This window comes from Caldimonas mangrovi (assembly GCF_023721835.1).
GTDB classification, from domain to species: domain Bacteria; phylum Pseudomonadota; class Gammaproteobacteria; order Burkholderiales; family Burkholderiaceae_C; genus Caldimonas; species Caldimonas mangrovi.
This window is the reverse complement of sequence record NZ_JAMKFE010000006.1, coordinates 112262-168897: the sequence shown is the minus strand read 5'-3', so window position 1 is coordinate 168897 and position 56636 is coordinate 112262. Positions and strand designations below refer to the sequence as shown.

General features: G+C 68.7%; 52 protein-coding genes and 2 pseudogenes (2 of these 54 running past the window's edge). 28 read left to right on the top strand and 26 right to left on the bottom strand.

The features are described from left to right. A protein-coding gene (gene cysE / locus M8A51_RS12105; RefSeq protein ID WP_251778721.1) for a serine O-acetyltransferase crosses the window boundary here: on the bottom strand, nt 1-27 show its beginning. Its footprint begins 729 nt before the window's first position; 27 of the gene's 756 nt are visible here — the first part of the coding sequence; it begins with the start codon at nt 25-27; its stop codon lies beyond the left edge, outside the window. 60 nt (nt 28-87) lie between these two features. Continuing rightward, a complete protein-coding gene (locus M8A51_RS12100) occupies nt 88-810 on the bottom strand; it encodes an RNA methyltransferase (protein ID WP_251778720.1) in 723 nt (240 codons plus the stop codon). A 181-nt stretch (nt 811-991) separates the two neighbouring features. On the opposite strand from M8A51_RS12100, the gene M8A51_RS12095 reads away from it, so the two are divergent. The 10 genes from M8A51_RS12095 to M8A51_RS12050 all read left to right on the top strand — a co-directional run bounded on the left by M8A51_RS12095 (nt 992) and on the right by M8A51_RS12050 (nt 11344). After that, complete coding sequence (locus tag M8A51_RS12095) at nt 992-1939, top strand: inositol monophosphatase family protein (protein ID WP_251778719.1); 948 nt, start codon at nt 992-994, stop codon at nt 1937-1939. An 18-nt stretch (nt 1940-1957) separates the two neighbouring features. Beyond that, a complete protein-coding gene (mutS, locus tag M8A51_RS12090; protein ID WP_407062231.1) occupies nt 1958-4558 on the top strand; it encodes a DNA mismatch repair protein MutS in 2601 nt (866 codons plus the stop codon). Beyond that, nucleotides 4555-5382, top strand: coding sequence for a proteasome-type protease (locus M8A51_RS12085; RefSeq protein WP_251778717.1), 828 nt, complete (start codon nt 4555-4557; stop codon nt 5380-5382). Before mutS ends, M8A51_RS12085 begins: the two co-directional genes overlap by 4 nt. A 10-nt stretch (nt 5383-5392) precedes the next feature. Further along, complete coding sequence (locus M8A51_RS12080; RefSeq protein WP_251778716.1) at nt 5393-6271, top strand: alpha/beta fold hydrolase; 879 nt, start codon at nt 5393-5395, stop codon at nt 6269-6271. Between the two features lie 51 nt (nt 6272-6322). After that, entirely contained in the window at nt 6323-7987 is a 1665-nt protein-coding gene (locus M8A51_RS12075) for a CTP synthase (protein ID WP_251778715.1), read from the top strand. Between the two features lie 44 nt (nt 7988-8031). Further along, nucleotides 8032-8886, top strand: a complete 855-nt coding sequence (kdsA, locus tag M8A51_RS12070) for a 3-deoxy-8-phosphooctulonate synthase (protein ID WP_251778714.1) — start codon at nt 8032-8034, stop codon at nt 8884-8886. Nucleotides 8887-8900: 14 nt separating this feature from the next. Then, on the top strand, nt 8901-9206 hold the full coding sequence (locus M8A51_RS12065) for a DUF1330 domain-containing protein (protein WP_251778713.1): 306 nt from the start codon (nt 8901-8903) through the stop codon (nt 9204-9206). 23 nt (nt 9207-9229) lie between these two features. After that, nucleotides 9230-10513: a phosphopyruvate hydratase gene (eno, locus tag M8A51_RS12060; RefSeq protein WP_251778712.1), complete on the top strand. Its 1284-nt coding sequence runs from the start codon at nt 9230-9232 to the stop codon at nt 10511-10513. Between the two features lie 14 nt (nt 10514-10527). Beyond that, nucleotides 10528-10812 carry a cell division protein FtsB gene (gene ftsB / locus M8A51_RS12055; RefSeq protein WP_251778711.1) on the top strand — a complete coding sequence of 95 codons (285 nt, stop codon included), beginning with the start codon at nt 10528-10530 and terminating at the stop codon, nt 10810-10812. Between the two features lie 64 nt (nt 10813-10876). Then, nucleotides 10877-11344, top strand: coding sequence for a hypothetical protein (locus M8A51_RS12050; protein ID WP_251778710.1), 468 nt, complete (start codon nt 10877-10879; stop codon nt 11342-11344). A 22-nt stretch (nt 11345-11366) separates the two neighbouring features. Here M8A51_RS12050 and hslO read toward each other — a convergent pair whose 3' ends face one another. Beyond that, complete coding sequence (hslO, locus tag M8A51_RS12045; protein WP_259371962.1) at nt 11367-12353, bottom strand: Hsp33 family molecular chaperone HslO; 987 nt, start codon at nt 12351-12353, stop codon at nt 11367-11369. 19 nt (nt 12354-12372) lie between these two features. Then, nucleotides 12373-12897, bottom strand: coding sequence for a gamma carbonic anhydrase family protein (locus tag M8A51_RS12040; protein WP_251778709.1), 525 nt, complete (start codon nt 12895-12897; stop codon nt 12373-12375). 38 nt (nt 12898-12935) lie between these two features. On the opposite strand from M8A51_RS12040, the gene M8A51_RS12035 reads away from it, so the two are divergent. Next, complete coding sequence (locus M8A51_RS12035; protein ID WP_251778708.1) at nt 12936-13736, top strand: ferritin-like domain-containing protein; 801 nt, start codon at nt 12936-12938, stop codon at nt 13734-13736. Between the two features lie 3 nt (nt 13737-13739). Here M8A51_RS12035 and M8A51_RS12030 read toward each other — a convergent pair whose 3' ends face one another. The 3 genes from M8A51_RS12030 to M8A51_RS12020 are packed head-to-tail and all read right to left on the bottom strand — an operon-like array spanning nt 13740 to nt 16302. Next, a complete protein-coding gene (locus tag M8A51_RS12030; RefSeq protein ID WP_251778707.1) occupies nt 13740-14339 on the bottom strand; it encodes a MarC family protein in 600 nt (199 codons plus the stop codon). A 44-nt stretch (nt 14340-14383) separates the two neighbouring features. Continuing rightward, nucleotides 14384-15277: a site-specific tyrosine recombinase XerD gene (gene xerD / locus M8A51_RS12025; protein ID WP_251778706.1), complete on the bottom strand. Its 894-nt coding sequence runs from the start codon at nt 15275-15277 to the stop codon at nt 14384-14386. Nucleotides 15278-15330: 53 nt separating this feature from the next. Continuing rightward, nucleotides 15331-16302: a tripartite tricarboxylate transporter substrate binding protein BugE gene (locus tag M8A51_RS12020; protein ID WP_251778705.1), complete on the bottom strand. Its 972-nt coding sequence runs from the start codon at nt 16300-16302 to the stop codon at nt 15331-15333. Between the two features lie 214 nt (nt 16303-16516). Between M8A51_RS12020 and M8A51_RS12015 the strand changes: the two genes are divergently transcribed. Continuing rightward, the gene (locus M8A51_RS12015; RefSeq protein ID WP_251778704.1) at nt 16517-17419 is read left to right on the top strand and encodes an AEC family transporter; all 903 of its coding nucleotides are present in this window, start codon (nt 16517-16519) and stop codon (nt 17417-17419) included. Here M8A51_RS12015 and queG read toward each other — a convergent pair. Beyond that, a complete protein-coding gene (gene queG, locus M8A51_RS12010; protein WP_251778703.1) occupies nt 17407-18507 on the bottom strand; it encodes a tRNA epoxyqueuosine(34) reductase QueG in 1101 nt (366 codons plus the stop codon). The two genes, M8A51_RS12015 and queG, sit on opposite strands and share 13 nt — an antisense overlap. Here queG and tsaE point away from each other — a divergent pair. Both tsaE and M8A51_RS12000 read left to right on the top strand, forming a co-directional pair. Further along, the gene (gene tsaE, locus M8A51_RS12005; protein ID WP_251778702.1) at nt 18502-18972 is read left to right on the top strand and encodes a tRNA (adenosine(37)-N6)-threonylcarbamoyltransferase complex ATPase subunit type 1 TsaE; all 471 of its coding nucleotides are present in this window, start codon (nt 18502-18504) and stop codon (nt 18970-18972) included. The genes queG and tsaE overlap by 6 nt on opposite strands. After that, nucleotides 18969-20339 carry an N-acetylmuramoyl-L-alanine amidase gene (locus tag M8A51_RS12000; RefSeq protein WP_251778701.1) on the top strand — a complete coding sequence of 457 codons (1371 nt, stop codon included), beginning with the start codon at nt 18969-18971 and terminating at the stop codon, nt 20337-20339. The genes tsaE and M8A51_RS12000 overlap by 4 nt, the downstream gene beginning before the upstream one ends. A gap of 134 nt (nt 20340-20473) precedes the next feature. Here M8A51_RS12000 and M8A51_RS11995 read toward each other — a convergent pair whose 3' ends face one another. Beyond that, the gene (locus tag M8A51_RS11995) at nt 20474-21121 is read right to left on the bottom strand and encodes a DedA family protein (RefSeq protein ID WP_251778700.1); all 648 of its coding nucleotides are present in this window, start codon (nt 21119-21121) and stop codon (nt 20474-20476) included. 82 nt (nt 21122-21203) lie between these two features. Between M8A51_RS11995 and mutL the strand changes: the two genes are divergently transcribed. The 3 genes from mutL (at nt 21204) to M8A51_RS11980 (ending at nt 25064) form a co-directional block, all read left to right on the top strand. Next, nucleotides 21204-23030, top strand: coding sequence for a DNA mismatch repair endonuclease MutL (mutL, locus tag M8A51_RS11990; protein WP_251778699.1), 1827 nt, complete (start codon nt 21204-21206; stop codon nt 23028-23030). Between the two features lie 114 nt (nt 23031-23144). Next, the gene (locus M8A51_RS11985) at nt 23145-23999 is read left to right on the top strand and encodes an alpha/beta hydrolase (protein ID WP_251778697.1); all 855 of its coding nucleotides are present in this window, start codon (nt 23145-23147) and stop codon (nt 23997-23999) included. A 336-nt stretch (nt 24000-24335) separates the two neighbouring features. Then, a complete protein-coding gene (locus M8A51_RS11980; RefSeq protein WP_251778870.1) occupies nt 24336-25064 on the top strand; it encodes a pseudouridine synthase in 729 nt (242 codons plus the stop codon). 72 nt (nt 25065-25136) lie between these two features. On the opposite strand, the gene M8A51_RS11975 is transcribed toward M8A51_RS11980, so the two are convergent. The 3 genes from M8A51_RS11975 to M8A51_RS11965 are packed head-to-tail and all read right to left on the bottom strand — an operon-like array spanning nt 25137 to nt 26796. Further along, nucleotides 25137-25349, bottom strand: coding sequence for a hypothetical protein (locus tag M8A51_RS11975; protein WP_251778696.1), 213 nt, complete (start codon nt 25347-25349; stop codon nt 25137-25139). 15 nt (nt 25350-25364) lie between these two features. Next, nucleotides 25365-26342 (bottom strand): PA2778 family cysteine peptidase, encoded by a 978-nt coding sequence (locus M8A51_RS11970; RefSeq protein WP_251778694.1) that lies wholly within the window; start codon nt 26340-26342, stop codon nt 25365-25367. A gap of 25 nt (nt 26343-26367) precedes the next feature. Next, nucleotides 26368-26796: a PA2779 family protein gene (locus tag M8A51_RS11965; RefSeq protein WP_251778693.1), complete on the bottom strand. Its 429-nt coding sequence runs from the start codon at nt 26794-26796 to the stop codon at nt 26368-26370. 236 nt (nt 26797-27032) lie between these two features. Between M8A51_RS11965 and M8A51_RS11960 the strand changes: the two genes are divergently transcribed. The 4 genes and pseudogenes from M8A51_RS11960 (at nt 27033) to M8A51_RS26530 (ending at nt 30585) form a co-directional block, all read left to right on the top strand. Beyond that, complete coding sequence (locus M8A51_RS11960; protein ID WP_251778691.1) at nt 27033-28286, top strand: multidrug effflux MFS transporter; 1254 nt, start codon at nt 27033-27035, stop codon at nt 28284-28286. Next, nucleotides 28283-29284, top strand: a complete 1002-nt coding sequence (miaA, locus tag M8A51_RS11955; RefSeq protein WP_251778689.1) for a tRNA (adenosine(37)-N6)-dimethylallyltransferase MiaA — start codon at nt 28283-28285, stop codon at nt 29282-29284. The genes M8A51_RS11960 and miaA overlap by 4 nt, the downstream gene beginning before the upstream one ends. Next, nucleotides 29281-29943 carry an ABC transporter ATP-binding protein gene (locus M8A51_RS11950; RefSeq protein WP_280926085.1) on the top strand — a complete coding sequence of 221 codons (663 nt, stop codon included), beginning with the start codon at nt 29281-29283 and terminating at the stop codon, nt 29941-29943. Before miaA ends, M8A51_RS11950 begins: the two co-directional genes overlap by 4 nt. 214 nt (nt 29944-30157) lie before the next feature. After that, nucleotides 30158-30585: pseudogene (locus M8A51_RS26530) on the top strand (oxygen-binding di-iron domain-containing protein). On the opposite strand, the gene M8A51_RS11935 reads toward M8A51_RS26530, so the two are convergent. Beyond that, nucleotides 30573-31397, bottom strand: coding sequence for a GGDEF domain-containing protein (locus M8A51_RS11935; protein WP_251778685.1), 825 nt, complete (start codon nt 31395-31397; stop codon nt 30573-30575). The pseudogene M8A51_RS26530 and the gene M8A51_RS11935 overlap by 13 nt on opposite strands. Nucleotides 31398-31545: 148 nt before the next feature. On the opposite strand from M8A51_RS11935, the gene M8A51_RS11930 reads away from it, so the two are divergent. After that, nucleotides 31546-34095 (top strand): FtsX-like permease family protein, encoded by a 2550-nt coding sequence (locus M8A51_RS11930; RefSeq protein ID WP_251778683.1) that lies wholly within the window; start codon nt 31546-31548, stop codon nt 34093-34095. Then, nucleotides 34095-35165, top strand: a complete 1071-nt coding sequence (locus tag M8A51_RS11925) for a lipocalin-like domain-containing protein (RefSeq protein WP_251778681.1) — start codon at nt 34095-34097, stop codon at nt 35163-35165. The genes M8A51_RS11930 and M8A51_RS11925 overlap by 1 nt, the downstream gene beginning before the upstream one ends. Before the next feature lie 15 nt (nt 35166-35180). On the opposite strand, the gene M8A51_RS11920 is transcribed toward M8A51_RS11925, so the two are convergent. From M8A51_RS11920 to M8A51_RS11905, 4 genes and pseudogenes are all read right to left on the bottom strand, one after another. Further along, nucleotides 35181-36749, bottom strand: coding sequence for a DHA2 family efflux MFS transporter permease subunit (locus tag M8A51_RS11920; protein WP_251778679.1), 1569 nt, complete (start codon nt 36747-36749; stop codon nt 35181-35183). A 14-nt stretch (nt 36750-36763) separates the two neighbouring features. Next, nucleotides 36764-38059, bottom strand: a complete 1296-nt coding sequence (locus M8A51_RS11915) for an HlyD family secretion protein (protein WP_251778677.1) — start codon at nt 38057-38059, stop codon at nt 36764-36766. A gap of 29 nt (nt 38060-38088) precedes the next feature. Continuing rightward, nucleotides 38089-39530, bottom strand: a pseudogene (locus tag M8A51_RS11910) (efflux transporter outer membrane subunit). 79 nt (nt 39531-39609) lie between these two features. Next, nucleotides 39610-40101 (bottom strand): MarR family winged helix-turn-helix transcriptional regulator, encoded by a 492-nt coding sequence (locus tag M8A51_RS11905; RefSeq protein ID WP_251778675.1) that lies wholly within the window; start codon nt 40099-40101, stop codon nt 39610-39612. Nucleotides 40102-40229: 128 nt separating this feature from the next. On the opposite strand from M8A51_RS11905, the gene M8A51_RS11900 reads away from it, so the two are divergent. The 5 genes from M8A51_RS11900 to xth are packed head-to-tail and all read left to right on the top strand — an operon-like array spanning nt 40230 to nt 45074. Beyond that, nucleotides 40230-42044: an ABC transporter transmembrane domain-containing protein gene (locus M8A51_RS11900; RefSeq protein ID WP_251778673.1), complete on the top strand. Its 1815-nt coding sequence runs from the start codon at nt 40230-40232 to the stop codon at nt 42042-42044. Between the two features lie 24 nt (nt 42045-42068). Then, entirely contained in the window at nt 42069-42890 is an 822-nt protein-coding gene (locus tag M8A51_RS11895) for a thymidylate synthase (protein WP_251778671.1), read from the top strand. After that, nucleotides 42890-43771 carry a DMT family transporter gene (locus M8A51_RS11890; protein WP_251778669.1) on the top strand — a complete coding sequence of 294 codons (882 nt, stop codon included), beginning with the start codon at nt 42890-42892 and terminating at the stop codon, nt 43769-43771. The genes M8A51_RS11895 and M8A51_RS11890 overlap by 1 nt, the downstream gene beginning before the upstream one ends. Nucleotides 43772-43809: 38 nt before the next feature. Next, nucleotides 43810-44310: a dihydrofolate reductase gene (locus tag M8A51_RS11885; protein ID WP_251778869.1), complete on the top strand. Its 501-nt coding sequence runs from the start codon at nt 43810-43812 to the stop codon at nt 44308-44310. Next, nucleotides 44307-45074 (top strand): exodeoxyribonuclease III, encoded by a 768-nt coding sequence (xth, locus tag M8A51_RS11880; protein WP_251778667.1) that lies wholly within the window; start codon nt 44307-44309, stop codon nt 45072-45074. Before M8A51_RS11885 ends, xth begins: the two co-directional genes overlap by 4 nt. Before the next feature lie 118 nt (nt 45075-45192). Here xth and M8A51_RS11875 read toward each other — a convergent pair whose 3' ends face one another. The 9 genes from M8A51_RS11875 to M8A51_RS11835 form a co-directional block, all read right to left on the bottom strand. Beyond that, nucleotides 45193-45801, bottom strand: coding sequence for a hypothetical protein (locus tag M8A51_RS11875; protein ID WP_251778666.1), 609 nt, complete (start codon nt 45799-45801; stop codon nt 45193-45195). Nucleotides 45802-46953: 1152 nt separating this feature from the next. Then, complete coding sequence (ntrC, locus tag M8A51_RS11870; RefSeq protein WP_251778664.1) at nt 46954-48483, bottom strand: nitrogen regulation protein NR(I); 1530 nt, start codon at nt 48481-48483, stop codon at nt 46954-46956. Nucleotides 48484-48547: 64 nt separating this feature from the next. After that, a complete protein-coding gene (glnL, locus tag M8A51_RS11865; protein WP_259371961.1) occupies nt 48548-49639 on the bottom strand; it encodes a nitrogen regulation protein NR(II) in 1092 nt (363 codons plus the stop codon). A 28-nt stretch (nt 49640-49667) separates the two neighbouring features. Continuing rightward, the gene (locus M8A51_RS11860; protein ID WP_251778662.1) at nt 49668-50165 is read right to left on the bottom strand and encodes a hypothetical protein; all 498 of its coding nucleotides are present in this window, start codon (nt 50163-50165) and stop codon (nt 49668-49670) included. A gap of 182 nt (nt 50166-50347) precedes the next feature. Then, nucleotides 50348-51766, bottom strand: coding sequence for a type I glutamate--ammonia ligase (gene glnA / locus M8A51_RS11855; RefSeq protein WP_251778661.1), 1419 nt, complete (start codon nt 51764-51766; stop codon nt 50348-50350). Between the two features lie 314 nt (nt 51767-52080). Next, nucleotides 52081-52875, bottom strand: a complete 795-nt coding sequence (locus tag M8A51_RS11850) for a competence/damage-inducible protein A (protein WP_251778659.1) — start codon at nt 52873-52875, stop codon at nt 52081-52083. A 15-nt stretch (nt 52876-52890) separates the two neighbouring features. After that, entirely contained in the window at nt 52891-53784 is an 894-nt protein-coding gene (locus M8A51_RS11845) for an EI24 domain-containing protein (protein WP_251778658.1), read from the bottom strand. 22 nt (nt 53785-53806) lie between these two features. Then, entirely contained in the window at nt 53807-54370 is a 564-nt protein-coding gene (locus M8A51_RS11840; protein WP_251778656.1) for a DUF1415 domain-containing protein, read from the bottom strand. A 41-nt stretch (nt 54371-54411) separates the two neighbouring features. After that, nucleotides 54412-56636, bottom strand: partial view of a PAS domain-containing hybrid sensor histidine kinase/response regulator gene (locus M8A51_RS11835; RefSeq protein WP_251778654.1) — the 3' portion only. Its footprint extends 244 nt past the window's final position; the window shows 2225 of its 2469 coding nt (coding positions 245-2469); its start codon lies off the right edge, out of view — the gene reads right to left on this strand; its stop codon occupies nt 54412-54414.

Genomic DNA, 56636 nt, shown 5'->3' with positions numbered 1-56636 from the left:
GATGTCTTCTCGCAGGTGCTGGAACATGGGGCAGAGCTGTCGACGGGAGTGGCACAGTGTAACGGCGGCCTTGCCGCCCTGCCCCGCCTACCGGCTGCCCTTCTGCATGGCCTTGGCGATGCCGCGCAGGATGTGCACCTCTTCTTCGGTCAACTGGGCCCGGTTGAACAGCTGGTTGAGTCGCGGCATCAGCTTCTTGGGCGCATTCGGGTCGAGAAAACCGATCTCGACCAGCGCCTGCTCCCAGTGTGCAAGCAGCCCCTGTACCGCCCGGCCGCCGGCGAGCGACGGGTCGGCCGCGCGCGGCTGCACCGGGAAGCCGCCCAGCGCCTGGCGCCAGTCATAGGCCACCACCTGCACCGCCTGGGCCAGGTTCAGCGAACCGTAGTCCGGGTCGGTCGGGATGCTGAGCACGGCGTGGCAGCGGTAGACGTCGTCGTTGCTCATGCCGTAGCGCTCGGAGCCAAACACGAAGCCGATGCGGTGCGCCTCTTGCGCCAGCCGGGCGAACAACTCGCGCGGCGCGTGCGTCGGCGGGCCGAAGTCGCGCGGCGTCATCGCCGTCGCGCAGGCGCAGGTGATGCCTTCGAGCGCTTCGGCGAGCGTGTCGACGGTACGGGCGCGCACCAGGATGTCGGCCGCGCCGCTGGCCATCGCCACGGTCTCCTCCTGCACCAGCACGTCGGCAAAGCGCGGCGCGACCAGCACCAGATCGGAAAACCCCATCACCTTCATTGCACGTGCGACGGCGCCGACGTTGCCCGGGTGGCTGGTGTTGAGCAGGATGAAGCGGGTGGAGTCGGCAGTCATGCAACAGCGTGAAGCAGCCGCGAGCGCAACCGGTCACGTCGAAAGGTTTCGTGGCCGGCAGCGCCCAGCGCCGCCAGATAGAATCCGCATTATCTTTGCGAGGCCCGCCGAACCGGCTGGCCTCGCGCCGCTCTTACTCCCCGCCAGCCCTCTCGACCGCCACTGCCCGCAGGTATTGCCCATGTCCCAACAAGCGCTCCATCCGATGCTCAACACGGCCATCAAGGCCGCCCGCGCCGCCGGCGCGATCATCAACCGGGCGTCGATGGACCTGGACCTGCTGCGCATCACCGCGAAGTCGTCGCCGAACGACTTCGTCACCGAGGTGGACCAGGCGGCCGAAGAGATCATCATCGAGACGCTGCTGACGGCCTACCCCGGCCACGGCATCCTGGCCGAGGAGTCGGGCCGCACCCATGGCGCCAAGGACAGCGACTACGTCTGGATCATCGATCCGCTGGACGGCACCACCAACTTCATCCACGGCTTCCCGGTCTACGCGGTCTCGATCGCGCTGGCCTTCCGCGGGCAGGTCCAGCAGGCGGTCGTCTACGACCCGGCGCGCAACGACCTGTTCTACGCCTCGAAGGGCCGCGGCGCCTACCTGAACGACAAGCGCCTGCGCGTGTCCAAGCGCACCCGGCTGGCGGACTGCCTGATCGGCACCGGCTTCCCGTTCCGCAAGGGCGACAATTTCAAGCGCTACATGAAGATGTTCGAAGCGGTGATGACGCAATGCGCCGGTCTGCGGCGGCCGGGCGCCGCGGCGCTCGACCTGTGCTACGTCGCGGCCGGCTACTACGACGGCTTTTTCGAGACCGGGCTGAACCCGTGGGACGTGGCCGCTGGCTCGCTGATGATCACCGAAGCCGGCGGGCTGATCGGTAATTTCACCGGTGAGTCCGACTTCCTGTACCAGCGTGAAGTGGTGGCCGCGACGCCGCGCATCTACGGCCAGCTTGTTCAATTGCTGTCGCCGTTCACGCGCATCATCAAGGAAGATGAGGAACCGGCCGAGGCCGCGCCGGCGCCCGCTCCCGCCGAAGCGCCCGCCGCAAGGAAGAAGGGCCCGGTGCGCATTCGCCGTGCCGACGTGGCCGGTGCCAAGGACGAAGACAACTCGCACTGACCGGAGCCGGTGCACATGATGGACCGCCCGGCCCAGCCGATGCAGGATTTCAGCCAGCACACGCCGATGATGCAGCAGTACCTGCGCATCAAGGCCGAGTTCCCGGAAACGCTCGTCTTCTACCGGATGGGCGACTTCTACGAACTGTTCTTCGACGACGCGGCCAAGGCCAATCGGTTGCTCGACATCACGCTGACGACACGCGGCCAGACCGCCGGGCAGCCGGTCGTGATGGCCGGCGTGCCGGTGCATGCGGTCGAAGCCTATCTTGCCAAGCTGATCCGGCTCGGCGAGGCCGTCGCCATCGCCGAGCAGGTCGGCGACGTGGCCACGGCCAAGGGCCCGGTCGAACGCAAGGTGGTGCGCGTCGTCACGCCCGGCACCGTCACCGACACCGAACTTCTGGCCGACAAGCGCGACGCGCTGCTCGTCGCGCTGCACCACAAGGGCGCCACCTACGGCCTCGCCTGGCTGGGCCTGAGCAGCGGTCAGCTCGGGCTGACCGAATGCTCGTCGCGCGAGCTGGGCACCTGGCTGGCGCGGCTGAACGCCGCCGAGCTGCTGGTCGCCGGCGACGAATGGCCCGAAGCGGTGCGCCAAGCCCGCCTTGCCGTGACGAAACGGCCGGGCTGGCAGTTCGACGCCGCACTCGGCGCACGCAAGCTGTGCGAGCAACTGCGGGTTGTCAGCCTGGCCGGCTTCAATGCGCAGGACCTTGCGGTCGCCCATGCCGCGGCCGCGGCGTTGCTCAGCTACGCCGAGCACACGCAGGGCCGCGCGCTGGCACATGTCAGCACGCTTGCGGTCGAACGGGCCAGCGACCTGCTCGAACTGCCGCCGGCCACGCAACGCAACCTCGAGTTGACCCAGACGCTGCGCGGCGAAGACAGCCCGACACTGCTGTCGGTGCTCGACACCTGTCGCACCGGCATGGGCAGCCGCACGCTGCGCCGCTGGTTGACCTATCCACTGCGCGACCGCACACCAGCGCAGCAACGGCACGAGGCAATCGAGGCCTTCCTCGAACACGGCTTCGAGCCGTTGCGCGAGGCGCTGAAGCGGGTCAGCGACGTCGAGCGCATCACCGCGCGGCTGGCGCTGCGCCAGGTGCGCCCGCGTGAGCTGGCCGGGCTGCGCACCACGGTCGACACCCTGCCCGCGCTGCGCGCCACGCTGCCGGCGCAGGCGCCGCCGCTGCTGCTCGACCTCGGCGAAGCGCTCAACCCTGCGCCGCAGGTCGCGCAGTTGCTGCAGCGTGCGCTGGCCGAGGAGCCGGCGGTGCTGGTGCGCGATGGCGGCGTGATCGCCCCGGGCTTCGACGCCGAGCTCGACGAACTGCGGGCGATCAGCCAGAACTGCGATGCCTTCCTGATCGATCTCGAGACGCGCGAACGCGCGCGCACCGGCATCGCCAACCTGCGCGTGCAGTTCAACAAGGTGCACGGCTTCTACATCGAGGTGACGCAGGGCCAGCTCGACAAGGTGCCGATGGACTACCAGCGCCGCCAGACGCTGAAGAACGCCGAGCGCTTCATCACGCCCGAGTTGAAGACCTTCGAGGACAAGGCCCTGTCGGCGCAAGACCGCGCGCTGGCGCGAGAAAAGATGCTTTACGAGCAATTGCTCGACGAGCTCCAGCCGCATCTGCCGGCGCTGACCGCGTTGGCGCGCGCGCTGGCGAGCCTTGACGCCCTGTCCGCACTGTCCGAGCGGGCGACCACGCTGAGCTGGAGCCAGCCGCAGTTCGTCAAGGAACCCTGCATCGACATCGAGCAAGGCCGCCATCCGGTGGTCGAGGCACGGCTGCTCGAAACCGGCACCGGCCCCTTCATGCCCAACGACTGCCGGCTCGACGCCAACCGGCGCATGCTGGTGATCACCGGCCCCAACATGGGCGGCAAGTCGACGTTCATGCGGCAAGTCGCGCTGATCGTGCTGCTGGCGGCCATGGGCTCGTACGTGCCCGCCAGGCATTGCCGCCTTGGGCCGGTGGACGCCATCCACACCCGCATCGGCGCTGCCGACGACCTCGCGAACGCGCAATCGACCTTCATGCTCGAGATGACAGAGGCGGCCGCCATCATCCACGGCGCGACCGAGCATTCGCTGGTGCTGATGGACGAGATCGGCCGCGGCACCTCGACCTTCGACGGCCTGGCGCTGGCCGGCAGTATCGCCAGCCACCTGCACGACAGGAACAAGTCCTTCACCTTGTTCGCAACGCACTACTTCGAGCTGACCGAATTCCCGGCCAAGCACGAACGCGCCATCAACGTGCACGTGTCGGCCGCCGAATCGGGCGATGACATCGTGTTCCTGCATGAGATCCAGCCCGGTCCGGCGAGCCGCAGCTACGGCGTGCAGGTCGCGCGGCTGGCGGGCATGCCGGCCGGCCTGGTGCGCCAGGCCCGCGCCACGCTGGAAGCGCTGGAGACGCAACAGCGCGCCCACAACGCCCAGATCGACCTGTTCGCGGCACCGCCGCCGCTGGTCGAGGACAACCGCATTGCCTCCGCCATCGAAGAGACGCTGGCGGCGATGCAACCCGACGCGATGTCGCCGCGCGAGGCGCTCGACGCGTTGTACCGGCTGAAGGAACTGCAGGGGAGGCCCTCATGACTTACTGCGTCGCGATGCGCCTGGATGCCGGGCTGGTGTTCCTGTCCGACTCGCGCACCAATGCCGGGCTGGACCAGATCAGCACCTTTCGCAAGATGTCGGTCTACGAGCAGCCGGGCGACCGCGTGATGGTGCTGCTGTCGTCGGGCAACCTGGCGATCACGCAGGCGGTGCGGCAGTTGCTGCACACCGAGACCATCAGCGGCGAAGGCGGCACGGTATCGATCTGGAACTGCCGCACGATGTTCGACGCGGTGCGCATCGTCGGCGCCGCGGTGCGCAAGGTCTACGAGCGCGACGCGGCCTCGCTGAAGAATTTCGGCATCGAGTTCAACGTCAACCTGATCTTCGGCGGCCAGATCCAGGGCGAGACGATGCGGCTGTTCAACGTCTACGCCGCCGGCAATTTCGTCGAGGCTGGCGTCGACGGCGTGTGCTACGTTCAGATCGGCGAATCGAAGTACGGCAAACCCATCCTCGACCGCGTCGTCACGCCCGCGACGCCGCTCGACCAGGCCGCCAAGTGCGCGCTGGTGTCGATGGACTCGACGCTGAAGTCCAACCTGTCGGTCGGGCTGCCGCTGGACCTGCTCGTCTACGAGGCCGACACGCTGCATGCTCAGCGCATCGTCCACATCGACGACCACGACCCTTACTTCCGCATGATTCGGGAGACCTGGGGCCACCGGCTGCGCGACGTGTTCGAGTCGATCCCCAACCCGTCGTGGGACGTGGGCAGCGACGAAACGACGCTGAAGCCCGCCGCGGCGCAGCAGCTCGAATCGCTGAACCCGCTGCGCAAGATCAACGCACCGGAAGGCTGACGACAGGACGATGTCGACCTCGATACCCCTCGTCTTCTCTCACGCCAACGGTTTCCCGGCCGGCACCTACCGGCTCTTGTTCGAGCGCTTGCGAGCGGCCGGCTACGATGTGCGCGCCATCGAGAAGTTGGGCCACGACCCGCGCTTCCCCGTCACCAGCAACTGGCCCCATCTGCGCGACCAGCTGATCGACTTCATCGAGACCGAGGCGCTGGGCGGCCCGGCCTACCTGGTCGGCCATTCGCTCGGCGGGTTCCTGAGCCTGCTGGCGTGCCTGTACCGGCCCGACCTGGTGCGCGGCGTGGTGCTGCTCGACTCGCCGGTCATCCACGGTGTCAAGGCGCGCGGCGTGCAGTTCTTCAAGGCCACGGGATGGATCAGCAGGATCTCGCCGGGCAAGATCTCGCGCCAGCGGCGCAACGTCTGGACCAGCGCCGACGAAGCCCATGCCCATTTCGCGGCCAAGCCGAATTTCGCGCGCTGGCACCCGCAGGTGCTGCGCGACTACATCGCGGCCGGCACCTATAGCTCGGGCGGCCAACATGCTTTGAGCTTCAGGCGCGAGGTCGAGACCGAAATCTACGACACGCTGCCGCACCACTTTCCCCGCCTGCTGCGCAGCCGCCCGCTGCAGCGTCCGGTCGCGTTCGTCGGCGGCACCCGGTCGGTGGAAGTCCGCCAGGTCGGCATGCGCGCCACGCAGCAGGTCACGCAGGGGCGGATTTCCTGGATCGAAGGAGGGCATCTGTATCCCTTCGAGCAGCCGCTCGAGACGGTCGATGCGGTGGTCGGCTGGCTGCGCGCCTTCGAGACGGCCCAGGGGCCGGACAGCCCGGCCGCAGCCCGGGCCGAGACCGGCCAGCCCCCCGGCAAGGGGCCGTCGATATAATGCCTCTTTACCACCACAGCGGTCGTGACCTTTAAGCGGCCGCTGCTCACAATGACCAAGTTTGTCTTTGTCACTGGCGGTGTGGTGTCCTCCCTAGGCAAGGGCATCGCTTCGGCCTCCCTGGCCGCGATCCTCGAATCGCGCGGCCTCAAAGTCACCCTCATCAAGCTCGATCCCTACATCAACGTCGATCCTGGAACGATGTCCCCGTTCCAGCACGGCGAGGTGTTCGTGACCGACGACGGGGCCGAGACCGACCTGGACCTGGGGCACTACGAGCGCTTCATCACCACCAAGATGAAGCGCTCGAACAACTTCACCACCGGCCAGATCTACAAGAGCGTGCTCGAGAAGGAGCGGCGCGGCGACTACCTCGGCAAGACCGTGCAGGTGATTCCGCACATCACGAACGAGATCCAGGAGTTCGTGCGCCGTGGCGCCGGCGTCGGCACGCCGGAGGCCGTGGACGTCGCCATCGTCGAGATCGGTGGCACGGTCGGCGACATCGAGTCGCTGCCGTTCCTGGAGGCGGTGCGCCAGATGAGCCTGAAGCTCGGGCCGACGAACACGGCCTTCGTGCACCTGACCTATGTGCCGTGGATCGCTGCCGCCGGCGAGCTGAAGACCAAGCCCACCCAGCACACCGTGCAGAAGCTGCGCGAGATCGGCATCCAGCCCGACGCGCTGCTGTGCCGCGCCGACCGCCGCATCCCCGACGACGAGCGCGAGAAGATCTCGCTGTTCACCAACGTGCCGGAATACGGCGTGATCTCGGTGTGGGACGCCGACACGATCTACAAGGTGCCGCGCATGCTGCACGAGCAAGGTGTCGACCAGCTCATCTGCACCAAGCTGCACCTGTCGACCAAGCCCGCCGACCTGTCGCGCTGGGACAACCTCGTGCACGAGCTGGAGCACCCGCAGCACGAGGTGACCATCGCCATGTGCGGCAAATACGTCGACCTCAGCGATTCGTACAAGTCGCTCAACGAGGCGCTGCGCCATGCCGGCATCCACAACCACGCCCGCGTGCGCATCGAATACCTCGATTCCGAGGAGCTGAACCCGCAGAACGCCGAACGGCTCGCCAAGTACGACGCCATCCTGGTGCCCGGCGGCTTCGGCAAGCGCGGCGTCGAGGGCAAGATTTTGGCGGCGCAATACGCCCGCGAGCACAAGCTGCCCTACCTCGGCATCTGCCTGGGCATGCAGGTCGCGACCATCGAATACGCGCGTCACAAGGCCGGCCTGTCGGGCGCCAACAGCACCGAATTCGACGCGCAGGCACAGCACCCCGTGATCGCGCTGATCGACGAGTGGCAGGAGGCCGACGGCACCATCCAGCGTCGCGACGAGCATTCCGACCTGGGCGGCACGATGCGGCTGGGCGCACAAAGCTCCGACGTCAAGCCCGGCACGCTGGCGCACGAGATCTACGGCGACGTGGTGACCGAACGGCACCGCCACCGCTACGAGGCGAACGAGAAGTACCTGAAGCAGCTCGAGGATGCCGGGCTGATCGTCTCGGCCATCACGCAGCGCGAGAAGCTGACCGAGATCGTCGAGCTGCCCCGCAATGTCCACCCGTGGTTCATGGGCGTGCAGTTCCACCCCGAGTTCAAGTCGACCCCATGGGGCGGGCACCCGCTGTTCGCGTCCTTCATCAAGGCGGCGCTGGCGCACCAGCAAAGCCGCTCCGAGAAGGCCGCCGCCTGAACACACCGCGCTTGCGCGGTTTTTTATCAATACGAGGTCATCGCATGCAGCTTTGCGGCTTCCAGGTCGGTCTCGACCGCCCCTTCTTCCTGATCTCCGGCCCCTGCGTCGTCGAGTCCGAGCAACTGCAGATGGACACCGCCGGCGCGCTGAAAGAGATCACCACCGAACTCGGCATCCCGTTCATCTTCAAGTCCAGCTACGACAAGGCCAACCGTTCGTCGGGCACATCCTTCCGGGGCCCCGGCATGGAGAAGGGCCTGGAGATCCTGGCCAAGGTGAAACGCGAGCTGGGGGTGCCGCTGCTGACCGACGTGCACAGCGAGGCCGAGATCGAGACCGTGGCGCAGGTCGTCGACGTGCTGCAGACGCCCGCCTTCCTGTGCCGCCAGACCGATTTCATCCGCGCCGTCGCGCAGTCGGGCAAGCCGGTCAACATCAAGAAGGGCCAGTTCCTCGCCCCCGGCGACATGAAAAACGTGATCGACAAGGCCCGCGCCGCAGCACGCGAGAAGGGCCTGAACGAAGACAGCTTCATGGCTTGCGAACGCGGCGCGAGCTTCGGCTACAACAACTTGGTCAGCGACATGCGCTCGCTGGCGATCATGCGCGAAACCGGTGCGCCGGTGGTGTTCGACGCGACGCATTCGGTCCAGTTGCCGGGCGGCCAGGGCACCAGCTCCGGCGGCCAGCGCGAATTCGTGCCGGTGCTGTCGCGCGCAGCGGTGGCCGTCGGCGTGGCCGGGCTGTTCATGGAAACCCACCCCGACCCCGCCAAGGCACTGAGCGATGGCCCGAACGCGGTGCCGCTGAAGCGCATGCGTGCGTTGCTGGAGCAGCTGGTCGCGCTGGACCGGGTCGTGAAGACCCAGCCGCTGCTCGAGAACGACTTCCAATGACTGCGGAGAGCGCAATGGCAGAAGCCTACGTGGTGGTCGACATGAAGATCACCGACCCCGAGCAGTACAAGGCCTACATGGCGGCCGCCCCGGCGGCGGTGGCGGCCTTCGGCGGCGAGTACCTCGTGCGCGGCGGCCGCCACGAAACGCTGGAGGGCGACTGGCACCCGGCCCGCATCGCGATGCTGCGCTTTCCGAGCCTCGAGCAGGCCAAGGCCTTCTACGACAGCGAGAACTACCGCGCCGCGCGTGCCTTGCGCGCCGGCACCACCGAATACTTCAACATGATCGTGGTCGAAGGCGTGCCCCGGTCGACTTGACACCCGCAAAGGAGAAACAACACATGAGTGCCATCGTTGACATCGTCGGCCGGGAGATCCTGGACAGCCGCGGCAACCCCACCGTCGAATGCGACGTCCTGCTGGAATCCGGCGTGATGGGCCGCGCCGCCGTGCCGTCCGGCGCCTCCACCGGCTCGCGCGAGGCGATCGAGCTGCGCGACGGCGACAAGGGCCGCTACCTCGGCAAGGGCGTGCTGAAGGCCGTCGAGCACGTCAACACCGAGATCTCCGAAGCGGTGCTGGGACTCGATGCGTCCGAGCAGGCCTTCCTCGACCGCACGCTGATCGACCTGGACGGTAGCGACAACAAGTCGCGCCTGGGTGCCAACGCGACGCTGGCGGTCTCGATGGCCGTGGCCCGTGCGGCCGCTGAAGAATCCGGCCTGCCGCTGTACCGCTATTTCGGCGGCTCGGGCTCGATGCAGATGCCGGTGCCGATGATGAACGTCATCAACGGCGGTGCGCACGCGAACAACAACCTCGACCTGCAGGAGTTCATGATCCTGCCGATCGGCGCGCCCAGCTTCCGCGAAGCCGTGCGCTACGGGGCCGAGGTTTTCCACGCGCTGAAGAAAATCATCCACGACAAGGGCATGAGCACCGCGGTCGGCGACGAAGGCGGCTTCGCTCCCAGCGTCACCAGCCACGAAGCGGCCATCCAGCTGATCCTCGAAGCGATCGAGCGCGCCGGCTACACGCCGGGCGAGCAGATCGCGCTGGGCCTGGACTGCGCGGCCAGCGAGTTCTACAAGGACGGCAAGTACCACCTCGAAGGCGAGGGCCTGACACTGAGCGCCCAGGAATGGACCAACGTGCTCTCGACCTGGTGCGACAAGTACCCGATCGTGAGCATCGAGGACGGCATGCACGAAGGCGACTGGGACGGCTGGAAGCACCTGACCGAGGCGCTGGGCAGCAAGGTGCAGCTGGTCGGCGACGACTTGTTCGTCACCAATACCAAGATCCTGCGCGAAGGCATCGACCGTCGCATCGCCAACTCCATCCTGATCAAGATCAACCAGATCGGCACGCTGACCGAAACCTTCGCCGCGATCGAGATGGCCAAGCGCGCGGGCTACACCGCGGTGATCTCGCACCGTTCCGGCGAGACCGAAGACTCGACCATCGCCGACATCGCCGTCGGCACCAACGCCGGCCAGATCAAGACCGGCTCGATGTCGCGCTCGGACCGCATCGCCAAGTACAACCAGTTGCTGCGCATCGAGGAAGACCTGGGCGACATTGCCAGCTACCCCGGCCGCGCCGCGTTCTACAACCTGCGCTGAGGCATCCCGCTGCCGTGTCCACCCGCCTCGTCACGCTGGCCCTGGCTGCACTGCTCGTGCTGGTGCACGCGGAGCTGTGGTTCGGCCGGCATGGCGTGCACCGGGTCATGGAGCTGCAGGGCCGGCTCGGCGAACACCGGGCCAGGAACGACCGCGCCCGCGAGCGCAACCAGCAGCTCGCGGCGGAGGTCAGCGACCTGAAGGAAGGGCTGGAGATGGTCGAGGAGAAGGCGCGCTTCGAGCTCGGCATGATCAAGCCCAACGAGATCTACGTGCAGGTCACGCCGCCGCCGCGATGACGACGCCGCAGCGACGATCGAAACGGAGCCGCCCGCGGCTCCGTTTTTCTTTGCCGAGGGCGAGGTGAACCGCTGCATTGCGCTCGCTGGGGCGCCGGGCACCGGGGTCGAGTTCCTGCAGGCGGGGCTTGCAGCCCGATTGGCCGATGCCGGAACGCCTGCACGGCTGGTGGACATCACGCCATGGCTGCTGGGCCATGCCGACAGCCGGGCGCCGGAAGCCGACCGCCTCTGCTGCCTGCTGGCAGGCGTGGATGCAGCGACGGGGGTGGATCGCCGCGCGGCCGAAACGATTGACGCGCAACTGCGGCTGGCACTCGGGGCCGCGTCGTGGCCGTACAGCGTGGTCTACGGGCGCGTCGAGCAACGGGTCGATACCGCATGGCGGCTGCTGCAGCCGCGGCTGTTCGCCAGCGTCTCACGGCTCGCGACGGTCGCCGACACCGTCCCCCAGAGACTGCGCCCGTGCTGCCTCGAATGCCTGGTGCCCGAATGCGAGCACCGGCTGTTCAGGTTCGCATCGAAACCGTGAGGTTCGAACCCGAGCCGGCCCGCTACTGGATGGAGGACGACGATGGCGGCTGGTTGCGCTCGTCGGTGAACAGGCTGCCGACGTCGATCGCGTCGAAATGGTAGTGCTCTCCGCAGAACTCGCAGACGATCTCCACCCGGCCCTGCTCAACGACGATACCGTCGACTTCCTCGCGCCCCAGGCCTCTGAGCATCTGGCCGACGCGCTCACGTGAGCAGCTGCACGCGAAATGGGGCCCGTCCTCGCCGGTCAGCGGCTCGAAGCGGCGCACCGATTCTTCCCAGAACAGACGGTGCAGGATGGTGTTGGCGTCCAGCGTCAACAGCTCCTCGCTCGTCAGCGTGCTCGCCAGGTGCGAAATGCGGTTGAAGGCTTCGTTGAGACCGATCTCGTCCTCGTTGCGTTGCGCAGCCAGGTTGCCCTCCCCTTCGATCGGCAGGCGCTGGATCAGCAGGCCGGCGGCGACCTGGTCGTTGGCGGCCAGCACGAGCTTGGTATCGAGCTGTTCGGACTGCAGCATGTAATGCTCCAGCACCTCGCTGATCTGCTGCAGCGGCTCGCGCCGATCACCGTGCAGGGGCACGACACCCTGGTAGGGCTGCTGGCCCGGCAGGCGGTCCTTGGGGTCGAGCGTGATGGCGCAACGGCCCTTGCCGTGCACGTTGACGAGCGCCTCGAGCTGTGCGTCGTCGCCCACGTCGCCGATCACCGTGGCGGTGGCGCGCAGCGCCAGGTCGGGCTGGACTTCCGCGACCGCGAGCTTGACCGGGCCATCGCCGGAGATCTGCAGGACCAGCGCACCGTTGAACTTGATGTTCGACTGCATCAGCACGCCGGCCGCAGCCATTTCGCCGAGCAGATGACGCACCGGCTGCGGAAAGGCGCCCGCCTGCTCGCGCCGCTGCAGGATGTCCTGCCAGGCGTCGGTCAGGCGCACCAGCATGCCGCGCACGGGCAGGCCTTCGAACAGGAATTTGTGCAGTTCGCTGGAGGAGGTGTTCGTGGTCAACGGTATTCCAAAGTTTGTGTCAGCCGATCTTCTTGAGACCGGCCTTGAAGCGGCGGGCATTCTCGACGTAATGCCGGGCGCCTGCCTGGAAGGCCGTGATCTGCTCGGGCGTGAGCTGCTTCACGGCCTTGGCCGGTGAGCCGAGGATCATCGAGCCGTCGGGGAATTCCTTGCCTTCGGTGACCAGGGCGCCGGCACCGACGATGCAGTTGCGGCCGATCCTGGCACCGTTCAAGACCACGGCCTGGATGCCGATCAGCGTACCGTCGCCGACAGTGCAGCCATGCAGCATCGCCTGGTGGCCGACGGTAACGTTCTCGCCAAGGGTGAGCGGCTGGCCCGGGTCGGCGTGCAGCACCGAGTGGTCCTGGATATTGGTGCCGCGCCCGATACGGATGGTCTCCACGTCGCCGCGCACCACCGAGCCGAACCAGACGCTGGCGCCCTCGGCCAGCTCGACCTTGCCGATGACCTCGGCACTGTCGGCCACCCAGGCGGTCTCGTGAACGTCGGGCGCGTGCTCGTCGATCTGGAACAAGGCCATTTCAGTCCTTCGTCGCGGGGAAACCGATAATTGTAAGGATGAGCCCCCGCCGACGCGCCCTCGAGATCCTTGCCCTGAAAGACCCTGAGGAGAAAGCCCGCGAAGCCCGCGAGCTGCAGGCCCGATGCGAGGCCGGGACCGACTGGGCGAGCACCGAGCGGCCGGTGCCTGCGGGCGTCCTCCCCGGCCGGCCCGAACGCCCTGCACTGGTGCCGCCGGACAGCGTGCCGCGCCGCTCGCCGTTCACGCCCGAGGGCCGCGCGGCGCTGCTGCACGCGATCGCCCACATCGAGTTCAATGCGATCAACCTCGCGCTCGACGCCGTCTGGCGCTTCGCGGACATGCCGCCGCGCTTTTATGCCGACTGGCTGCGGGTGGCCGCCGAGGAAGCGTTCCATTTCACGCTGCTGCGCGAGCACCTGCACACCCTGGGCCACGACTACGGCGATTTCAGCGCGCACGACGGCTTGTGGGCGATGACCGAGAAAACCCGCGATGACATCGTCGCGCGCATGGCACTGGTGCCGCGCACGCTGGAAGCTCGCGGGCTGGACGCAACCCCCTTGATCCAGGCCAAGTTGCGCAAGGCCGGCGACGAACGTGCGGTGGAGATCCTCGACATCATCCTGCGCGACGAGGTAGGCCACGTCGCGATCGGCAACCACTGGTATCGCTGGCTGTGCGAGCGCGACGGGCTGGACCCGGTGTCGCACTACCGGGTGTTGACCGAACGCTACCAGGCCCCGAAGCTGAAGCCGCCCTTCAACCGCGAGGCTCGCAAGCGCGCCGGGTTCAGCGACGAGGAACTGCGGTATCTCGAAGGCGACGGCGGCACCTGAGGGCTACAAGTCCCCGAGGAAGTAGCGCTTCAGGCCGGCCAGAATCATCTCCACCGAGATCGCGGTCAGCACCAGCCCCATCAGTTTCTCCAGCGCGCTGACCACCGAATCGCCAAGGAAACGGCGGATGCGGTCGGCCGACAGCAGCACCACGCCGGAGACCACCATCGCCCCGGTCAGTGCGCCGATCCACTCCATCAGCAAATCGGGCTGCCGCGAGGCCAGCAGCAGCACGGTCGCCATCGCCGAAGGCCCCGCCATCAGCGGCACCGCGAGCGGAAAGATGAAGGGCTCGCGCTCGGCGTCTGCGGCATAGATCGACTCGCCGCTGGCGAAGATCATGCGGATCGAGATCATCAACAGGATCACGCCGCCGGCCACCTCGAGCGACCGCTCCGACAAGTGCATCAACCGCAGGAAGGCCTCGCCGGTGAGCATGAACAGCAGCAGCACGCCGAAGGCCAGCGCCACCTCGCGCATCGCCACCCATCGGCGCCGCTCGGGCGCGACGTTGCGCAACACCGAGATGAAGATCGGCAGGCTGCCGAAGGGGTCGAGCACCAGCAGCAGCAGGATGAAGGCGGAAGCGAAGGTGTGGTCCATGGCAGGCGATTGTGCGCGAGGCCGCGCCGCGCGACGGAACGGCTTCAACCGCGCGGATGGTGCCTGGCGTGCAACGCCTTCAGGCGCTCGCGAGCGACGTGGGTGTAGATCTGCGTCGTCGAAATATCGGCATGCCCCAACAACAGCTGCACCACGCGCAGGTCGGCACCGTGGTTCAGCAGGTGGGTCGCGAAGGCATGCCGCAGCGTGTGCGGCGACAACGGCACCGCGATACCGGCTTCACGGGCGTGCTTCTTGATGAGCGTCCAGAACATCTGCCGCGTCATGCCGTCGCCGCGGTGGGTGACGAACAGCGCGTCGGTGGTGCGCGGCCCGAGGATCTCGGCGCGTGCCGACGCCAGGTAGCGGCGCAGCCAGGCGTGGGCCTCTTCACCGAAAGGCACCATCCGTTCCTTGCTGCCCTTGCCCATCACGCGCAGCGCGCCTTCGTCGAGGCCGACGTGCACTGTCTTCAGCGTCACCAGTTCGCTGACGCGCAGCCCGCTGGCGTACATCAGTTCGAGCATGGTGCGGTCGCGCAGGCCCAGCGGCGTGTCGACGTCGGGTGCGGCAAGCAGCGCTTCGACCTGCTGTTCGCTGAGCGTCTTCGGTACGCGCATCGGCTGGCGCGCGGTGCTGAGCTTCAGTGTCGGATCGGCGTCGACGAGCCGCTCGCGCAGTGCCCACCGGAAGTAGCGGCGGAACACCGCGAGCCGCCGGTTGGCCGAGGTGGCCTTGGTCGCCGCCCGCTCGACGGCATAGGCCAGCAGGTGCGTCTCGGTGGTGCGGTCGAGGGCCAGGCCTTCGCTGCCCGCCAGCCAGGCACAGTACAGCGTCAGGTCGCGCCGGTAGGCGGCCAGCGTGTTCGTCGACAGCCCTTCCTCGATCCAGAGGGCGTCGATGAAGCGGTCGATGGAAGCCTGGCTGTCGGGGTGCACGAATGAAAACGCCGCCCGGACGGAGCGGCGTCGCGTCGATGGACGGCGAGAGCTTACTCGAGCTTCAGCTTCTGTTGCTCGACCACCTTCTTGTAGACCTCGAACTCGGCCTTGGTCTGTGCCGCGAACTCGGCCGGCGTGTTGCCGACCACCAGCGAGCCGGTGTCCTCGATGCGCTTGCGCACGTCGGGGTTCTCGAGCGTCTTCCTGGCTGCCTCGGAGAGCTTGTCGACCACGTCCTTCGGCAGGCCCTTGGGCGCGTGGAACCCGTAGTAGGCCATGCGGTTGACCGGTTCCAGCCCCACTTCCTTGAAGGTCGGCACGTTGGGCAGCACGGTCAGGCGCTGGGGTGCCGCCACGACGATGGGGACCAGCCGGCCGTCCTTGATGAAGGGCAGCGCCGACGGCAGGTTGTCGAAGATGATCGGCACCTGGCCGGCCACGGTGTCGTTCAGCGCCGGGCCCGCGCCGCGGTACGGGATGTGCGTGATGAAGGTGCCGGACAGCGACTTGTACAGCTCCATCTGCAGGTGGCCGATGCCGCCGGTGCCGGAACTGGCGAAGCTGTACTTGCCGGGGTTCTTCTTCAGTTCGGCGACGAAGCCCTTGTAATCCTTGGCCGGGAACGACGGGTGCACCGCGATCACGTTGGGCGTGGCCGCGATGTTGATGATCGACGTGAAGTCGGTCAGCGGGTTGTACGGCGTCTTGGGGTTGATGGCCGGGTTGGACGCCGTCGTCGAGACGGTGGCCATGCCGATGGTGTAGCCATCCGGCGCGGCCTTCGTGATCTCGTTGGCACCGATGATGCCCCCGCCGCCCGCCTTGTTCTCGACGATCATCGGCTGGCCGAGCTGCGGCGTGATCTTGTCGGCGATCACGCGGGCGACGATGTCGGTCGTGCCACCGGGCGCGAACGGCACGACCAGGCGCACCGGCTTGGTCGGGTAGCCTTGCGCCCAGGTCGAGCCCGCGGCCAGTGCCAGGGGCATCGCGAGGGCGGCCAGCAAGTGTCTACGCTGCATGTGTGGGTCTCCTTGTTCGAACGGGGAATGGCGATGCGCGGATCATGCACCGAATGCCGCGGCACCACTGCGACATGTTGCCGGACGCAACGGCTTTTCCCTATGGTGTGCACGAAAATTCCCCCGGGGATTGTGGGAACTACGAACCGGGTCTGCCCTGAGACGCACGCCCGCGCTGGCACACTCAGTCGGCCTTCTTCGCTGGTCCTTGCCGATGTCCGACGCCCTGCTGCTGCTGCCCGACTTCCTGTTGATCGTCTGCGGGTTCCTGCTGTGTCGCTACAGCGCGCTCGACCGGCCGGTGTGGGACGCGGTGGAGCGGCTGGTGTACTACCTGCTGTTCCCGGTGCTGCTGTTCAACTCCATCGTGCGCAGCCCGCTGGAGATCGGCGAGACGCTGCCGCTGGCCGGGGCCGGCCTCGGCATCGTCGCGACCGGTATTGCCGCCGCCTATGCGCTGCGCAGGTGGCCGGGCGTCGATGCGAAGCTGCACGCCTCCGGCGCGCAGGTCGCCTTTCGCTTCAATTCCTATGTCGCGCTCGCGCTGGCCGAGAAGCTGGGCGGTGCGCAGGGCGTGGCCTGGACCGCGCTGCTCGTCGCGCTGTGCGTACCGCTGTGCAACTTCGCCGCCGTTTACCCGCTGGCCCGGCACGGCGGGCACCATTTCTGGCGCGAGATCGTGCGCAACCCGCTGATCGTCAGCACCGTGGCAGGTCTGGTGGCCAACCTGCTCGGCATCCGCTTCGTCGACCCGGTCGCACCGATGCTGCAGCGCATCGGCCAGGCCGCCCTGCCGCTCGGCCTGATGGCGGTGGGCGCCGGGTTGAAACTGGGTGGTTTGTGGGCCGGGCCCGGGCTTGCGGCCGGCCTGCTCGGCATCCGCCACGTGCTGTTGCCGCTGACGGCGCTGGCCCTCGTGTGGCTGCTCGGCGTGCCGGCGGCGCAGCAGCCTGTCGTCGTGGCCTTCGCCGCCATGCCGACCGCCTCCAGCGCCTATGTGCTCGCGATGCGCATGGGCGGCAACGGGCCTTACGTTGCCGGCCTGATCACCTTGTCGACGCTGCTCGGCATGGCGTCGATCCCGCTGTGGCTGGCGTTGCTGCGTCAGCTGTGGTGAGCCTGTGCGCGCTGCGCCAGCGCCCAGTCGATGTGCTCGGCCACCAGTTCGCTCGCACTGCTGCGCGCCGCCAGCAGCGCCGCGACGATCTCTGCCGAAGGCTGCATGCGCAGCGCATTGCCGAGCGCGATGGCCAGGTTGCGCCGCCAGCGCTCGTAGCCGATGCGCCGGATTGCACTGCCTTCGGTGTGATGCAGGAAGTCGGGCTCGCTCCATCCCCACAGCTCGAGCAGGCCCGGGTGCGTCAGCGCGGGCCGCGCATCGAAGTCGGGCAGCATGGACCGCTGCGCGTACTTGTTCCACGGGCACACCAGTTGGCAATCGTCGCAGCCGTAGATGCGGTTGCCGATCAGCCGCCGCAGTTCGTGCGGGATCGGTCCGTCGTGCTCGATGGTCAGGTAGGAGATGCAGCGCCGCGCGTCGAGCCGGTGAGGCGCGACGATAGCCTGCGTCGGGCACACGTCCAGGCACGCCTGGCAGGAGCCGCAATGCGGGCTGACCGGCTCGCTCTCTGGCAGCGCAAGGTCGACGTAGATCTCGCCGAGGAAAAACATCGAGCCCGCCTCGCGGTGCAGCACCAGCGTGTGCTTGCCGCGCCAGCCCTGGCCGCTGCGACCGGCAAGCTCGGCCTCGAGCACCGGCGCGGAATCGGTGAAGACGCGATGGCCGAAGGCCCCCAGCCGTTCGGCCATGCGATCGGCCAGCTTTTGCAGCCGCTGGCGCATCACCTTGTGATAGTCGCGACCGCGTGCATACACCGACACCACCGCCTGCTGCGGCTCGCGCAGCCGCTCGAACTCGACTGCCTGCCAGCCTTCGGGGGTGTGCCGCGGCAGGTAATCCATGCGCGCGGTGATCACGCTGACGGTGCCGGGCACGAGTTCTGCCGGGCGAGCTCGCTTGAGACCGTGAGCGGCCATGTAGCCCATCGAACCGTGAAATCCTGCGGCGAGCCAGGCCTGAAGGCCGGCTTCCGCGCCGCGGAGGTCGACGCCCGACACGCCGATCTGTGAAAATCCGAGCTCGTGCGCCCACTGACGGACCTCGGCCAGCAGGGCCGCACGATCGACGACCTTGGATTGATGCATCCACCGATTCTAGGAACCCGCCAGCTCCTGTGGCCCGACGAGGCCGCGTGTGCGGCCTTTGCCCGGGCGCTGGCCGAGAAGCCCGAGATCCGCAACGCCTTCATCGAGCTGCAGGGGGCCTTGGGCGCCGGCAAGACCACGTTCGTGCGGCACCTGTTGCGCGCGCTCGGTGCCGCCGGCCGCATCAAGAGCCCCACCTATGCGGTGATGGAGCCGTATGAATTGCCGTCGCTGCACGCGTGGCACTTCGATTTCTATCGCTTCGACGACCCCCGCGAATGGGAAGACGCCGGCTTTCGCGAGGTGTTCACGAGCCCGGGCCTGAAGCTCGCCGAGTGGCCCGACCACGCCGGCCCGCTGCTGCCGGCGCCCGACCTGCGAATGGAACTTCAGGTGTCCGACAACGACCAACGCCACGTGATGCTCACTGCCCTGACCCCCGCCGGGGCGGCGCTGCTGCCATGACGACGACGTCGATCAAGCGCCGCAACTTCGTCGTCGGCAGCGGCAGCCTCGTGCTGCTGCTGGCCGCTCCGCAACTCGCCTACGGCGCGACCATCGTCGCGGTGCGTGTGTGGCCATCGTCCGACTACACCCGCGTCACGCTCGAAAGCGACACCCATCTCGTCGCCCGGCACTTCATGATCGGCGACCCGCACCGCATCGTGATCGACATCGACGGGCTCGAGCTGAGCCCGACGCTGCGCGACATCGTCGGCAAGGTGCAGTCTGACGACCCCTACATCGCGGGCGTGCGCATGGGGCAGAACCAGCCGCGTGTGGTGCGTCTGGTGATCGACCTGAAGCAGGCCGTGGCGCCCCAGGTGTTCACGCTCGCGCCGGTCGCCGCCTACCAGCACCGGCTGGTGTTCGATCTCTACCCCACGGTGCCGCCCGACCCGCTGCTGGCGCTGATCCGCGAGAGGGAGCAGGCCGAAAAGCAGGCCCAGGCCGCGATGGACGACGCGCTCGGCGACTTCATCGGGCGCATGGGGCCGCCCGATTCGCAGCCGCCGGTCGCCGCGGCCCCTCCTGCATCGGCTCCCCCGGTGCCAACGCCCGGCCCCACCGCGCCGGTCACCCGCCGCGCCGAAGTCGATCCGGGCACCCTGAAGAAGATCGACCGGCTCGTGATCGTTGCGCTCGACCCAGGCCATGGCGGCGAGGACCCGGGCGCGATCGGGCCGAGTGGCCTGAAGGAAAAGGACGTGGTGCTGCAGGTGGCGCGCAAGCTGCGCGACCGCATCAATGCCGAACCCAACATGCGCGCGATGATGACGCGCGACGCCGACTTTTTCGTGCCACTGCACCAGCGGGTCGACAAGGCGCGGCGCGTGCAGGCCGACCTGTTCATTTCCATTCACGCCGACGCCTTCATCACGCCCAAGGCGCGGGGCGCCTCGGTGTTCGCGCTGTCCGAGCGCGGCGCGACGAGCACCGCAGCGCGCTGGATCGCCAACAAGGAGAATGCGGCCGACCTGGTCGGCGGCGTCAACATCAAGCACAGCGACCGGCACGTGATGCGCGCACTGCTCGACATGTCGACCACCGCGCAGATCAACGACAGCCTGCGCATCGGCCACGAGGTGCTCGGCCAGATCGGCCGCGTCGGCCGGCTGCACAAACCGCGCGTCGAGCAGGCCGGCTTTGCGGTGCTGAAGGCGCCTGACGTGCCGTCCATCCTGGTCGAAACGGCCTTCATCTCGAACCCGGAAGAGGAGTCCAAGCTGCGCAGCGCGACCTACCAGCAGGAACTGGTCGACGCGATGATGAAGGGCATCAAGCAGTATTTCGCGAAGAACCCGCCGTTGGCGCGCAACCGGCAGGTCTAGCCGGCCCACCCCTACGGCCTGCGGCCGCCCCTCAAGGGGCGACACCAGCGGACCGGCAAAGCCGGCTCCGCGGTGTCACTCGATGACGGCGGCCCCGCCACCAGTGGTTCTTCTGAGGGTCGCTTCGTGAGGGCTTACGCCACCGGCGCGCTGCGGCGGGTTTTCCAGGCGCCGAAGATCGCGATCAGGCCGGGGATCAGGATCAGGCCCCAGATGATCTTGCTCAGGTTGTCCTGCACGAGGGGGAGATTGCCGAACAGGTAGCCGGCGACGGTGATGCCGACGACCCACAGCACTGCGCCGATCACGTTGTAGAGGGTGAACCTGGCGCGGTTCATCTCGGCGACGCCGGCCACGAAGGGCGCGAAGGTGCGAATGAACGGCATGAAGCGCGCCAGGATGATCGTGATGCCGCCATGGCGCTCGTAGAACGCATGTGCCTGGTTGAAGGCCGCCTTGTTGAAGAAGCGCGACTGCTCCCAGCGGAACACCTTGGGGCCGAAATAGCGGCCGATGCTGTAGTTGAGCTGGTCGCCGGCGATCGCCGCTGCGAGCAGCAGGCCGATCGACAGGGACAGGTCCATGTGGCCGGCGCCACACATGGCGCCGACGACGAACAGCAGCGAATCGCCGGGCAGGAACGGCATCACCACCAGCCCGGTCTCGACGAACACGATGGCGAACAGCAGCGCATAGACCCAGGCGCCGTACTGCTGCACGAAAGCGGCCAGGTGCTGGTCGACGTGCAGGATGAAGTCGATGAGGAAGGTGACCAATTCCATGGCGCGGATTATCGCGGTGTGCCGAGACAGGGCGGTAAGGCCCTGTAGCGGCACGGCGGCGGTGCTTCCCTAGAATGCCGGCATGAATGCCGTCCCCGCTCCCGTCGCGCGCCGCCCGATCCGTGAACTGCCCGACGAACTCATCAGCCAGATCGCCGCCGGCGAGGTGGTCGAGCGCCCGGCCTCGGTGGTGCGGGAGCTGGTCGACAACGCGCTCGATGCCGGCGCCAGCGAAGTGGGCATCAAGCTGCTGGCCGGGGGCGTGCGCAGCGTCGTGGTCGAGGACAACGGTTGCGGCATCGTCGAGGGCGACCTGCCGCTGGCGCTGCGTCGCCACGCAACCAGCAAGATCGCGTCGCTGCCCGACCTGGAATCGGTATCGACGATGGGTTTTCGCGGCGAAGCGCTGGCCGCCATCGCGTCGGTGGCCGACGTGTCGGTGCTCAGCCGCACGGCCGAAGCGGCGCACGCCTGGCGGCTGGATGCGCGCTCGGGCGAGCTGGCCCCCGCCGCACGCGGGGTCGGTACCAGCGTCGAGGTGCGCGAGCTGTTTTTCAACACGCCCGCGCGACGCAAGTTCCTGAAGACCGACGCCACCGAGTTGGCGCACTGCGTCGAAGCGGTGCGTCGCCACGCGCTGGCGCGTCCCGACGTGTCCTTCGCCGTCTGGCACGAGGGCAAGCTGGTGGAGCAATGGCGCCGCGGCACGCCCGAACAGCGTGTGAAGGACGTGCTGGGCGACGATTTTGTCGGGCAAAGCCGGGCGGTCGAGGCGCGCGTCGGGCCGGTCACGATCACCGGCCGCGCCGGCACGCCGGACGCCGCGCGCGCGCGGGCCGACCAGCAGTACTGCTATGTCAACGGCCGCTACGTCCGCGACAAGCTGCTGGCGCACGGCGTGCGCTCGGCCTACGAGGACGTGCTGCACGGCGGCCGCCAGCCGACCTATGTGCTGTTCGTCGAGATTCCGCCCGACCGCGTCGACGTGAACGTGCATCCGACCAAGATCGAGGTCCGCTTTCGGGAGTCGCGTGAAGTGCACCAGGCGGTGCGGCACGCGGTCGATGCGGCGCTGGCGGCTTCGCGCGCACTGGCCGCACCGGAAGGCACGGCCGCGCCATCGCTGGCCTGGCCCGCCGCAGCACCCTCTGCTGCGCCTCGCGCCGGCTTCGGCCCGGCTGCCGCGTGGGCGCCACCGTCGGCGCAAGGCAGCCTCGGTCTGCAGCAGGCGGCCGTGCTCTACGCGCGCGAAGCTCCGCCGGCATGGCAGCCTTCGGCCGCGGCGGCGCCCTCGGCACCCGCGCCAGCATGGGCCGACGCCGACGCCTGGCCGCTGGGCCGCGCGGTCGCGCAGATCGGCGGCATCTACGTGCTGGCCGAGAACGCACACGGCCTGGTGATCGTCGACATGCACGCGGCGCACGAGCGCATCGTCTACGAGCAGTTGAAAAGCAACCTGGCGGCCCAGCGCATCGAGACGCAACCGCTGCTGATCCCCGCCACCTTCTCCGCCACGCCGCCGGAAGTGGCTGCCGCAGAGGCACAACGCGAGGCGCTGTTGACGCTGGGCCTCGACGTCACGCCGCTCGGCCCCGGCACGCTGGCGATCCGTTCGCGCCCGGCGGCGCTGGCCGACGCCGACGTCGTCGAACTCGCCCGCAGCGTGCTCGCCGAGCTGGCGCAGTACGACGCCAGCAACGTGATCCAGCGCGCCCAGCACGAACTGCTCGCGACCATGGCCTGCCATGGCGCCGTGCGCGCCAACCGCAAGCTGACGCTCGACGAGATGAACGCGCTGCTGCGCGACATGGAGCGCACCGAGCGTGCCGACCAGTGCAACCATGGCCGCCCGACCTGGCGGCAGCTGACACTGCGGGAACTGGATTCCCTGTTCATGCGCGGGCGTTGATTCCCGCGCTCGAAGAACAAGCCAAAAAAGAACGTGAAGGGTTGCGCACCTTGGTGTGCACCGGCACCGCCCGGCCCTGAACTTTCGGTACGCTGGCCGGGTCTTTCTTCCGCCATGACGTCCCTCCTCCGCCACGGCTGGCGCCTCGCGCTGGCCCTTGCCACCTTGTTCTCGCTGCTCGCGGGCTGCTCGGCACTCGACACGCAGCAGCGTCGATGGATCTTCCAGCCCGAAACCGAATCGTGGCGCAGGGGCTTGCAGGCAACCGAGGGAATGGCGGACGTATGGATCGAATTCGCGTCGCAGGAAACCGGCCAACCGGCCCGACTGCACGCGCTGTGGCATCCCCGGCCCGAGGCGAACGCGCCCGTGCTGCTGTATCTGCATGGCGCCCGCTGGGGCGTCAACGGCAGCGCGCACCGGGTGCGCCGGATGCAGTCGATGGGCTTCAGCGTGCTCGCGATCGACTACCGCGGCTTCGGCCGCAGCAGCGCCGCACTCCCCTCCGAATCGCTGGCCCACGAAGACGCGGGCGCCGCCTGGGACTGGCTGGCACATCGATACCCGGCACAGCAGCGCTACATCTTCGGCCACTCGCTGGGCGGCGCGATCGCTGTCCACCTCGCTTCCGAGGTCGCGGACGTGCAAGGCCTGATGCTCGAGGGTACGTTCACGTCGGTGGCCGACGTGTTCTCGACCATGCGCTGGGGCTGGTTGCCGGTGAGCTGGCTGATCACGCAACGCTTCGATTCGGCCGAGCGCATCGCGCGCGTCCGGGCGCCGGTGCTGGTGGTGCACGGCAGCGACGACACCCTGATCAAGCCCGAACTCGGCCGGGCGCTGTACGAGAACGCCTCGGAGCCGAAGCGTTGGGTGCTGGTCGAGGGCGGCTCGCACCACAGCACCCACTCGGTCGGGCAGGCGCATTACGAGGAAGCACTGAGGGATCTGTTCGGCTGGAAGCCCTGAGGGGGCCGCGCGTCGTGGTCCAATCGTGGTTTCCGGTGTGACCCCACGATGACCCAGCGCCCGAAGATTTCCCTGCCGCCGGCGGCCAAGAAGGCCGAGAAGCGGCGCGACCGGCCGCCCGTGCGCGGCATCGGCTCCGCGCCGCGCTCGCGCACGATGAAGCCGGCTGCCGCGACGCAGCCGCACACGCCGCCCGAAAAACGCGAGCCGCGCGCCGAGCCTGCTGCCACGCGGCCGGTTCCCACACCGCCCGTCGCTGCACCGCCAGCGCCCGCCCGGCCTGTCACCCGCGCCGCACCAGCCGCGGACGAACAACACCCGCGCCTGTCGAAGCGCATGAGCGAACTCGGCCTCGCCTCGCGCCGTGAAGCCGACGAGTGGATCGCGCGCGGCTGGGTGCGCGTCGACGGCGCGGTCGTCAGCGAACTCGGCGCACGGGTCTCGCCCGAGCAGCAGATCACCGTCGACCCGGCTGCCAGGGCCTTCCAGGCCCAACTCGTCACGGTCTTGCTGAACAAGCCGATCGGGTATGTGAGCGGCCAGGCCGAAGACGGCTACGAGCCGGCGGTGACACTGGTCACGCCGCAGAACCACTGGAACGGCGACCCGACCGGGCTGCGCTTCAAGCGCGAACACCTGCGCAACCTCGCGCCCGCCGGCCGGCTGGACATCGACTCGGTCGGGCTGCTGGTGCTGACGCAGGACGGCCGCATCGCGAAGCGGCTGATCGGACACGACTCGGAGATCGAGAAGGAATACCTGGTGCGCGTGCAATACGGCCGGCCCGGGCCGGTGCGCGACGTCTTCCCCGAGGCCGACCTGGGCACGCTCAACCACGGTTTGTGGCTGGACGGCAAGCCGCTGCTGCCGGCCAAAGTGTGGTGGCAGAACGAGGATCAGCTGCGCTTCGTGCTGCGCGAAGGCAAGAAGCGGCAGATCCGGCGCATGTGCGAAGCCGTGGGGCTGAAGGTGGTCGGGCTCAAGCGCGTCCGCATCGGGCGCGTGATGCTCGGCGACCTGCCGCCGGGCCAGTGGCGCTATCTGCGCGGCGACGAGACGTTTTGACGCTCCCCCTGCGCGCTTCGTGCGCCCCCAGGGGGGACGCCAGCGGCGCGGCGCGCGGCGGCGACGCCAGGCTCACTTCTTCAGGCCCACGACCAGCAGCACGACGCCGGCCGCCAGCGCCAGGCCGCCCGACCATGTCGGCAGGCGCTTCTCGGTCTGCACCTGCGCCTTGAACTCGCCCAACTGGAACACGGTCTCGTTCGACGAAAACGACAGCCCGTTGAACAGGATCACGCCGCCGAGCACGATCAAGGCCGCTCCCACGACCGCCAGAACGGTTTTCATGCTGACTCTCTCCGACTATGGCTTGGTTTGTTGCTGTGCGGCTTCGACCTTGCGCAGCAGTTTGTTCGCTTGCGCCGACCAGTTGCCGCCGAGTTCGACCGCGCGGCGCGCGGCGGCCTCGGCTTGCGACAGGTGGCCCAGCTCCAGCTGGACCAACCCGAGGTTGACCCACGCGGCGCCGTGCTCGTGGTGCCGGGCCGTGGCTTCGAACACCTCGGCCGCCTCGCGTTTGCGCCCGGCAGCATACAACGTGTTGCCCTGCCCCATCAGCAGCGTCACGTTGGCGGGCCATCGCTGCACTGCAGCGGTATACGCACGCGACGCCAGCTCCGGAGCCGCCACCCGCTCGAAGGCCACCAGCGCGCGGGTCATCTCGGCTTCGCCGGCCGTCACCGGCACCAGCCCCGGCGCCACCGCCACGAAAGCCCAGTACGCCGAGCGTGCCCAGGTGTGCTCGAACGTGCGCAGGCTCATCACCATGCGGCGCTCACGACCGGAACGCAGCAGCACCGTGCGCTCGTCGAGGTCATAGCCGACCGCGACGGCGTAGTGCCACACCGGTGACACCGCGAGCCCCAGGTTCTGCAGGATGACGACCGGCGTGCCCGCGGCCAGCTCGCGGCACAACGCCTCCAGCTGCGGCGGCAGCATGACCGCGACCCCGCCCTGCCGCCGCGTCGCGGCAAGCATCTCGGCCTGCAGCGACCCTTCGCGGCCGGGCAGGTACACCTGCGGCACCAATTGCGGCGGCGTCGCAGCGACGCCTGCCGCCTGCAGCACCGCTGCCAGCGACTCCGGGCCGCAAAGGAAGCGCTGGTCCTGGGGAAAGAACGGCACCTGGGCGAGCTCGACGCGCCGGGGCAGCCCGGCAGCCACCGCACGCGTGTCGAGCAGCTCGGCCGTCTGCGTCGCGCAGCCTGTCAGCGAGACGGCGCCGAAAGCGGCCACGCCGGCCAGCAGCCGGCGTCGTTCGCGCTGCGGTGGATTCGTCATCCGCGCGGCCGCTTGCCCCGCGCCTTCAACGCACCGAGCGGGTGAACGGGAAAATCTTCGTGAAGCCGAGGATGTCGGTGATCAACAGCAGCACGAACACGAAGATGATCGCGCCGATCACGTCGCCGCCGGCCGGTGCCGAATCGATCTGCGCGACCAGCGCTGCAGCTTCCTCGTCGGTCAGCGCGGCGACGCGCTCACGGGCCTGCTCGGGCGTGACGCCCCACTCCTGCAGCTTGGCCAACAACTCGGGCCGGTCGAGGTGGCCGGCGAGCGCGTCGCGCTGCGTCTGTCCGGCCGCCGTGCGTGCCTGCGCGGCGGCCTCCTGAGCGACCTGTTCGGTCGAGATCAGCGTGGCATGCGCCGGCTGCGCAAAAGCCGTGAGGCCCACGCAGAGCGACACCGCACAGGCCGTGCTGCGCAGGAAACGCGAAACCGAGAACATCGACGACATGGCAGGACTCCTTGCGTGCGGGTACATCGTGGTCTGAGGCCGGGCCGACCGCCCGCATCGGTGGCCGCGCCGCAGGCATTGTGGGATCAGATCCCGTTCGACCCGATGCGGCGAACGTGAGCGTATGTGTGAAACCGTAAGCCCGACTCAGTCGAGGCCTGACGGCTGGCGAGGCTTCACTTCGTCGGGTGCGCAGCACGCACGGGCACTGCGGTCGCCTCTGCTACGCTGCCGGGATGCCGCCGTCCTCCGTTACGTCCTCTGCACCCGCACCGCTCGAACGCCCCCATCCGCGCAACGAAACCGTGGTGCTGGCGCTGGTGCTGCTGCTCGGCACGCAGCCGATCTCGACCGACCTCTACCTGCCTTCGCTGCCGTCGCTGCCCGGCCTGTTAGGGGTGCCGATCGCCACCGTGCAGCTCACGTTGAGCGTGATGATCATCAGTTTCGGCGCCGCCCAGTTGGCGCTCGGTCCACTGGCCGACCGGCTGGGCCGCCGACCGGTACTGCTGGGGGGGCTGGTGCTGTACACGGCGGCCAGTGCGCTGGCGATCGCCGCGCCGCACATCGCGTGGCTGATCACGTGCCGCGCGGCGCAGGGCATCGGCATGGCTGCCTGCGTGATGTGTGCGAGGGCGATGCTGCGAGACTTCTACGCCCCGCACGAGGGTGCGCGCGTGCTGGCGCGCGCGATGGTGTGGATGAGTGCGATCCCGCTGCTCGGGCCGATGTTCGGCGGGGTCATCGAGACGACGCTCGGCTGGCGCGGCGCGTTCGCGACGCTGACGGTCTTCGGCGCCATCGGCCTCGCCTTCGTCGGCCTGCGGTTGCCGGAAAGCATCGGGCGGCGCGACCCGCACGCACTGCGTTTCGGCCCGCTGCTGCGGCACTGGGGCGAGATCCTGCGGCACCCGACCTTCTGGGCCTACACCGCGGTCGCAAGCTTTACCTATGCCGGGCTGTTCAGCTTCATCGCCGGCTCGTCCTTCGTGCTGGTCGACGTGCTGGGCCTCACGCGCCGGCAGTTCGGCGTCGCCTTCTCGCTGGTGGTCTCGGGCTATCTCGTCGGCTCGTTCTGGTGCCAGCGCCTGATCCCCCAGCGCGGCCTGGTGCGCACCATACGGCTCGCCGCCTTCCTTTCGCTGGCCGCGGGGGTGTCGATCGCAGCGCTCGCGCTGGCCGGCGTGCACCACCCGCTCGCGTTGATGGTGCCGCAGTTCGTCTATCTCGTCGCGCACGGCATCCACCAGCCTTGCGCCCATGTCGGCGCGGTCGGGCCGTTCCCGGCGCGCGCCGGCACCGCGGCAGCGCTGTCGGGCTTCCTGTGCATGGTGCTGGCCTTCGCGACCGGCAACTGGATCGGCTGGAGCTTCGACGGCACCGTGTATCCGCTGGCACTGACCATCGCGTTCTGGTCCGTGCTGCTCACTTTCGCCGCGCTGGTGCTCGTGCGCCGCCACGGCGAGCCGCGACCGGCCGCAACGGCATGAGCGCAGCCCGGCAGACGCCCGAAGGGGCGAACTCTCTCCCGGAGGGACCGACACCCGCGAGGCCGCACTATGTCTGCGTGGCAGGCCCCACCGCATCGGGCAAGACCGCTGCCGCGCTGGCCGTCGCGCAGGCACTGCCGATCGAGATCGTCAGCGTCGACTCCGCGCTGGTCTACCGCGGCATGGACATCGGCACCGCGAAACCCGGCGCCGACGAACTGGCCGCCGTGCCTCATCACCTGATCGACATCATCGAACCGAACCAGACGTACTCGGCCGCGCAATTCGTCGCCGACGCCAAGCGCCTGGTCGACGAGATCCGTGCGCGCGGGCGGCTGCCACTGCTCGTCGGGGGCACCATGCTGTATTTCAAGGCGCTGTTCGACGGCATCGACGCGCTGCCCGCTGCCGATGCCGCCGTCCGTGCCGAGATCGACGCCGAAGCCGCACGCATGGGCTGGCCGGCCCTGCACGCCCAGCTCGCGCGGCTCGACCCGGCCACCGCCGCACGCCTGTCGCCGAACGACGCGCAGCGCATCCAGCGCGCGCTGGAGGTCCATCGCGTCTGCGGCCGACCGCTGTCGGCCTTCCACACCGACCGCTTTTCCGCGCCCTCGTCGATCGGCGCGGCAGCCCCGTTGATCTCGCTCGAACCGCACGACCGGGCGTGGCTGCATCGGCGCATCGCGCAGCGCTTCGAACAGATGCTGGCCGAGGGCTTCATCGGCGAAGTACGGCGCTTGCGGGCACGAGCTGACCTGACGGCGGCCATGCCGTCGATGCGCTGCGTCGGCTACCGGCAAGCCTGGGAGATGCTCGACGGGCTGTTCCCGCCCGAGCACCTCGCCGAGCGCGGCGTCGCCGCCACGCGCCAGCTGGCGAAACGCCAGCTCACCTGGCTGCGCGGCATGCCGCACCGACAGGTGGTGGCCTGCGATGCCCCCGACGCGGTCGAGCAGGTGGTCGCGCGCGTGCAAGCCGCGGTGGGAAGCGCATGACGCTGGTGCTCGACGTGCGCGGACTCGCGAAGCGCTACGGCGACGAGCGCGTGTTCGAGGGCGTTGACCTGCAGGTTCGAGGCGGCGAGTTCGTCGCCATCCTCGGCGAGTCAGGTGTCGGCAAATCGACGCTGCTCAACTGCATTGCCGGGCTCGACGTGCCGGATGCCGGCGAGGTGCATGTGCAGGGCCTGAACGTCACCCGGGCCAGCGAGGCGGAACAGGCACAGTTCCGGCGCCGACAGGTGGGCTTCGTGTTCCAGGCCTTTCATGTGCTGCCGCATTTGAGCGTGGCGCAGAACGTGAGCCTGCCCTTGTTGCTGCTCGGCACACCGGACGACGCGCGTGTCGAGCAGGCACTCGCGGCGGTCGGGCTTGCCGGGCTCGGGCAGCGGCTGCCGCAGCAGTTGTCGGGCGGGCAGCTGCAACGGGTCGCCATCGCGCGTGCATTGATCCATCGGCCGGCGTTGTTGCTCGCCGATGAGCCGTCCGGGAATCTCGATCCGGCCACGGCCGGGCAAGTGATGGGGGCGTTGATGGAGCAGGTACGCGGGCAAGGGGCGGCGTGCGTGTTGGTGACGCACTCGCGTGGGGCGGCGGCGATGGCGGATCGGGTGGTGCGGTTGACGGCAGGCGGGGTGGTGGACGGGGCTGTGTAGGCCGGGGCTGGGGTGCTTATGCTGCTCGCTGACGGCTGACTGCTGCTTGTAACGCTGTGCTCCATTGTGCTGCCGTGCCGGGAGTCCGCCCCGGCAGGCGGGTGACTTTCATTTGGCTGGCCTGTTCAGACTGGACACATGGGCAACACCTGCCTGATAGCGCTTCGTGCCGCACTTCTGCAAGCCGGGCAAGACCGAAGGCCGCATCGTCGGCATGCCCGACGAGGGCATGGACGTCCCCATCGGCGGCTCGTGCCTGATCGCGCTGCCGGCGCACTTGCTGCACGCGGAAGGCAACTTCCGGTTCTACGATCCGACGAGCCGCATCCTGTTCTGGGGTGACCTGGGCGGCTCGATGGGGCTGGACCTGAAGCCGAGCGAGTTCGTCACCTGGCAAAGCGCATCCCGTACAAGGAAAACTTCCACCGGCGCCCGATGGTTTCGAACAAGGTGCTGCGCCGCTGGGCGAACAGGGTGCGCACGCTGCCGATCGAGATGATCGTGCCGCAGCACGGGGCCCCGATGAAAGGCAAGGCGGTGCACGAGGTGATCGAGCGGGTGCAGGCCTTGAGCTGCGGCATCGACCTGATGACCGACGCGAACGACAACGTGCCCCGCGCTCCGCTGCGTCAGGTGCCCTGAGCGCCGGCCAGCCACGGCCGGTCGGCGTTCCAGCTGCACACGCGGTTGCGGCCGCTGCGCTTGGCGTCGTAGAGCGCGATATCGGCCTCGTGGATCAGCGCGTCGAGCGTCGGCGTGTCGGCACGAAGAGCCGCGACGCCCAAACTCACCGTCGCCTCGACCTTCTGCTCGCGCCATTGGATCGCCAACTGCGCGACCCGTTCGCGGATGCGCTCGGCCATCGTCAACGCGCCGGCCAGGCCGGTCTGCGGCAGCAGCACGATCAGTTCCTCGCCGCCGAGGCGCGCGATGACGTCGGTACCGCGCAAGCTGTCGCGGCAGGCCAGCGCGATCTGGCGGAGCAGCGCGTCGCCGCACTGGTGTCCATGCGTGTCGTTGACGCGCTTGAAGTGGTCTGCGTCGATCAGGATCAGAGACATCGGCACACCATAGCGGCGCGCACGCAGCAACTCGACTTCAGCCACCTCCATGAAGTAGCGCCGGTTGTAGCTTCCGGTGAGTTCGTCGGTGATCGCCAGCTGACGGATCTGCTGGCGCGACGATTCCAGCTCATAGAGCAGCTTGAGCACCGCGTAGCCGGCTGCCGGGGCGATGGTCAGCACGCACAGCGACGCGATGGTCATGCCAAGGGCCAGCGACCCGCGTTGAAGCGCGAACTGCACCAAGAAGGTGATGCACAGCGCTGCCAGCCAGATGCCGGCCGTGAGCACCGTCAGCGCGCGTGGCAGCCCCAGCCCGAGCACCCAGCCACGCAAGGTGATCCAGCGTCGGCGGCGGTCGGAGGGACCGCCTGCGAGAGGGGGAGAAAACACGGCGCGGCGCCTCGCAGCGGTGACGACAAGCAAAAAGCCAAGCAACGAACGGGCCGTGCCCGTGCCGTACGGCTTCCGGAGAAGCGGGCAAGGATACCGCGATTGCTTCTCGCGTTGAGCACAATGGGGGCGCCCGCACGCCTTGCCCATGATCGACGCTGCCCCACCGCCCCCACCCGCGCCGCTCGTCGCGCTGCTACGCGTCTACACGCTCAACGAGTGGCGCCGCCACCCGTGGCGGCACGCCACCGCGGTGCTGGCGGTGCTGCTCGGCGTCGCGCTCGCGTTCGCGGTGCACCTGATCAACCGGTCGGCGCTCAGTGAGTTCAGCGCCGCGGTGCGCTCGGTCAACGGCGAGCCGGACCTGGAGCTGCGCAGCAGCGCCGGAGGCTTCGACGAGGCCCTGTACGAACGGGTTGCGGCGCACCCGCAGATCGCGCACGCCAGCCCGGTGGTCGAAGCCGACACCTATGCGCGGCGTCCCGGCGGCAGCGAGCGGCTGCGGCTGCGGCTGGTCGGGATCGACGCGCTGGTGGCCGCGCCGGTGTCTCCCGCCCTTGTGCCGCGCCTTGCCGATGGCCGGGACCGCCTGGACCTGTTCGCCGCCGATGGCGTCGCTCTCAACGCGATGGCGCAGCAGGCCCTGGGCGTTCAAGTGGGGGACACGATCGAAGTGCAGATCGGCTTGCACTGGCGGCCGCTGCGGGTGTTCGGCAGCATCGGCGCGGCCGGATCGCCGGTGGGCGTGATGGACATCGCCGCAGCGCAATGGGCGCTGGAGCGGCTGGGACGGCTGTCGCGCATCGACCTCCGGTTCGTCACCGGCGCGGTGCCCGAGCAGGTGCTCGCCGGGCTGGATCTGCCTCCCGGGGTGCGTGCCGTCGCCCCCGACGCCGCGACGCAGCGCGTGTCCAACGTGTCGCGTGCCTACCGAGTGAACCTCACCGTGCTGTCGCTGGTGGCGCTGTTCACCGGCGGTTTCCTGGTCTTCTCGGTGTTGTCGCTGTCGGTGGCGAAACGGCTGCCGCAGTTCGCGCTGCTCGGCGTGCTGGGCCTGTCGCCGCGCGAGCGACTGGCGCTGGTGCTGGCAGAGTCGGCGCTGCTCGGGACCGTCGGCAGCGTGCTGGGCCTCGCACTCGGCACCGGCCTGGCAGCGCTGGCGCTGCGGCTGCTGGGCGGTGATCTCGGCGGCGGATACTTCCCGGGCATCACGCCCTCGCTGCAATTCTCGGCGCCGGCCGCGTTGCTGTACGGCACGCTGGGAGTGGCGGCGGCTCTCGTCGGCGGCTGGGTGCCCGCCCGTGCAATACAACGCATGGCGCCCGCGCAAGCGCTGAAAGGGCTGGGCGACCGCATGCTGGTGACGCGCCATCGCGGCCTCGGCCTCGCGCTGCTGGTTGCCGGGGCCGCGATGGCGCTGCTGCCGCCGATCGGCGGGCTGCCGCTGTTCGCCTATTTGTCGGTCGCCGCGCTGCTGGTCGGCGGCATCGCCTGTGTGCCCGAAGGGGTCGCGCTGCTGCTGCGAGCACTGCCGGCCCCGCACTCGCCCCAGACGCTGCTGGCGCTGGAACGGGCACGCCGCATGCGCCACACCGCCACCATCGCGGTCGCCGGTGTGGTGGCCAGTCTGAGCCTGGCCGTCGCACTGACCGTCATGGTCGCCAGTTTTCGCGATTCGGTCGCACGCTGGCTCGACGCGGTGCTGCCGGCCGACCTCTATGCGCGCACCGCGACCAGCACCGGCACGGCAGATGCGGTCTACCTGCCAGCCGCGATGGCGCGGGCGGCTGCGGCGCTGCCCGGCGTGGCGCGTGTCGAGACGCTGCGCGTGACGACACTCGACCTCGATCCGGCCCGCCCCGGCGTGGCACTGATCGCCCGCACGCTGGACGACGCCGGCCGCACGCTGCCGCTCGCCGGCGAACTGCTGCCGGCCCCCGACGGCGAGATCGCCGTCTACGTCAGCGAGGCGATGGTCGATCTCTACAACGCCCGCCCCGGCACGCGGCTCGCGCTTCCCCTGGTGCCCGGGCAACCGCCGGTGCCGGTTTTCGTGCGCGGCGTCTGGCGGGACTACGCGCGCCAGCACGGCTCGGTCGTCATCGCCAGCCGCGACTTCGTCCGGCTGACCGGCGACACGCGTGTCAACGACCTCGCACTGTGGCTCGAGGCGGGCGCCTCGCTCGCCGAGGTGCAGGCCCGGGTGCGCACCTTGGCGCCGGAGCCGGGGCTGATCGAGTTTGCGTCGGTGGCCGAGATCCGCGAGCGCTCGCTGCAGATCTTCGACCGCAGCTTCGCAGTGACCTACTGGCTGCAGGCGGTCGCGATCGGCATCGGCCTGTTCGGCATCGCCGCCAGCTTTTCGGCGCAAGTGCTGGCGCGCCGCAAGGAGTTCGGGCTGCTGCAGCACCTGGGTTTCACGTGCGGCGAGGTGCTCGCGGTGGTGGCGGGCGAAGGGGCGGCCTGGACGGCCGTCGGCGCGGTGCTCGGCCTCGCGCTCGGTCTGGCGGTCAGCGTGGTGCTGGTGCACGTCGTCAACCCACAGAGCTTCCACTGGACGATGGAGCTGCTGCTGCCCTGGGCACGCCTGTTGGCCCTGGGCGCCGCAGTCGTCGTCGCCGGCACCATGACCGCCTTGGTGGCCGGGCGTGCCGCGGCCGGGCGCGACGCCGTGCTGGCCGTGAAGGAGGACTGGTGATGCGCCGGCGCCACCTGCTGCAGTGGCTGGCCGCCGGCGCACCGTTCGCGGCGCAGGCCGCTCCGGTCGTGCAGCCCGGCGCTGCCCTCGCCTTCCCGCGCGACTTCGGCGCACACCCGGACTACCGCACCGAGTGGTGGTACATCACCGGTGCGCTGCAGGCCCCGGGCCGCGAATTCGGCTTCCAGCTCACCTTCTTCCGCTCACGCGTCGACACCGCGCAAGGCAACCCGAGCCGCTTCGCGGCAACCCAGCTGCTGTTCGCCCATGCCGCGCTGACCGACCTGCAGGGGCAGCGACTGGTGCACGACCAGCGCATCGCCCGTGCCGGCTTCGGCATTGCCGAAGCCGCGCCGGCGGACACCGACGTGAAGCTGCGCGACTGGGTGCTGCGCCGCCGGGGGCCCGTCGAGCGCAGCGTTTATGAGGCGTTGCTGCCCGCGCAGGGGTTCGGGCTGGACCTGCGCATCCGCGAAACGCAGCCGGTGCTGCTGCAAGGCCAAGGCGGCTATTCGCGCAAGGGGCCCCATGCCGAGCAGGCCAGCTACTACTACTCGCAGCCGCAGCTCGACGTGCAGGGGCGCGTCTCACTGGGCCCCGAGATGCACGCGGTACAAGGCCGCGCCTGGCTCGACCACGAATGGAGCGAGACCCTGCTGGACGACGCCGCGGTCGGCTGGGACTGGATCGGCATGAATTTCGACGACGGCGCAGCACTCACCGCGTTCCGGCTGCGTCGGCGCGACGGCTCCACGCTGTGGGCCGGAGGCAGCTATCGGCCTGCCGGCGGCGAGGCCCGCGCGTTCGAGCCCGGCGACGTGCATTTCACGCCCGGACGCCGCTGGACCAGTGCCGCCACGGGCGCGAGCTATCCGGTCGAATGGCAGGTCGACACACCTGCCGGGCGCCACGAGGTGCGGGCCCGGCTCGACGCGCAGGAGCTCGACAGCCGGGGCTCCAGCGGCGCGGTCTACTGGGAGGGGCTGAGCACGCTGCTGGATGCACAGGGGCGGCGCGTCGGCGGCGGCTACCTCGAAATGACCGGCTATGCCGACCGGCTGCGCCTGTAGACCGACCGGGCTCGCTCAGTGCGCGCCGCCTGCATCCGCCGCGGCGCCACCCCCGCTCGGCGGCGGCCGGCGCGTGAACCATGCCAGCCCCACCAGCGCGAGGAACAGCAGCGCCGAGCCGAAGAACAGGTCGTCGGCCGCCCGGGTATACGCCTGCTGGTCGATCAGCCGGTTGAGGTAGGCCAGCGCCTGGTCCGAGCCCAGCCCCGAGCCCGACAGCTTGCCCAGCGCGTCGGCAGTGACAGGGTTCCCTGCGCTGATGTGTTCGGTCAAGTGGGCATGGTGCATCGCCGCGCGGTCGGACCACAGCGTCGTCGCGATCGACGTGCCGAAGGCACCCGCGGTGATGCGCGCGAAGTTGCTCAGGCCGGAGGCCGCCGGCAGCCGGTCGGGCGTCAGCCCGGACAAGGTGATGCTCATCAGCGGGATGAAAAAGAACGCGACCGCGGCGCCCTGCACGATGGTCGGCACCAGGATGGTCCATTGGTCGGCCTGCGGCGTGAAGTTCGAGCGCATCCACAGCACCAGCGCGAACAGCGTGAACGCCACCGTGGTGAGCCAGCGCGGGTCGAGCCGTGCGACGTTGCGGCCGACCAGCGGTGAGAGCACGATCGCCAGCACGCCCACCGGCGCCAGCGCCATGCCGGCCGCGGTGGCGGTATAGCCCATGTACTGCTGCAGCCACAGCGGCAGGATGACCACGTTGCCGAAGAACAGGCAATAGCCGACCGCGAGCGTCACCGAGCCAAGCGCGAAGTTGCGACGCTTGAACAGCCGCAGATCGACGATGGGGTGCTCCTCGGTCAGCTCCCAGATCACGAACACCACGAAGCCGACACCGGCAAGGACGGCGAGCGCCACGATCTGCCCCGAATGGAACCAGTCCAGCTCCTTGCCCTTGTCGAGCATCACCTGCAGCGCACCGACCCACAGCACCAGCAGCCCCAGGCCGACGGCGTCGATCGGCAGGCGCCGCGTCGGCGTCTCGCGGTGCCGGTACAGCGCCCACGTGACCGCGGCCGCAGCCAGCCCGACCGGCACGTTGATGTAGAAGATCCACGGCCACGACACGTTGTCGGTGATCCAGCCGCCCAGCAGCGGGCCGACCACCGGCGCCACCAGCGTCGTCATCGACCACATCGCGAGCGCCGACCCGGCCTGGGCCCGCGGGTAGCTCGACAGCAGCAGCGTCTGCGACAGCGGAATCATCGGCCCGGCGACCAGCCCTTGCAGCACCCGGAAGGCGATCAGCATTTCCAGCGTCGGCGCCAGCCCGCACAGCCACGACGACAGCACGAACAGCAGCACACTGGCGGTGAACAGCCGCACCGCGCCGAAACGCTGTGTCAGCCAGCCGGTCAGCGGCAGCGAGATCGCATTGGCCACGCCGAAACTGGTGATCACCCAGGTGCCCTGGTCGGGGCTGACGCCCAGATCACCGGCGATGGCCGGCAGCGACACGTTCGCGATCGACGTGTCGAGCACGTTCATGAAAGTGGCCAGTGACAGCGCCAGCGTGCCGAGCACCAGCGCCCGGCCCTGCAGCGGCACAGGCGCCGCCATGGCCTGAGAGGGAGCGCTCATCGCCGCACCGCCGCTCAGGACCGCACGCCCGCGGCGACGGCCACCGGCCGGGACTTGGCCGAGCCGCCACGCGGCGATGCCAGGGCGCGCACCGGCCGCCCGAGGTGCGTCGCGATGACGCGCTCGACCTCGGCCTGTGCGTCGCGGTCGGCTTCGTCGAACACGGCGGTGGTCGACACCGCGGCGCTGCGTTGCGTGTCGGCGAGGATCTTGCCGTCCTGGCGGCTCACGTCGACGCGCGCCTCCATCGACAGCCCGACCTGCAGCGGATGCGCCTCCAGCTGCTGCGCATCGAGCACGATGCGCACCGGCACACGCTGCACCACCTTGATCCAGTTGCCCGTGGCGTTCTGCGCCGGCAGCAGCGAGAAGGCCGCGCCGGTGCCGGCGCCGAGGCCTGCCACGGTGCCGTGGAATTCCACTGCATCGCCGTAGACGTCGGCCGTCAGCGTGACAGGCTGGCCGATGCGCAGCCGCTGCAGCTGGCTTTCCTTGAAGTTCGCGTCGACCCACACCTGCTTGAGCGGCACGATGGCCATCAGCGGCGCGCCGGCCTGCACACGCTGGCCGACCTGTACGCTGCGCCGGGCGACGTAGCCGTCCACCGGCGCGGGCAGCTCGACCCGCTTGAGCGCCAGATAGGCCTCGCGCACCCGGGCCGCGGCCCGCTGCACGCTCGGGTGTCGCTCGACCGTGGTGCCGTCCGTCAGCGACTGGTTGGAGCCCAGCTGCTCGCGGGCCGCCAGCACGGCCGACTGCGCGGCCGCCGCAGCGCTGCGGGCTGCGGAAAGCTGCGCGTCGGCGTGGTCGAACTCTTCTTTGCCGACCGCGCCGGTCCTGACCAGCGGAGCGCGCCGGGCGACGTCGTCCTGCGCGCGCGCCACCTCGGCCTGCGCCCGCGCGAGGTCCGCCTCACGCGCGGCGATCTGCGCCTGCAGCGCCGAGTTGTTGGCGTACAGCACGCGCACTTCGCGCACCGTCTGCGCCAGTTGCGCCTCCGCCTGCTCGAGCGCGACACGCGCATCGGCCGGGTCGAGGTTGACGAGCGTCTGACCGGCCTTGACGAAGTCGGTGTCGCTCGCGCGCACGGACAGCACGGTGCCGCCGACCTGTGGCGTGACCTGCACCAGGTCGCCCTGCACATAGGCGTTGTCGGTGCTCTCGTAGCGACTGCCGATGAACGCGTGGTAGGCACCGTAGCCCACGCCGGCCAGCAGCACGACGGCCGCGACCAGGGTCAGGCCCTGCTTGCGGCGCGCTTTCATCGTCGGGGCAGCGGCAGGGGCATCGGTCTTGATCTCGGTGTTCATGAGGAGGTCCTTTGCTCTTGTTCGAGGTGTCAGCGCCGGGCGTGCGTTTCGACCGGTAGGGCCACATGACCCCCACCGAGCGATCGCATCAGCGCGATGTGCGTGTCCAATGCGCGGGCCCTGAGGTCCGCGGCCAGCCGGCGCTGGGCCAGCACGTTGTTTTCGGCGGTCAGTACGGTCAGGTACCCGCCCAGGCCGGCGCGGTAGCGCTGCAACGCGAAGTCGTAAGCGGCTTCGGCCGCCGCCTGCGCCGCCTGCCGCTCGCGGCGCTGGCGCTCGACGGAACGGCGCGACGCGAGCTGGTCCGCGACGTCGCGCACCGCATCGATGACGGCAGCGTTGTAGCCTTCGACCGCCGCGTCGAGTTCGGCCGTCTTGCCGCGCAGGTGGGCGCGCAGCCGACCGGCGTCGAAGATCGGCGCCGCAGCGCCGGCCCGGCGCCGTATTGACGGCTGCCGGCGTCGATCAGCCGGTCCAGGCCGATCGACGACAGGCCGACGAAAGCGCTGAGGTTGACGTTGGGATAGAACTGCGTCTTGGCCATGGCCACATCCTGCGTTGCTGCCTCCACGCGCCAGCGCGCGGCTTCGACATCGGCGCGGTGGCCCAGCAGGTCGGCGGGTACCTGTTGCGGCAGCGGCACGTCATGCAGGGCGGGCAGCGCCGGCTGCAAACCGTTCAGTGCGTGCGGCGGCTGGGCCGTCAAGGCGGCCAGCGCGTGGCGGCCCAGCGCGATCTGCTCGTCCAGGCTCTCGAGCTGCTGGCGGATCTCGGGCAGCGCGCCCTCGCCCTGGCGCAGTTCGACCTGCGTGTCCAGACCCGCGCCGACACGCTGGCGGATCAGGCCCAGCACCTCTTGCCGCTGCGCGAGCGAGCGCTCGGCGACGCTGCGCTGCTCGAACAGCCGGCCGAGCTGCACGTACTGGCGTGCGACCTGAGCCGCCAGCATCACGCGAGCGGCCGCGACCTCGGCCCGTGCAGCCCGCTCGATGCCGAGCGCCGCCTGGAGCTGCGCCCGGTGACGGCCGAAGAAGTCGAGTTCCCAGCTGCCGGCCAGTTGCACGGCGCCGCTATCGCGGGTCGACCCGGCCAGCGGGTACGGCACCGCACCGTTCTCGGTGTAGCGCTGGCGCGTCGCGTCGAGCGAGCCGTTCACCTGCGGCATCCCGGCAGCGTCGGCCGCCACGGTGGCCGCTGCAGCGCGCTCGACGCGGGCGCGGGCGGCGCGCAGGTCCGGGTTGCCCTGCAAGGCGCGAGCGATCAGGCCGTCCAGACGACCGTCGTGCAATTCACGCCACCATTCGGGGCTCAGGTCGGCGCTGGTGCCCGTCTCGGCCAGCCCCGCGTCGAGCGCCGGCAGCGCCCGCGCTTGCGGCTCGATGCCGGCGGTGCTGGCGCAGCCTGCGAGTGCGGTCGACAAGGCACACGCCACGAGCAAGGACCACGAAGGCCGTTGTAGGTGCTGTTTCATCTCGTTCAAAGCTTGCTGCAGCTGAATTTGCCTAGGCAAATGTATGGATCAGAAAAACGGGTCCTCATCCGGCCCGCGTTCACTCCGCCCCCTCGCTTCGCCCCGCTTCGCCGTTGGCGATCATGCGCCGCAGGTAGCCCTTGAGGCTTTCCCACTCCTGCACGGAGAAGCCGGCGAGCAGCCCGTTCATCACGTCCGACAGCACGGCCGGCACTTCGTCGGCGATACGCTCGCCGTCCCGTGTCAGCTCGATCTGCACCACGCGGCGGTCCTCGGTGGAGCGCACCCGCCGGCACAGACCCTTGGCCTCCAGCCGGTCGAGCAGCCGTGTCATCGCGCCGGCGTCCATGTGCATCTGTCGCGCCAGTTCGGCCACCGTGGTCGCCTGCGACTTGCGGATCTTGAACAGCGGGCCCCATTGCGCGTTGGTCAGCCCGTGCGGTGCGAGACGCTTGTCGCTCTCCTGCAGCAACAGGCCCAGCGCGCGCTTCATCAGCAGGCCGACGCTCTCCTCGGCGCCATAGCTGCCGGGGTGGTAGAAAACATCGAGAGTACGGTCGGAGCGGGTCATCGGGCCAGGCCATCCGGAGTGCAGCGGAAATTTAATTGCTTAGGCAACAATTGTCAAGGCACCTGAATGGCACCACGGTCTTCACCCTGCATCGGTGGTCCGTGCCTCGCTCGCCTACACTGCCCGCCATGTCTGCCACGAGCCCCGCCAGCCCCGCCGTTGCCGCCTCCAGCACGCCGGTCCCTGCACGATCGGTCCGATCGCTGGCGGGGCTCGGGCCCTTCCTGGCGCCCTACCGCGGCCGCATCCTGCTGGCCGGCCTGTTCCTCGTGATGGCGGCACTCACCACGCTGGTCTTTCCGATCGCGCTGCGCGGCCTGATCGATCAGGGGCTGATCGCGGCCGATCCGGGCGAGCGGCTGCTGGCGCTGCGCGGGCACTTTCTGCTGCTGTTTGCGGTCGGCGCGGCCTTGGGGCTGTTCTCGGCGGCGCGCTTCTACATGGTCAGCTGGCTCGGCGAACGCATCACCGCCGACCTGCGCGACGCGGTGTACCGCCACGTGATCCGGCAAAGCCCCGAATTCTTCGAGAGCACGCAGACCGGCGAAGTGCTCTCGCGGCTGACGACCGACACGACGCTGGTGCAGACCGTCGTGGGCTCCAGCCTGTCGATGGGGTTGCGCAACACCGTCATGGGCATCGGCGCGCTGGCGATGCTGGTGGTCACCAACCCCTACGTGATGACGCAGGTGCTCGGCATCCTGGTGCTCGTCGTGCTGCCCACGCTGTGGTTCGGGCGGCGCGTGCGCAGCCTCTCGCGCGCCAGCCAGGACCGCGTGGCCGATTCCAGCGCCATCGCCGCCGAAGTGCTGAACGCGGTGCCGGTGGTGCAGAGCTACACGCAGGAAGCATACGAGGCGCGGCGCTTCGACGAGTCCACCGAGCGCGCCTTCTCGACCGCGGTGCGACGCACCCGCATGCGTGCGGTGCTGGTCGCGTTCGTCATCAGCGCCACCTTCGGCGCCTTGCTGTGGGGGCTGTACCAGGGCACCCAGGCGGTGCTGGCCGGGGAAATCAGCGCCGGCCACCTCGGGCAGACCGTCGTCTACGTGATCCTGCTCGTCAGCTCGGTGGCAGTGCTGGCCGAGGTGTACGGCGACCTGCTGCGCGCAGCAGGCGCCACCGAGCGGTTGATGGAGCTGCTGGCGACCCGTTCGCCGATCGCATCGCCGGCGCAGCCCCGGCCGCTGCCTGCGGTCGCAGGCGGCTCCGCACTGCGGCTGGACAACGTCGGCTTCCGTTATCCCTCGCGGCCGCAAACGCCGGCGCTGCAGCACGCAACGCTCGACGTGCGGCCCGGCGAGACCGTGGCGCTGGTGGGCCCCAGCGGCGCCGGCAAGACCACCGTGTTCCAGCTGCTGCTGCGGTTCTATGACGCGCAGGAGGGCCGCATCGAGATCAACGGCGTCGCGGTGCGGGACGTCGCGTTGCCCGAGCTGCGCTCGCGCATCGGCATCGTGCCGCAGGAGAGCGTGATCTTCTCGACCTCCGCGATGGAGAACATCCGCTACGGCCGCCCTGACGCCAGCGACGACGAGGTCGTCGCCGCCGCGCGGGCGGCCTTCGCCCACGACTTCCTGATGGCCCTGCCCGAGGGCTACCAGACCTATCTCGGCGAGCGCGGCGTGCGGCTGTCCGGCGGGCAGCGCCAGCGCATCTCGATCGCGCGTGCGATGTTGAAGAACCCGCCGCTGCTGCTGCTCGACGAAGCCACCAGTGCGCTCGATGCCGAGAGCGAGCGCATGGTGCAGGCGGCGCTGGAGGCCGCGATGGCCAACCGCACCACGCTGGTGATCGCCCACCGGCTGGCCACCGTGCAGCGCGCCGACCGCATCGTCGTGATGGAGCACGGCCGCATCGTCGAAATCGGCTCGCACGCCGAGCTGATCGCACGCGACGGCCTGTATGCCCGACTGGCGGCGCTGCAGTTCGACACCGCCTGATAATCACGCTTTTCCGAGAGCTCCATGACGTTCGCCAGCCCCCGTCCGGTTCGTTCGCAATACGAAGACTTCATGCGCCATGTCTACGCACATGGCACGCCCAAGACCGACCGCACCGGCACCGGCACGCGCAGCGTGTTCGGCCACCAGATGCGCTTCGACCTGAGCGAAGGCTTCCCGATGGTGACGACCAAGAAGCTGCACACCAAGTCCATCGTCTACGAACTGCTGTGGTTCCTGCGCGGAGACAGCAATGTGAGCTGGCTGAGGGAGCATGGCGTGACGATCTGGGACGAATGGGCGCGCGAGGACGGCGACCTGGGACCGGTCTACGGGGTTCAATGGCGCTCATGGCCCACACCCGACGGCGGGCACGTCGACCAGATCGCCGAGGTGATCAAGACGCTGAAGTCCAACCCCGACTCGCGTCGCATCATCGTCAGCGCCTGGAACGTCGCCGAGCTGTCGAAGATGGCGCTGATGCCCTGCCACGCGCTGTTCCAGTTCTACGTCGCCGACGGCAGGCTGAGCTGCCAGCTCTACCAGCGCAGCGCCGACATCTTCCTGGGCGTGCCTTTCAACATCGCCAGTTATGCGCTGCTGACACACATGGTCGCGCAGCAATGCGACCTGGGCGTCGGCGACTTTGTCTGGACCGGCGGCGACTGCCATATCTACAACAACCACTTCGAGCAGGTCGAGTTGCAGCTGTCACGCCAGCCCCATCCCTACCCGGTGCTGAACATCAGGCGCCGGCCGGATTCGATCTTCGGCTACGAGTACGAGGACTTCGAGATCCTGGACTACCAGCACCACCCGCACATCAAGGCTCCCGTGGCCGTCTGATGCTCTCCAAGCGTCAGTTCTGGGCTCTGGCCCTGCTCACGCTGATGTGGGGCGTGAACTGGCCGATGATGAAGTTCTCGCTGCGCGAGCTGACGCCGCTGTACTTCCGTGCGGTGACGATGAGCGGCGGGGCGTTGCTGCTGCTGGCCTTCTACGCTGCGCGCGGCGTCTCGATGCGGCTCACACTGCGCGACGCGGCGCTGGTCGGCTGGCTGGCCCTGCCCAACATCCTCGGCTGGCACCTGTTCTCGATCCTCGGCGTGCGCGAGCTGGCTTCCGGGCGTGCTGCCATCCTCGGCTTCACGATGCCGATCTGGACCGTGCTGATCGCCGCCGCGCTGTTCGGTGAACGGCTGGATCGCCGCGTCTGGATCAGCGTGGTCTGCGGCGCGGCGGCCGTCGGGCTGCTGATCGCCCAGGAGCTCAACGCGCTGGCCGGGCGCCCGGTCGGCATCGTCTACATGCAGGTGGCGGCTTTTTCCTGGGCGCTGGGCACGGTGCTGATGCGGCGCACGCGCAGTACGCTGCCGACCGAGGCGATCACGGTGTGGATGATGCTGATGGGCTCGGTCGTCTTCTGGGCCGTTGCCGCCTTGGCCGAGCCCGCACCGGAGTGGCGCTTCAGTGCACCGATGTGGGCGTCGCTGCTGTGGGGCGCGACGATCAACTACGGCTTCGCGCAGATCATCTGGTTCGGCATGGCGCGCCGCCTGCCGCCGTCGGCCAGCGCGTTCTCGATCATGGCCGTGCCGCTGATCGGCACGCTGTCTGCCACGGTGATCGTCGGGGAAGTGCCGCACTGGCAGGACTGGGCTGCGGCCGTCCTCATCATGGGTGCGATCGCCAGCGCCTTGCTGCCGAAACGCATCCGACCCGGATGAACGAACCGCGCCACAATACCGCCATGAACACGCCCGACCTGCCCCAGCTGAGCATCATTGCCGCCGTCGCCCGCAACGGCGTGATCGGGCGCGACAACAGCCTGATCTGGCACCTGCCCGAAGACCTGCAGCACTTCAAGCGCGTCACCATCGGTTGCCCGGTGCTGATGGGCCGCAAGACCTTCGACTCGATCGGCAAGCCGCTGCCCGGCCGGCGCAACGTGGTCATCACGCGCGACCCGCACTGGACCGCCCCGGGCGTCGAAGAGGCGCCGTCGCTGCCGGCCGCGCTCGAACTGCTGAAGCACGCGAGCAAGGTGTTCATCATCGGCGGGGCGCAGGTGTATGCCGAGGCGCTGCCGCTGGTCGACGAGCTGATCCTGACCGAGATCGACCGCGACTTCGAAGGCGACACCCGCTTTCCGGCGTGGGATCGCAGCGCCTTCGACGAAGTCGCGCGCGAAACGCATCAGGCCCCCGAAGGCTGGACCTACCACTTCGTGACCTACCACCGCAAGAAGGACCGCCCCGCCGCATGAAACTCGCGACCTGGAACGTCAACTCGCTGGCGGTGCGCCTGCCGCAGTTGCTCGACTGGCTGAAGCTGCAGCAGCCCGACGTGGTCGTGCTGCAGGAAACCAAGCTCACCGACGACAAGTTCCCGCACGAGGTGCTGAGCGAGGCCGGCTACCACCCCCAGTGGTTCGGGCAGAAGACCTACAACGGCGTCGCGCTGCTGTCGCGCGAACCCGCTCGGGACATCGCCAGGAACATCTTCGGTTTCGATGACGAACAGGCACGCGTGATCGCCGGCACCGTCGGCGAACTGCGCGTGATCGGTGCGTACTTCCCCAATGGCCAGGCACCGGGCAGCGAGAAGTTCGCCTACAAGATGCAGTGGCTGAGCGCGCTGCGCGCATGGCTGCACAGCGAACTGCAGTGCCACCCGGCACTGGTGCTGATGGGCGACTTCAACATCGCGCCCGAAGACCGCGACGTGCACGACCCGGCGGCCTGGGCCGGTCAGATCCACTGCACCGACGAAGAACGCGAGCATTTCCGTCAGCTCATCGGCCTGGGCCTGCACGACGCCTTCCGGCTGTTCGAGCAGCCGCCGAAGTGCTGGTCCTGGTGGGACTACCGCAACCTCGCCTTCCGCAAGAACCAAGGCCTGCGCATCGACCACATCCTCGTCAGCGAAGCGCTGAAGGCGAGGGTCAGCGCCTGCGAGATCGACAAGGCGCCGCGCAAGAACGAACGGCCGAGCGATCACGCGCCAGTGATGGTCACGCTGCGGGCTTGAACGCGGGCGCCGGCGACGTGCGGACGAAGACCCGTTCCCTGCGGTGCTCTGCGGACGCTGCTACCCATCGCTCAAAGTGGAGGCCAATCGACGGGATCGGCACAGCCGCAAGCGGTTCTCACCGTTGTGGGAAGCGCCACGCCATCTGCTCTCGCACATAGTTCTCGGCGTCGCCGATTTCCTTCAGCGCGTTCGTGCGGGCTTCCTGCAGCTTCTGTGGGCCCGAGGGATGGCCTTGCGCGGCACTCGCCAGCGCCTGGACCTGCTGGTCCACGCTTTCGCGATTCGCGCGCAGCCCACCAAGCAACGCCTCCATGTCCTGGCGCTCCGCGCACGACTGGACGAGCATGGCCATGTCCGATGCGTCTGGCACATCACCGAGTTTCAGCGCCTTGCGCCAGTCGCCGCTGTCCAACGCCGCACCGAGGCCCCCGGTTCCTGCCGGCGATGCGCCCGTGGAACGCCCGGGCGAGGCATCGCGCCGCGGCACACCGGCCTCGATCTCTTCCCGAGTGCGGCGGCGGTGCGAACCGGGTGGCGTCGCCGACGTTTGTGAGCCTGCCGTCGGTGACCCCTGAAACGCGGGCGAGGACTGAGCATTGGCAGGGCCGTTTGCCTGGCCAACCGGCGCCCCATGATGCTGCACGCCGGTCTGCGCCGGCCGCTGGATCTGCGGTGGCGGCTGCCACAGCCCGGGCCTTTGCTGCGGCGCGGCCTGCTGCTGCATCTGCGGTGGTGGCTGCCAGAGACTCGCCGGCTGCGGTGGCACCTGCGGTCGGGGTGGCGTCGGCCGGTACGCAACGGAGGGGTGGGCGGCCTGCGGCCGGTGCATCTGCGCGGCAGGCTGGTGCGGCACATGGGCCAGTGTCTGGTGAGGCTGCGGTCGCATGGGCGGCTGCGTCTGCGGTGGCGGCTGCCAGAGACGCACCGGCGGGTGCGACACGGAGGAAGGCGCCTCATGGGGATGCAGTTGCATCGGCGCGTGCATTCGCGCCGGCGGCTGCCACAGCCCGGGCCTCTGCTGCGGCGCGGCGTGCTGCATCTGCGGTGGTGGCCGCCAGAGACCCGCCGGCTGGGGTGGTAGATGCGATTGGGGTGGCGTCGGCCGGTACGGAGCAGAGAGGTAGGCGCCCTGCGGCCGATGGATTTGCACGGTGGGCCGGTGCGGCATATACGCCGGTGCCTCAGGCAGTTGCGGTTGCATCGGCGCTTGCGACTGCGCTGGCGGCTGCCATAGCCCGGGCCTCTGCTGCGTTGCCGGGTGCTGCTGCATCTGAGGCTGCCAGAGGCCGGCCGGCTGATGGGGCGCATAGGCAGGTGCTTGATGGTGCTGCTGCATCTGCGACTGCACCTGGCCCTGGGGTCGTGGCTGCCACGCCCCCCCATGGGTCGGGGGGCGATGCGTTGGCCCCGGCCTCGGCCACACACCAGGCGGCCCAGATGGCAGCTGCGAAGCAGCGTGGGGAGGAAAGCCGGCCGGATGCGATGGAAAAGGCGTCCCCTGCCCTGCGAACACGGCACCGGAAAAGGGTGCGGCCCCGTGATGACCAGGGGGCAAAAGCTGTTGCAACGACTGACGAGGAGGGCCGAAGCCGCCTGCTGCCGGCCCTGGGCGCGCCGGCGGTACCCCCGGGCGAGGAGGAAGCGGTGGCGCGCCGGGGCGCAACAGCGGATTCGCAGCCGGAGCGGACGGTGCCGACTGCGCCGTCAGTCGCAAACGGGCTGCCGTCGCAAGTTGCTGCAAGGGAAGACGCGTGTAAATGGGCGGCACGTTGGTTGCTCGTGGTGCAGCCCGTTTATGCCGCAGACCTCGCGTAGAGGTGCCGGGCTTGCGAAAACTACCACCTCAAAGCGAACCGAGGCCCCCGCAGCCACCTCGTCAGTCGTCCAACCCCAGCTCCTGGATCTTGCGCGTGATGGTGTTGCGGCCGATGCCGAGCTTCTGTGCCGCCTCAATGCGGCGCCCGCGCGTGATTTCGAGCGCGGTGTGGATCAGACAGGCCTCGAACTGGCGCGTCAGCGCGTCCCACACCTCGGGGCGGCCCGACTCCAGCAGATGGCGCGCCTCGCGCTCCAGATCCATGATCCACGCGCCCATCGCAGTGCTCGGCGCGCTGGTGAGGGACGCGATGGGGTCGGGTGCAGGCACCGGCGGCTCGTAGCCGGCCACGGCAGGTGCCGGCCATTGCACCGGCGGCGGCGAGGCGATCGCGGACGACTCGATGCTGACCTGCGGCTTGGGCGACATCGTCGCCTCGCCGAGCAGTTCCGGCGGCAGGTCCTTGTCCTCGATCACTTGCGCCGGCGCCATCACCGTCAGCCAGTGGCAGACGTTCTCGAGCTGACGCACGTTGCCGGGATAGTCGAACGAGGTCAGGCGCGCGAGCGCGGGCTCCGAGATGCGCTTGGCCTCGACGCCCAGCTCCTTTGCGCTCTTCTGCAGGAAAAAGCGCGCCAGCCCGGCGACGTCTTCGCGACGCTCGCGCAAGGCCGGCAGGCGCAGCCGGATCACATTGAGGCGGTGGAACAGGTCTTCCCGGAACACGCCCTGCTTGACGCGTTCCTCCAGGTTCTGGTGGGTTGCGGCGATCACGCGCACGTTGCTCTTCAGCGGCTGGTGGCCGCCGACCCGATAGAACTGCCCATCGCTCAGCACGCGCAACAAGCGCGTCTGCAGGTCGAACGGCATGTCGCCGATCTCATCGAGGAACAGCGTCCCGCCATCGGCCTGCTCGAAGCGGCCGCGCCGCATCGTCTGCGCGCCGGTGAAGGCACCGCGCTCGTGGCCGAACAGCTCGCTCTCGAGCAGGTCCTTCGGAATGGCCGCGGTGTTGATCGCGACGAAGGGCCCGCTGGCACGCGGGCTGTGCTTGTGCAGCGCCCGCGCGACCAGTTCCTTGCCCGAGCCCGATTCGCCGGTGATCAGCACCGTCACGTTGCTCTGGCTCAAGCGGCCGATCGCACGGAAGACGTCCTGCATGGCCGGCGCCTGGCCCAGCATCTCGGGCATCTGCGCATAGCGCTCGTCGCCCACCTCTTCGCGCACGCTCTCGTCGACCGCACGTCGGATCAGCTCCACCGCCTTCGGCAGATCGAAGGGCTTGGGCAGGTACTCGAACGCGCCGCCCTGAAAGGCGGAGACGGCACTGTCGAGATCGGAGTAGGCCGTCATGATGATGACGGGCAGGCCGGGATGACGCTCCTTGACCTTCGCCAGCAGGTCGATGCCCGAGCCGCCGGGCATGCGGATGTCGGAGACCAGCACCTGGGGTTCGTCGTTGTCGTCCAGCGCCGCGAGCACGTCCTTGGGGTTGGTGAAGCTGCGCACCGGCAGTTCTTCGCGCGCCAGTGCCTTCTCCAGCACGAAGCGGATGGATTGGTCGTCGTCAACGATCCAGATGGGTTTCATGCGTCGCCTGCAGTCCTTGTCTTCCCGGGCCTGCCCCGCATTCCCTGCTGGATGAAAACTCACCTCAAGGAAGCGGAATCAGGATCTTGAAGTCCGTGTTTCCGGGAACGCTCTCGCATTCGATCGTGCCGTGGTGCTGCTGCACGAAGGTTTGCGCCAACGTGAGTCCCAGACCCGACCCGCTCTCGCGCCCCGACACCAACGGGTAGAAGATGCGATCGCGGATCGACTCGGGAACCCCCGGGCCGTTGTCGAGGATATGCAATTCCAATGCCAGACGATAACGCTGCTTGCCGAGCGTCACCTGACGTGCGATGCGCGTCTTGAGCTGCAGGCAGGCGTCGCCGCCGGCGATGCGCTCGCCCAGCGCTTCAGCCGCGTTGTGCGCGATGTTGAGCACCGCCTGGATCAGTTGCTCGCGGTCGCCGCGGAACTCGGGGATCGACGTGTCGTAGTCGCGCAGCACCTTCAGGCCCCGCGGAAACTCGGCCAGGATCAGCGAGCGCACGCGTTCGCAGACTTCGTGGATGTTGACGTCGCTGACCACATGGGGCTTGCGGTGCGGCGCCAGCAGCCGGTCGACCAGCGCCTGCAGCCGATCCGCCTCGTGGATGATGACCTGGGTGTACTCCGACAACCCGCGCGACTCGACCTCCATCTGCAGCAGCTGCGCCGCGCCACGGATACCCCCCAGCGGGTTCTTGATCTCGTGCGCGAGGTTGCGGATCAGCTCCTTGGTGGCCTGCGCCTGGTCGAGCGCACGTTCCTCACGGTCCTGCCGGGTCTGCTGCTCGATCTCGACCAGCTCCACCAGCGCGAGGTCCGGCTGGTCGGTCTGGGTGACGATCACGTGCACCGGCAGCGGGTCACCGGATGCGCCGGGCGGCCGCTTGAGCAAGCCTTCGAAGCGGCTGATCGAGAAGTCGTTGCGGGCCACGGCCCCCACCGTCTCACGCAAGGTGTCGGGCTCGACCATCCAGTCGAACAGCGAGCCGCGCAGCATGCTGCGGCGCGACAACCCCAGCACGGTCTCGAACGCCGAGTTGACGAACAGGCAAGCGCCGTCGGTGTGCACCAGCGCCACCATCGTGGCGAGATGATCGAAGGCGAGATAGGGCGAAGACGCCGCGAGGCGCTCCTGCGACGACTTGGCCAAGCGAAGGGTCCCGAGAGTAACGGACAGCCTACTGGGCCGCCGGCAGCTTGGACAGCTCGCGCTTGATCGACGCGATGTCGCTTTCCTTGCGGGCGATGTTGGCCTTCAGCTCGGCCACGCGGTCCAGGTATTTCTGGTAGTTGCGCTCGTTGCCGAGCCGCTCGGGCTCGCCGTTGTTGAACTCTTTCTGCAAGTTGGCGAGCTGTTCTTCCTCGCGCTTGAGTTCGTTTTCGAGGATGCGGCGGGCGTCGCTGTCGCGTGCACGCTGATCGTTGTCGCTGACGCGCGACTCGGCCGACCGGGGCGCCGGCGCAACCGCGGGTGCCTTCGCCGCGGGCGGGCGCGATTGCACCACCGTCACGTTGCCGCCCTCGACCACCTTGCAGCCGCGCTCTTCGGCTTCCTTGGGGGTCAGCGAATTGGTGAAATTGTTGCCAGGGCAGCGATACACCTGCCCCTGGGCCAGCGCAGTGCCGGCAGCCATCACGCTCAGGACAGCGGCGAAAGAGACTTCAAGGCGGCGCATGATCGATTTTTCTCGGATTCCAGCAGTCGCCATTGGACAGCAGGACGGCCCGGTCGGTTCACCGGAAACAGGCGCGAGTATCGGCCAATTCCGGGTGAGCGCCAACTCTGCACGCCCCGTAACGGCCCCAAAAGCGAAAAGGACGGCCGCAGCCGTCCTTTCCGGGGCCCGAACCGTAAGGATCAGAGCGCGTAGTACATGTCGAACTCGACCGGGTGGGTCGTCATGCGGAAGCGGGTCACTTCCTGCATCTTCAGCTCGATGTAGGCGTCGATGTACGAGTCGGTGAACACGCCGCCCTTGGTCAGGAAAGCGCGGTCCTTGTCGAGATACTCGAGCGCCTGGTCCAGGCTGTGGCAGACGGTCGGGATCTTCGCGTCTTCTTCCGGCGGCAGGTGGTACAGGTCCTTGGTCGCTGCCTCGCCCGGGTGGATCTTGTTCTCGACACCGTCGAGGCCGGCCATCAGCAGCGCCGAGAAGCACAGGTACGGGTTGGCCAGGGGGTCCGGGAAACGCGCTTCGATGCGGCGGCCCTTCGGGTTGGCGACGTACGGAATGCGGATCGAGGCGGAGCGATTGCGGCTGGAATAGGCCAGCTTGACCGGCGCTTCGAAGCCGGGCACCAGCCGCTTGTAGCTGTTGGTGGTCGGGTTGGTGATGGCGTTCAGCGCGCGGGCGTGCTTGATGATGCCGCCGATGTAGTACAGCGCGAAGTCGGACAGGCCCGCGTAGCCGTCGCCGGCGAACAGGTTCTTGCCGTCCTTCCAGACCGACTGGTGCACGTGCATGCCCGAGCCGTTGTCGCCGACGATGGGCTTGGGCATGAAGGTCGCGGTCTTGCCGTAGGCATGGGCGACGTTCGTGATGATGTACTTCTGCAGTTGCAGCCAGTCGGCGCGCTGGACCAGCGTGCTGAACTTGGTGCCGATTTCCATCTGGCCGGCGTTCGCCACTTCGTGGTGATGCACCTCGACCGGAATGCCCATCTGCTCGAGCAGCAGACACATTTCGGAGCGCAGGTCCTGCCCGGAATCGACCGGAGGCACCGGGAAGTAGCCGCCCTTCACCGAGGGACGGTAGCCGGTGTTGCCGTGTTCGTATTCCTTGCCGGTGTTCCAGGCGGCTTCCTCGGCCTCGATCTTCGAGAACGAGCCGGACATGTCGACGTTCCAACGCACGCTGTCGAACACGAAGAACTCGGGCTCGGGGCCAAAGAACGCCGCGTCGCCGATGCCGGAGGACTTGAGGTAGGCCTCGGCACGCTTGGCCAGCGAACGCGGATCGCGCTCGTAGGGCTTGCCATCGCCCGGCTCCAGCACGTCGCAGCTCAGGAACAGCGTCGGCTCTTCGTAGAACGGGTCGATGTTGGCGGTGTTGGGATCCGGCATCAGCAGCATGTCGGAGGCTTCGATGCCCTTCCAGCCGGCGATCGAGGAACCGTCGAACGCGTGACCCGACGTGAACTTGTCTTCATCGAAGGCAGAGATCGGCACGGACACGTGCTGCTCCTTGCCACGGGTGTCGGTGAAACGGAAGTCGACGAACTTGACTTCGTTCTCCTTCACCATCTTCATCACGTCGGCGACGGTCTTGTTGGCCATCAGGTGCTCCTAGCGGACGGTTGTGTGAGTGGGGGACATGAATCGGCGGCCCGCAGGCCGCCGGTTCGTAAGGTTCTTGCAGCCGCTCGACTGCCAAAAAACGCACTGGAATGTAGCAGAAAGCATGCCAATTTCTGCCGAACGCAACGCCTGCCCGGCCTCGCGAAAAGGGTGCCTGGAAGCGGCTTCGGACGGTGGGACTGCACGGGATGCCACGCTCGGCGAGGGCCGCGACGGCACACGCCCGCTGCCCGCGCGAAAAGCACCAACATAGTGCATATCGAGGCACCATTCAAGGGCGAGCCGTGTCCCGGTCAGCGCACCAATTCGGGGCCCAGTGGAACGCCGAGCCGATGCAACCCGGCGAGCAGCGCCGGATAGGCGCTCCACACCAGCTCCGCCGCCCCCTTGACGCCGAGTTCGATATGCCTGCCATGCTGTGGGTGGTCCACACTCGGCAGGCTGAACACCTTGACGCCGGCGAAACGGGTTTCGATCTCTTCCATCAGCGGCGTCAACGTCGCTTCCATCGAGCCGTAGACGACGACCGATTTCTCGGTCACGGGGTTGCGATGGAACAATTCGGCATAACGGTGCTCCAGCACCCATTCGATCATCGGCCACGCCATGACGGGAAAGCCGGGGACGAAGTGCACCGTGCCGACGGAAAAGCCCGGGATCTTGTTGTAAGGGTTGGGAATCAGTTCGGCACCCACCGGGAACACGCCCATGTTGAGCCGGTGCACGTTGTCGGCGCGGTCGGGTTCATGCGGCACGCCCTGCTCGCGCGCAACGTCCTGCATGCGCTCGAGGATCAACGCCTTCGCACCTTCATGCAGCGCCAACTCGGCACCGAGCGCCCGGGCTGCGCACTGTCGCGTGTGGTCATCAGGGGTGGCGCCGATGCCGCCGCAAGAGAACACCACATCACCACCGGCGAAAGCTTCTCGCAAGGCAGCCTCCAGGCGCTGAGGATCGTCGCCGACATAGCGCGCCCAGTGCAACGACAGGCCGCGCGCGCCGAGCAGGTCGATCACCTTGGGCAGGTGCTTGTCCTGGCGCTTGCCCGACAGGATCTCGTCGCCGACGATGATGAGTCCGAATGGCATGAGGAAAGCTCCGGGTCAGGGGATGGCAGGCGGTGCGGCCGGCGGGTCGGACTCGATCAGCAACGGCGCAGGTTCGGAACGCGCATAGCCGCCGGGCAGGGGTTGCGCGGCGCGATGGCGCTCGCGCTGCACGTGCAACGCGGCCAGTGCGAAATGCGTGAACCACAGCGACGAGAACGCGAACACCAAGGTGTAGAGCCACACCGACGCGACGATCAGCAGCGGCGCCAGGATCAGCGTCGCGGCACCGAAAGCCCAGATCACCGACGGCGCGGCGCCCGCGTAGCCGGTCAGCACGCCCATCAGCACCAGCGGCCAGCGATGCGCGCGCATCAGCTCGCGGCGCTCGGCCCGCGTGGCGTGCTCGGCCAGCGCATCGAAGCTCATCACGCGGTAGGCCAGCCAGCCCCAGATCAGCGGAGGCAACAACAGGATCAGCGGCGGAATGAGCCACAGCGGCATGCTGACGACAAGAGCTGCCAGCGCGATCGCGGTGGAGCCGAGCATCCACGCCAGACTCTGCCAGAACGAGGCACCCTGCTCGCGCTCCAGCCGCGGAAAGCGCCGCTGCGCCACCAGCCGCACGATGGCCGGCGCCATCAGCATTCCGACCGCCAGCAACGACGCAACGATGATGAACGGCACCGCCACGGCGACCACGATCAGCGGCGGCAGCACGGCGTAGAAAGCGGCGGCGCCCACGCTTTCGAGCCAGTGCCGCGCCGTCTTGAGCAATTCCCATTGCATCAGCGCGCCGGCCACCGCCGACACCGCCGGCTCCCAGAAGAACCAGCCGAGCACGAAGGCCGCACCGGCGATCAGCACCAGCGGCAGCAGCGAGAGCAGGATCACGCGCGGGTGCAGGCAATAGGCCACCGCGCGCCAGAAGGCATCGAACAGCAAGGTCATGGCGCGCAAGTTTAGAGCCCGCTCACCGGGCGCCCTCGTCCTTCGTCATCAGGCGGTCCCAGCCCTCACGGCCCAGTGCGCGCAAGGTCTGCATGTTCGCCTCGTAAATCGCGTCGGTCTCGGGGAAGGCTGCGACCGCACGGTCGATGCTGGCCTCTCGCAGCAGATGCAGCATCGGATAGGGCGAACGGTTCGTGCAGTTCTCGATGTCGGCCTCACCGGTGCCCGCGAACTGGTACCGCGGGTGGAAGCTCGCCACCTGCAACTCGCCCTCGAGGCCCAGGTCCGCCAGCAGGCGGTCGGCTTCGTCGAGGAAGTCGTTGTAGTCGAGGAAGTCCTGCAACACGTGCGGGTGGATCAGCAGCGTCGTGTCGGTCTTGGCCGGGTCGGCTGCGGCCAGCCACTGCAGTTCGCGCTCCAGCTCCGCGCGCAACGCCTCGGCGGTATGCGCCGGGCTGACCACGTAGCGCACCTGCTCCTTCACGTACACCGCCTTCGCAAAGGGGCAGAGGTTGAGGCCGATCACCGCGCGCTCCAGCCATCGGCGGGTGGCGGCGACCGCCAGGACATCATCCGGATCTTGCATGCAGCCAGTGTAGGGCCCGCCGCCGGCCGGACGGAGCGCCCTCAGTACCGGGTTTCGTGCGGGTCGGCCAGGTCGCCGTCGGCGCGGCGCAAGGCGCGGCGAATCTCGGAGCGCATCACGCGCAGGTCCAGCGGCTTGGCGATGTAGCCGTCCATGCCGGCATCGAGGCAGGCCTTGCGATCGGCTTCGCTGGCATGCGCGGTGGCCGCAATGATCGGGAAGGGCGGCAGGTGCCCTTCGGCTTGCAGCAGCCGCAGCCGGCGCGTTGCTTCGAGCCCGTCCATGCCCGGCATCTGCACGTCCATCAGCACCGCGCCCGGCGCCTCGTTCATGCAGCGCTCGATCGCCTCTTCTCCGCCGCTCGCTACGGCTGCCTCGAAGCCGAGCATGCGCAGCATCTCCTCGGCCAGCAACTGGTTGACCGGGTTGTCCTCGACCACCAGGAACAGCCTCCCGCGCGACATGCTCAGCGGAGTGGGTGACGTGTTGCCGGTGCGCTCGCGCGTCAGCAGGCGTCGTGTCAGCGCGAGCTGGCGCATGTCGCCCGGGCTGAACGGCGCCACGTAGACCTTCACGCCGAGTTCGCTGCTGCGTTGCGGCGAGACGCTGGCCGACGAGCGCGCATCGACGAGCAGGATCACTTCGGTCTCGCGCCGCACGCAGTGGCGCAGTTCGAGCAGTTGCTCCTCGCCGAATGCGCCCTGCTCGATCGCGACGACGAGCGCAGGCTGATCGTCGTCGGCCGATGCGAGCGTGCGCGCATGTTCGCGTATGTCGGCCATCGAACCGAACACCCGCGGGCGCCAGCCTTGGCGCGCAAAGCGCTGCGCCAGCAACTCCAGCCCCGTCGGTGGGTCGGCGATCAGCCACACCGGCAGGCCCGGTGCCCGGGCCTCGCCCGGCTCGTCGGCCTCCGATTCGGGTAGCGCACGCGCCAGCGACAGCTCGACGCGGAACACGGAGCCCTCGCCGAGCCGGCTGTCGACCGACACGTGGCCCTCCATCAGCTCGCACAGGCTGCGCACGATGGACAGGCCCAACCCGGTGCCGCCGACGCGACGCGAAACGGTCGCGTCGCCCTGCTCGAAGGGCTTGAACACGCGTGCCGCGGTGGCCTGATCCATGCCCATGCCGGTGTCGGCCACCTCGATCACGACGCGGCAGCGCTCCGGGCCTTCGGCATCGACCTGCGCGATCAGGCTGACTTCGCCGGCGGCGGTGAACTTGATCGCATTGGACAGCAGGTTGGTGACGATCTGGCGCAAGCGTGCCGGGTCGCCCACCATCTGGGACAGCCCGCCGCGATAGTCGAACTGCAGCGCCAGCCCCTTCTCGTGCGCCATCGGCATCAGCGCGCGCGCCGTCAGCGTCAGCACCTCGCCGAGGTCGAACTCGATCGACTCGAGCGCGATCTTGCCGGCTTCGGCCTTCGCGAAGTCGAGCACGTCGTTGATGATCGCCAGCAGCGTCGCCCCCGAACTCTGTGCCAGTTCGAGGTAGCGGCGCTGGGTGTCGGTGGTCGCGGCGCGCAGCGCCAGCTCGGTCATGCCCATCACCCCGTTGAGCGGCGTACGGATCTCGTGACTCATGTTCGCGAGGAACAGCGACTTGGCCCGGTTGGCGCGCTCGGCTTCTTCACGCGCCGCTTCGAGTTTCGCGGTGCGCTCGCGTACCAGGTCTTCGAGCTGCCCCTGGTAGCTGCGCAGTGCCTCGACGGCCTGCATTTCCTCGTGTGCGTCGGTGATTGCGCCGACCAGCACGGCCGGGCGCCCGTCCTCGCCCGGCCATGCCCGGGCCCGGCCGCGCACCCAGCGGTACTCGCCGCTGCGGTGCAGCACGCGCACCTGGTAGCGCCAGTGGCCGCCGTCGCGCAGCGCCGCCTCGTAGGGCCTGTGAAAGGCCTCGAGGTCGTCTGGATGGATGCGCGCGTTCATCACGGCGCGGTCGTTGGGCAGCTCGTGGTCGGCGAAGCCGAGGATTTGCTTGAAGCGAGGGGAATACCAGCTGACGTTGGTGACGAGGTCGCGTTCCCAGATGCCGTCGTGGGTGCTCTCCATCACGCGCCAGTAGCGCCGCGCGGTGTGTCGTTCGGCTTCTTCGGCAAGCTTCAACGCCGTGATGTCGTTCGACACCGCCAGGTAGCCGACGAAGGAGCCGCCGTCGTTGCCCATCGGCGTCGCTTCGACACGCTGCCACCAGGGGCGGCCGTCAGCCAACTGCATCTCGACGTCGACCGTGAACGGCTGGCGCGCTTCGAGCGCCGCCA

Bases quoted from the DNA above. Each gene is read 5' to 3' on its own strand.
- M8A51_RS12100 (WP_251778720.1), bottom strand. From the start codon at position 810: ATGACTGCCGACTCCACCCGCTTCATCCTGCTCAACACCAGCCACCCG.
- M8A51_RS12095 (WP_251778719.1), top strand. From the start codon at position 992: ATGTCCCAACAAGCGCTCCATCCGATGCTCAACACGGCCATCAAGGCC.
- mutS (WP_407062231.1), top strand. From the start codon at position 1,958: ATGGACCGCCCGGCCCAGCCGATGCAGGATTTCAGCCAGCACACGCCG.
- M8A51_RS12085 (WP_251778717.1), top strand. From the start codon at position 4,555: ATGACTTACTGCGTCGCGATGCGCCTGGATGCCGGGCTGGTGTTCCTG.
- M8A51_RS12080 (WP_251778716.1), top strand. From the start codon at position 5,393: ATGTCGACCTCGATACCCCTCGTCTTCTCTCACGCCAACGGTTTCCCG.
- M8A51_RS12075 (WP_251778715.1), top strand. From the start codon at position 6,323: ATGACCAAGTTTGTCTTTGTCACTGGCGGTGTGGTGTCCTCCCTAGGC.
- kdsA (WP_251778714.1), top strand. From the start codon at position 8,032: ATGCAGCTTTGCGGCTTCCAGGTCGGTCTCGACCGCCCCTTCTTCCTG.
- M8A51_RS12065 (WP_251778713.1), top strand. From the start codon at position 8,901: ATGGCAGAAGCCTACGTGGTGGTCGACATGAAGATCACCGACCCCGAG.
- eno (WP_251778712.1), top strand. From the start codon at position 9,230: ATGAGTGCCATCGTTGACATCGTCGGCCGGGAGATCCTGGACAGCCGC.
- M8A51_RS12040 (WP_251778709.1), bottom strand. From the start codon at position 12,897: ATGGCCTTGTTCCAGATCGACGAGCACGCGCCCGACGTTCACGAGACC.
- M8A51_RS12035 (WP_251778708.1), top strand. From the start codon at position 12,936: ATGAGCCCCCGCCGACGCGCCCTCGAGATCCTTGCCCTGAAAGACCCT.
- M8A51_RS12030 (WP_251778707.1), bottom strand. From the start codon at position 14,339: ATGGACCACACCTTCGCTTCCGCCTTCATCCTGCTGCTGCTGGTGCTC.
- M8A51_RS12020 (WP_251778705.1), bottom strand. From the start codon at position 16,302: ATGCAGCGTAGACACTTGCTGGCCGCCCTCGCGATGCCCCTGGCACTG.
- M8A51_RS12015 (WP_251778704.1), top strand. From the start codon at position 16,517: ATGTCCGACGCCCTGCTGCTGCTGCCCGACTTCCTGTTGATCGTCTGC.
- tsaE (WP_251778702.1), top strand. From the start codon at position 18,502: ATGCATCCACCGATTCTAGGAACCCGCCAGCTCCTGTGGCCCGACGAG.
- queG (WP_251778703.1), bottom strand. From the start codon at position 18,507: ATGCATCAATCCAAGGTCGTCGATCGTGCGGCCCTGCTGGCCGAGGTC.
- M8A51_RS12000 (WP_251778701.1), top strand. From the start codon at position 18,969: ATGACGACGACGTCGATCAAGCGCCGCAACTTCGTCGTCGGCAGCGGC.
- M8A51_RS11995 (WP_251778700.1), bottom strand. From the start codon at position 21,121: ATGGAATTGGTCACCTTCCTCATCGACTTCATCCTGCACGTCGACCAG.
- mutL (WP_251778699.1), top strand. From the start codon at position 21,204: ATGAATGCCGTCCCCGCTCCCGTCGCGCGCCGCCCGATCCGTGAACTG.
- M8A51_RS11985 (WP_251778697.1), top strand. From the start codon at position 23,145: ATGACGTCCCTCCTCCGCCACGGCTGGCGCCTCGCGCTGGCCCTTGCC.
- M8A51_RS11980 (WP_251778870.1), top strand. From the start codon at position 24,336: ATGAGCGAACTCGGCCTCGCCTCGCGCCGTGAAGCCGACGAGTGGATC.
- M8A51_RS11975 (WP_251778696.1), bottom strand. From the start codon at position 25,349: ATGAAAACCGTTCTGGCGGTCGTGGGAGCGGCCTTGATCGTGCTCGGC.
- M8A51_RS11970 (WP_251778694.1), bottom strand. From the start codon at position 26,342: ATGACGAATCCACCGCAGCGCGAACGACGCCGGCTGCTGGCCGGCGTG.
- M8A51_RS11965 (WP_251778693.1), bottom strand. From the start codon at position 26,796: ATGTCGTCGATGTTCTCGGTTTCGCGTTTCCTGCGCAGCACGGCCTGT.
- M8A51_RS11960 (WP_251778691.1), top strand. From the start codon at position 27,033: ATGCCGCCGTCCTCCGTTACGTCCTCTGCACCCGCACCGCTCGAACGC.
- miaA (WP_251778689.1), top strand. From the start codon at position 28,283: ATGAGCGCAGCCCGGCAGACGCCCGAAGGGGCGAACTCTCTCCCGGAG.
- M8A51_RS11950 (WP_280926085.1), top strand. From the start codon at position 29,281: ATGACGCTGGTGCTCGACGTGCGCGGACTCGCGAAGCGCTACGGCGAC.
- M8A51_RS11930 (WP_251778683.1), top strand. From the start codon at position 31,546: ATGATCGACGCTGCCCCACCGCCCCCACCCGCGCCGCTCGTCGCGCTG.
- M8A51_RS11925 (WP_251778681.1), top strand. From the start codon at position 34,095: ATGCGCCGGCGCCACCTGCTGCAGTGGCTGGCCGCCGGCGCACCGTTC.
- M8A51_RS11920 (WP_251778679.1), bottom strand. From the start codon at position 36,749: ATGAGCGCTCCCTCTCAGGCCATGGCGGCGCCTGTGCCGCTGCAGGGC.
- M8A51_RS11915 (WP_251778677.1), bottom strand. From the start codon at position 38,059: ATGAACACCGAGATCAAGACCGATGCCCCTGCCGCTGCCCCGACGATG.
- M8A51_RS11905 (WP_251778675.1), bottom strand. From the start codon at position 40,101: ATGACCCGCTCCGACCGTACTCTCGATGTTTTCTACCACCCCGGCAGC.
- M8A51_RS11900 (WP_251778673.1), top strand. From the start codon at position 40,230: ATGTCTGCCACGAGCCCCGCCAGCCCCGCCGTTGCCGCCTCCAGCACG.
- M8A51_RS11895 (WP_251778671.1), top strand. From the start codon at position 42,069: ATGACGTTCGCCAGCCCCCGTCCGGTTCGTTCGCAATACGAAGACTTC.
- M8A51_RS11890 (WP_251778669.1), top strand. From the start codon at position 42,890: ATGCTCTCCAAGCGTCAGTTCTGGGCTCTGGCCCTGCTCACGCTGATG.
- xth (WP_251778667.1), top strand. From the start codon at position 44,307: ATGAAACTCGCGACCTGGAACGTCAACTCGCTGGCGGTGCGCCTGCCG.
- M8A51_RS11875 (WP_251778666.1), bottom strand. From the start codon at position 45,801: ATGCAGCAGCAGGCCGCGCCGCAGCAAAGGCCCGGGCTGTGGCAGCCG.
- ntrC (WP_251778664.1), bottom strand. From the start codon at position 48,483: ATGAAACCCATCTGGATCGTTGACGACGACCAATCCATCCGCTTCGTG.
- M8A51_RS11860 (WP_251778662.1), bottom strand. From the start codon at position 50,165: ATGCGCCGCCTTGAAGTCTCTTTCGCCGCTGTCCTGAGCGTGATGGCT.
- glnA (WP_251778661.1), bottom strand. From the start codon at position 51,766: ATGGCCAACAAGACCGTCGCCGACGTGATGAAGATGGTGAAGGAGAAC.
- M8A51_RS11850 (WP_251778659.1), bottom strand. From the start codon at position 52,875: ATGCCATTCGGACTCATCATCGTCGGCGACGAGATCCTGTCGGGCAAG.
- M8A51_RS11845 (WP_251778658.1), bottom strand. From the start codon at position 53,784: ATGACCTTGCTGTTCGATGCCTTCTGGCGCGCGGTGGCCTATTGCCTG.
- M8A51_RS11840 (WP_251778656.1), bottom strand. From the start codon at position 54,370: ATGCAAGATCCGGATGATGTCCTGGCGGTCGCCGCCACCCGCCGATGG.